The organism is Modestobacter lapidis (assembly GCF_054780755.1).
Genome location: NZ_BAAGVS010000024.1, coordinates 1 through 57,671, shown reverse-complemented (window position 1 = coordinate 57,671; position 57,671 = coordinate 1). Strand labels below are relative to the sequence as shown.

The 57,671-nt window shown below is 73.5% G+C and carries 49 protein-coding genes; 13 read left to right on the top strand and 36 right to left on the bottom strand.

The genetic code is table 11. The annotated features are described in order from the left end of the window. Nucleotides 1-71: 71 nt before the first annotated feature. The 8 genes from ACYVG5_RS18275 to ACYVG5_RS18240 all read right to left on the bottom strand — a co-directional run bounded on the left by ACYVG5_RS18275 (nt 72) and on the right by ACYVG5_RS18240 (nt 11,632). Nucleotides 72-803 (bottom strand): ABC transporter ATP-binding protein, encoded by a 732-nt coding sequence (locus ACYVG5_RS18275; protein ID WP_222049165.1) that lies wholly within the window; start codon nt 801-803, stop codon nt 72-74. Next, nucleotides 800-2,635 (bottom strand): branched-chain amino acid ABC transporter ATP-binding protein/permease, encoded by a 1,836-nt coding sequence (locus tag ACYVG5_RS18270; RefSeq protein WP_222049164.1) that lies wholly within the window; start codon nt 2,633-2,635, stop codon nt 800-802. The genes ACYVG5_RS18275 and ACYVG5_RS18270 overlap by 4 nt, the downstream gene beginning before the upstream one ends. Continuing rightward, nucleotides 2,635-3,510, bottom strand: coding sequence for a branched-chain amino acid ABC transporter permease (locus ACYVG5_RS18265; RefSeq protein WP_222049203.1), 876 nt, complete (start codon nt 3,508-3,510; stop codon nt 2,635-2,637). Before ACYVG5_RS18265 ends, ACYVG5_RS18270 begins: the two co-directional genes overlap by 1 nt. A 92-nt stretch (nt 3,511-3,602) precedes the next feature. Beyond that, entirely contained in the window at nt 3,603-4,868 is a 1,266-nt protein-coding gene (locus ACYVG5_RS18260) for an ABC transporter substrate-binding protein (RefSeq protein WP_246630455.1), read from the bottom strand. Between the two features lie 252 nt (nt 4,869-5,120). After that, nucleotides 5,121-7,670 (bottom strand): alpha-glucan family phosphorylase, encoded by a 2,550-nt coding sequence (gene glgP, locus ACYVG5_RS18255; protein WP_222049163.1) that lies wholly within the window; start codon nt 7,668-7,670, stop codon nt 5,121-5,123. 77 nt (nt 7,671-7,747) lie between these two features. Next, the gene (locus tag ACYVG5_RS18250; RefSeq protein ID WP_460683423.1) at nt 7,748-8,866 is read right to left on the bottom strand and encodes an ABC transporter ATP-binding protein; all 1,119 of its coding nucleotides are present in this window, start codon (nt 8,864-8,866) and stop codon (nt 7,748-7,750) included. After that, a complete protein-coding gene (locus tag ACYVG5_RS18245) occupies nt 8,859-10,361 on the bottom strand; it encodes an ABC transporter permease (protein WP_222049162.1) in 1,503 nt (500 codons plus the stop codon). Before ACYVG5_RS18245 ends, ACYVG5_RS18250 begins: the two co-directional genes overlap by 8 nt. A gap of 134 nt (nt 10,362-10,495) precedes the next feature. Next, complete coding sequence (locus ACYVG5_RS18240) at nt 10,496-11,632, bottom strand: extracellular solute-binding protein (protein ID WP_222049161.1); 1,137 nt, start codon at nt 11,630-11,632, stop codon at nt 10,496-10,498. 147 nt (nt 11,633-11,779) lie between these two features. Between ACYVG5_RS18240 and ACYVG5_RS18235 the strand changes: the two genes are divergently transcribed. The 5 genes from ACYVG5_RS18235 (at nt 11,780) to ACYVG5_RS18215 (ending at nt 21,961) form a co-directional block, all read left to right on the top strand. Next, a complete protein-coding gene (locus ACYVG5_RS18235) occupies nt 11,780-13,798 on the top strand; it encodes an alpha-1,4-glucan--maltose-1-phosphate maltosyltransferase (RefSeq protein WP_222049160.1) in 2,019 nt (672 codons plus the stop codon). A 98-nt stretch (nt 13,799-13,896) separates the two neighbouring features. Beyond that, nucleotides 13,897-15,762 (top strand): maltose alpha-D-glucosyltransferase, encoded by a 1,866-nt coding sequence (gene treS / locus ACYVG5_RS18230; protein ID WP_222049159.1) that lies wholly within the window; start codon nt 13,897-13,899, stop codon nt 15,760-15,762. A gap of 132 nt (nt 15,763-15,894) precedes the next feature. After that, on the top strand, nt 15,895-17,265 hold the full coding sequence (locus ACYVG5_RS18225; RefSeq protein WP_222049158.1) for a maltokinase N-terminal cap-like domain-containing protein: 1,371 nt from the start codon (nt 15,895-15,897) through the stop codon (nt 17,263-17,265). Nucleotides 17,266-17,291: 26 nt separating this feature from the next. After that, nucleotides 17,292-20,420, top strand: a complete 3,129-nt coding sequence (gene glgB, locus ACYVG5_RS18220) for a 1,4-alpha-glucan branching protein GlgB (protein ID WP_222049157.1) — start codon at nt 17,292-17,294, stop codon at nt 20,418-20,420. Nucleotides 20,421-20,560: 140 nt separating this feature from the next. Then, nucleotides 20,561-21,961 (top strand): neutral zinc metallopeptidase, encoded by a 1,401-nt coding sequence (locus tag ACYVG5_RS18215; protein WP_222049200.1) that lies wholly within the window; start codon nt 20,561-20,563, stop codon nt 21,959-21,961. Between the two features lie 67 nt (nt 21,962-22,028). Here ACYVG5_RS18215 and ACYVG5_RS18210 read toward each other — a convergent pair whose 3' ends face one another. The 3 genes from ACYVG5_RS18210 to ACYVG5_RS18200 all read right to left on the bottom strand — a co-directional run bounded on the left by ACYVG5_RS18210 (nt 22,029) and on the right by ACYVG5_RS18200 (nt 25,875). Then, a complete protein-coding gene (locus ACYVG5_RS18210; protein ID WP_222049199.1) occupies nt 22,029-22,997 on the bottom strand; it encodes a tetratricopeptide repeat protein in 969 nt (322 codons plus the stop codon). 132 nt (nt 22,998-23,129) lie between these two features. After that, nucleotides 23,130-24,605, bottom strand: a complete 1,476-nt coding sequence (locus tag ACYVG5_RS18205; RefSeq protein WP_222049156.1) for a phytoene desaturase family protein — start codon at nt 24,603-24,605, stop codon at nt 23,130-23,132. 67 nt (nt 24,606-24,672) lie between these two features. After that, on the bottom strand, nt 24,673-25,875 hold the full coding sequence (locus ACYVG5_RS18200) for an acetyl-CoA C-acetyltransferase (protein WP_222049198.1): 1,203 nt from the start codon (nt 25,873-25,875) through the stop codon (nt 24,673-24,675). 193 nt (nt 25,876-26,068) lie between these two features. Between ACYVG5_RS18200 and mce the strand changes: the two genes are divergently transcribed. The 5 genes from mce to ACYVG5_RS18175 all read left to right on the top strand — a co-directional run bounded on the left by mce (nt 26,069) and on the right by ACYVG5_RS18175 (nt 31,582). Next, on the top strand, nt 26,069-26,518 hold the full coding sequence (gene mce / locus ACYVG5_RS18195) for a methylmalonyl-CoA epimerase (RefSeq protein WP_460683422.1): 450 nt from the start codon (nt 26,069-26,071) through the stop codon (nt 26,516-26,518). A gap of 118 nt (nt 26,519-26,636) precedes the next feature. Beyond that, nucleotides 26,637-27,974 carry a hypothetical protein gene (locus tag ACYVG5_RS18190; RefSeq protein ID WP_460683421.1) on the top strand — a complete coding sequence of 446 codons (1,338 nt, stop codon included), beginning with the start codon at nt 26,637-26,639 and terminating at the stop codon, nt 27,972-27,974. 187 nt (nt 27,975-28,161) lie between these two features. Then, a complete protein-coding gene (locus ACYVG5_RS18185) occupies nt 28,162-30,003 on the top strand; it encodes a thioesterase domain-containing protein (RefSeq protein WP_222049153.1) in 1,842 nt (613 codons plus the stop codon). 54 nt (nt 30,004-30,057) lie between these two features. After that, a complete protein-coding gene (locus ACYVG5_RS18180) occupies nt 30,058-30,945 on the top strand; it encodes a DUF4397 domain-containing protein (protein ID WP_222049152.1) in 888 nt (295 codons plus the stop codon). Between the two features lie 7 nt (nt 30,946-30,952). Beyond that, nucleotides 30,953-31,582 (top strand): class F sortase, encoded by a 630-nt coding sequence (locus tag ACYVG5_RS18175; protein WP_222049151.1) that lies wholly within the window; start codon nt 30,953-30,955, stop codon nt 31,580-31,582. Between the two features lie 7 nt (nt 31,583-31,589). Here the strand turns inward: ACYVG5_RS18175 and ACYVG5_RS18170 are convergent, their stop codons facing one another. The 3 genes from ACYVG5_RS18170 to nucS form a co-directional block, all read right to left on the bottom strand. After that, nucleotides 31,590-31,799: a hypothetical protein gene (locus ACYVG5_RS18170; RefSeq protein ID WP_460683420.1), complete on the bottom strand. Its 210-nt coding sequence runs from the start codon at nt 31,797-31,799 to the stop codon at nt 31,590-31,592. 124 nt (nt 31,800-31,923) lie between these two features. Next, entirely contained in the window at nt 31,924-33,648 is a 1,725-nt protein-coding gene (locus ACYVG5_RS18165) for a 3-hydroxyacyl-CoA dehydrogenase (RefSeq protein WP_222049150.1), read from the bottom strand. Between the two features lie 66 nt (nt 33,649-33,714). Then, the gene (gene nucS / locus ACYVG5_RS18160; protein ID WP_222049149.1) at nt 33,715-34,386 is read right to left on the bottom strand and encodes an endonuclease NucS; all 672 of its coding nucleotides are present in this window, start codon (nt 34,384-34,386) and stop codon (nt 33,715-33,717) included. Nucleotides 34,387-34,446: 60 nt separating this feature from the next. Here nucS and ACYVG5_RS18155 point away from each other — a divergent pair, with 60 nt between their 5' ends. After that, nucleotides 34,447-35,349 (top strand): hypothetical protein, encoded by a 903-nt coding sequence (locus ACYVG5_RS18155; RefSeq protein ID WP_222049148.1) that lies wholly within the window; start codon nt 34,447-34,449, stop codon nt 35,347-35,349. A 16-nt stretch (nt 35,350-35,365) separates the two neighbouring features. On the opposite strand, the gene ACYVG5_RS18150 is transcribed toward ACYVG5_RS18155, so the two are convergent. Both ACYVG5_RS18150 and ACYVG5_RS18145 read right to left on the bottom strand, forming a co-directional pair. Then, nucleotides 35,366-36,721, bottom strand: coding sequence for a dicarboxylate/amino acid:cation symporter (locus tag ACYVG5_RS18150; protein WP_222049147.1), 1,356 nt, complete (start codon nt 36,719-36,721; stop codon nt 35,366-35,368). A 235-nt stretch (nt 36,722-36,956) separates the two neighbouring features. Then, on the bottom strand, nt 36,957-37,733 hold the full coding sequence (locus ACYVG5_RS18145) for an enoyl-CoA hydratase-related protein (protein WP_222049146.1): 777 nt from the start codon (nt 37,731-37,733) through the stop codon (nt 36,957-36,959). A 158-nt stretch (nt 37,734-37,891) separates the two neighbouring features. On the opposite strand from ACYVG5_RS18145, the gene ACYVG5_RS18140 reads away from it, so the two are divergent. Then, nucleotides 37,892-38,221 (top strand): hypothetical protein, encoded by a 330-nt coding sequence (locus ACYVG5_RS18140; protein ID WP_222049196.1) that lies wholly within the window; start codon nt 37,892-37,894, stop codon nt 38,219-38,221. A 10-nt stretch (nt 38,222-38,231) separates the two neighbouring features. Here the strand turns inward: ACYVG5_RS18140 and murA are convergent, their stop codons facing one another. Further along, on the bottom strand, nt 38,232-39,515 hold the full coding sequence (gene murA, locus ACYVG5_RS18135) for a UDP-N-acetylglucosamine 1-carboxyvinyltransferase (RefSeq protein ID WP_222049145.1): 1,284 nt from the start codon (nt 39,513-39,515) through the stop codon (nt 38,232-38,234). Nucleotides 39,516-39,602: 87 nt separating this feature from the next. Here murA and ACYVG5_RS18130 point away from each other — a divergent pair, with 87 nt between their 5' ends. Further along, the gene (locus ACYVG5_RS18130; RefSeq protein ID WP_222049144.1) at nt 39,603-40,211 is read left to right on the top strand and encodes a cob(I)yrinic acid a,c-diamide adenosyltransferase; all 609 of its coding nucleotides are present in this window, start codon (nt 39,603-39,605) and stop codon (nt 40,209-40,211) included. Nucleotides 40,212-40,344: 133 nt separating this feature from the next. On the opposite strand, the gene ACYVG5_RS18125 is transcribed toward ACYVG5_RS18130, so the two are convergent. The 19 genes from ACYVG5_RS18125 to rho all read right to left on the bottom strand — a co-directional run. Further along, nucleotides 40,345-40,749, bottom strand: coding sequence for a DUF2550 domain-containing protein (locus ACYVG5_RS18125; RefSeq protein ID WP_222049143.1), 405 nt, complete (start codon nt 40,747-40,749; stop codon nt 40,345-40,347). A gap of 36 nt (nt 40,750-40,785) precedes the next feature. Beyond that, the gene (locus tag ACYVG5_RS18120; RefSeq protein ID WP_222049142.1) at nt 40,786-41,175 is read right to left on the bottom strand and encodes a F0F1 ATP synthase subunit epsilon; all 390 of its coding nucleotides are present in this window, start codon (nt 41,173-41,175) and stop codon (nt 40,786-40,788) included. 198 nt (nt 41,176-41,373) lie between these two features. After that, nucleotides 41,374-41,595 (bottom strand): hypothetical protein, encoded by a 222-nt coding sequence (locus ACYVG5_RS18115; protein WP_222049141.1) that lies wholly within the window; start codon nt 41,593-41,595, stop codon nt 41,374-41,376. A 266-nt stretch (nt 41,596-41,861) separates the two neighbouring features. Further along, nucleotides 41,862-43,307, bottom strand: a complete 1,446-nt coding sequence (gene atpD / locus ACYVG5_RS18110; RefSeq protein WP_222049140.1) for a F0F1 ATP synthase subunit beta — start codon at nt 43,305-43,307, stop codon at nt 41,862-41,864. Nucleotides 43,308-43,401: 94 nt separating this feature from the next. Next, a complete protein-coding gene (locus ACYVG5_RS18105) occupies nt 43,402-44,370 on the bottom strand; it encodes a F0F1 ATP synthase subunit gamma (RefSeq protein WP_222049139.1) in 969 nt (322 codons plus the stop codon). 1 nt (nt 44,371) lies between these two features. Continuing rightward, complete coding sequence (atpA, locus tag ACYVG5_RS18100) at nt 44,372-46,009, bottom strand: F0F1 ATP synthase subunit alpha (protein ID WP_222049138.1); 1,638 nt, start codon at nt 46,007-46,009, stop codon at nt 44,372-44,374. A 77-nt stretch (nt 46,010-46,086) separates the two neighbouring features. Beyond that, nucleotides 46,087-46,917 (bottom strand): F0F1 ATP synthase subunit delta, encoded by an 831-nt coding sequence (locus ACYVG5_RS18095; protein ID WP_222049137.1) that lies wholly within the window; start codon nt 46,915-46,917, stop codon nt 46,087-46,089. Beyond that, nucleotides 46,917-47,504, bottom strand: a complete 588-nt coding sequence (locus tag ACYVG5_RS18090; protein WP_222049136.1) for a F0F1 ATP synthase subunit B — start codon at nt 47,502-47,504, stop codon at nt 46,917-46,919. Before ACYVG5_RS18090 ends, ACYVG5_RS18095 begins: the two co-directional genes overlap by 1 nt. Nucleotides 47,505-47,558: 54 nt before the next feature. Then, a complete protein-coding gene (atpE, locus tag ACYVG5_RS18085; protein WP_014377627.1) occupies nt 47,559-47,789 on the bottom strand; it encodes an ATP synthase F0 subunit C in 231 nt (76 codons plus the stop codon). A gap of 112 nt (nt 47,790-47,901) precedes the next feature. Then, nucleotides 47,902-48,729 carry a F0F1 ATP synthase subunit A gene (gene atpB / locus ACYVG5_RS18080; RefSeq protein ID WP_222049135.1) on the bottom strand — a complete coding sequence of 276 codons (828 nt, stop codon included), beginning with the start codon at nt 48,727-48,729 and terminating at the stop codon, nt 47,902-47,904. Next, entirely contained in the window at nt 48,726-48,983 is a 258-nt protein-coding gene (locus ACYVG5_RS18075) for an AtpZ/AtpI family protein (protein WP_246630499.1), read from the bottom strand. The genes atpB and ACYVG5_RS18075 overlap by 4 nt, the downstream gene beginning before the upstream one ends. A 92-nt stretch (nt 48,984-49,075) precedes the next feature. Then, nucleotides 49,076-49,561, bottom strand: a complete 486-nt coding sequence (locus ACYVG5_RS18070; protein ID WP_222049133.1) for a hypothetical protein — start codon at nt 49,559-49,561, stop codon at nt 49,076-49,078. Beyond that, nucleotides 49,558-50,832 (bottom strand): MraY family glycosyltransferase, encoded by a 1,275-nt coding sequence (locus ACYVG5_RS18065; protein ID WP_222049132.1) that lies wholly within the window; start codon nt 50,830-50,832, stop codon nt 49,558-49,560. Before ACYVG5_RS18065 ends, ACYVG5_RS18070 begins: the two co-directional genes overlap by 4 nt. A 4-nt stretch (nt 50,833-50,836) precedes the next feature. Beyond that, nucleotides 50,837-52,171 (bottom strand): serine hydroxymethyltransferase, encoded by a 1,335-nt coding sequence (locus tag ACYVG5_RS18060; protein ID WP_222049131.1) that lies wholly within the window; start codon nt 52,169-52,171, stop codon nt 50,837-50,839. Nucleotides 52,172-52,751: 580 nt separating this feature from the next. Beyond that, on the bottom strand, nt 52,752-53,393 hold the full coding sequence (locus ACYVG5_RS18055; RefSeq protein ID WP_222049195.1) for an L-threonylcarbamoyladenylate synthase: 642 nt from the start codon (nt 53,391-53,393) through the stop codon (nt 52,752-52,754). Between the two features lie 14 nt (nt 53,394-53,407). Beyond that, nucleotides 53,408-54,265 carry a peptide chain release factor N(5)-glutamine methyltransferase gene (prmC, locus tag ACYVG5_RS18050; protein ID WP_460683426.1) on the bottom strand — a complete coding sequence of 286 codons (858 nt, stop codon included), beginning with the start codon at nt 54,263-54,265 and terminating at the stop codon, nt 53,408-53,410. 17 nt (nt 54,266-54,282) lie between these two features. After that, the gene (prfA, locus tag ACYVG5_RS18045) at nt 54,283-55,365 is read right to left on the bottom strand and encodes a peptide chain release factor 1 (RefSeq protein ID WP_460683419.1); all 1,083 of its coding nucleotides are present in this window, start codon (nt 55,363-55,365) and stop codon (nt 54,283-54,285) included. A 111-nt stretch (nt 55,366-55,476) separates the two neighbouring features. Next, nucleotides 55,477-55,707 (bottom strand): 50S ribosomal protein L31, encoded by a 231-nt coding sequence (rpmE, locus tag ACYVG5_RS18040; protein ID WP_222049192.1) that lies wholly within the window; start codon nt 55,705-55,707, stop codon nt 55,477-55,479. 144 nt (nt 55,708-55,851) lie between these two features. Next, nucleotides 55,852-57,671, bottom strand: a 1,820-nt coding sequence (gene rho, locus ACYVG5_RS18035) for a transcription termination factor Rho (RefSeq protein WP_460683418.1), incomplete at its 5' end; no start/stop codon positions are given.

Sequence of the window (57,671 nt, the reverse complement as noted above, 5' to 3'; positions counted from 1 at the left end):
CGCCGTTTCCCGGCGCGACGGTCGCCCCCCGGGCACCACCGGTCACCAGTCGTCGCAGGAGTCGCGCGCCGTCACGGCCGGTCCGGCGTGCTCTCCACCCCGAGGTAGGCCTGCACGATGCGCTCGTCGGCGAGCAGCTCGGCGGCCGGGCCGGAGTGGACGACCTCCCCGCTCTGCAGCACGTAGCCGTGGTCGGCGGCGCGGAGGGCGCGGCGGGCGTTCTGCTCCACGAGCACCACGGTGGTGCCCGAGGCACGGATCTCGCCGATGACGCGGAACACCTCGTCGACGATCTTGGGCGCCAGCCCCATCGAGGGCTCGTCCATCAGCATCACGGTGGGTTCGGCCACCAGGGCACGGGCGATGGCCAGCATCTGCTGCTCCCCGCCCGAGAGCGCACCAGCCGGCAGGGCACGCCGTTCGGCCAGCACCGGGAAGCGGTCGTACATCGCGTCGATGGACCGCTGGGCGCCGCTCCCGCGGCCCCACGCCCCCATCCAGAGGTTCTCGTCGATGGTGAGGGTGGCCAGGATCTGACGCCCTTCGGGCACCTGGACCAGCCCGCGGGCCACCAGCTTGTGCGCCGGGGTGCGGGTCACGTCCTGACCCTCGAACCTGATCCGCCCACCCGACGGTCGCAGCATGCCGGAGACGGCGTTGATCACCGAGGACTTGCCGGCGCCGTTGGCACCGACCAGCGTCACCAGGGAGCCCTGCTCGGCCCGGAAGGAGACGCCGCGGACGGCCTCGACCCGCCCGTAGCTGACCGCCAGGTCGTCCACGGTGAGGATGGGGTCGCTCATGTCGCGTTCCTCGGGGTGGTGTCCGGCGGCGGGAGCGTGCCCGCCGCGCTCGGGTGCACGTTGGTGGCGGCACCGGCGCTCGTTCCGCCCGCGCTGCCCGCGGTCGGGTCGGCGGCGGTCCCCTCGGCGATGGAGCCCGGATCGGCTTCGTCGTCGGAGGTGCCGAGGTAGGCCTCGATGACGACCGGGTCCGCGGCGATCTCCTGGGGGGAACCGCTGGCGATGACCTGGCCGAAGTTCAGCACGACCACCCGGGTGCACGTCTGCAGGACCATGCCGACGTTGTGCTCGATGAACAGGATGGTCAGGCCGTCCTCGGCCAGGGACGTGATCAGCGTGGACAGCCCCGAGGCCTCGACGTGGTTCATGCCGGCAGCCGGCTCGTCGAGGATCAGCAGGGACGGGTCCGAGGCGAGTGCGCGGGCGATCTCCAACCGGCGCTGGTCACCGTAGGACAGCGCCGACGCCCGGGTACCGGCCAGCTCGGCCAGCCCCACCCGCTCCAGGCACCCGGCCGCCCGCTCGAGCGCCGCCTGCTCGTCACGGCGGGCCGAGGGCAGCCACAGCAGGCGCCGGAGGAAGGTGGGCCGGCTGACCAGGTGCGCGCCGACCAGGACGTTGTCCAGCGCCGACAGCCGGTTGAACAGCTTGGAGTGCTGGAAGGTGCGGCTCACCCCGGCAGCCGCCATCTTGTGCACCGGGGTGCGCCCGACCGTCGTCCCGAGAACCGTGGCGCTGCCCGAGCTGGGCGGCACCAGGCCGCTGATCATGTTGACCAGGGTGGTCTTCCCCGCACCGTTGGGGCCGATCAGCCCGACGACCTCGCCGCTGCGTAGCTCCAGGTCGACGTCGCGCACGGCATGGACCCCGCCGTACTCCTTGCCCAGGCCGGTCAGCGCGGCCACCGTCTCGCCGGGGTCGGGGTGGCGTCGATCGGTGGGGCGGGTGCCCGGGTCACCGACCGCGGGGCGACCCGGCGACGCCGGCATCCGGATGCGGCGGCGCGGGAGGAGGCTGGCCAGGCCGCCGGGCAGGAACAGGATCACCACGAGCAGCAGGAAGCTGGCCAGGAAGGGCCGGATCCAGCCCGCCTCGATCCCGACCGCGCGCTGGATCTCCGGGATCATGGTCTGGAAGCCACTGCCCAGCAGCGGGCCCAGGAACATGGTGGAGCCACCGACCACCGCGGTGACCAGGCCCTCGACGGCGGCGACGAAGTCGAAGTCGCCCGGCGCGATCAGCCGCACGTAGTAGGCGAACAGCACCCCGTACAGACCGGCCACCGCGCCGGCGGTGACGAAGGCGGTGAGCCGGTGGCGGCCCACGTCGATGCCCATGGCCCGGGCGGCCAGCTCGTCCTCCCGGATGGCCTCCAGCGCCCGGCCGTACCGCGAGCGCGCCATCCGCCAGAACCAGTACGCGACGACGGCGAGCGCCGTCCAGGCCATCCCGACGGTGAGGACCCGGGGCACGGCCAGCCCCTGCGCGCCACCGGTCCAGGACTGGTTGAGCAGCACGATGCGCACCGCCTCGGCGAACCCGAGCGTGGCGATGGCGAGGAAGACGCCCCGCAGGTGCATCGTCGGCAGGCCGAGCACGACCGCGGCCAGCGCGCCGACCGCCATTCCGATCGCGATGGCGATCAGCAGGGCCGGCACCTCGCCCACGTCGTCCCCGCTGGGGGCGAGGCTCGCGCCGGAGAAGGCCCCCAGCGCCGCGAAGCCGGCCTGGCCCAGGCTCAGCTGGCCGGCGATCAGCACGGCGTAGAACGAGTAGGCGAAGATCGCCCCCAGCGCGATGAAGGTCAGCGGTGTCGCGTACTGGAGCAGCATCAGACCTCCCGGACCTTCCGCGCGCCGAGCAGGCCCTGCGGACGCAGCAGCAGGATGACGAACAGCAGACCGAAGGCGATGACGTCACGCCACGAGGACCCGACGTACTGCACGGCGAAGACCTCGGCCAGCCCGAGGAGGAGGCCGCCGATCAGCGCACCGGGCAGCGAGCCCATGCCGCCGACGATGATGACCGCCAGGCCCTTCAGCTCGATCGCCGAGCCCATGCCCAGCTGAGCGGTGTTCACGTTGATGGCGAACAGCACGCCGGCGACCGCGCCCAGCGCCGAGGAGATGGCGAACGTGGCAGCGGTGATCCGGTCGACGTTCACCCCGAGCACGCGGGCCGCCGTCGGGTTCTCCGCGACCGCCCGCATGCCGCGACCGAGCCGGGTCCTGGTGACCATGTAGGTCAGCCCCACCATCAGGGCGAGGGAGATCGCCAGGATCACCACCTGCACGAGCGTCACCTGCGCGCCGGCGACGTCGTAGCGGGTGTCGGGGAACGACCCCGGCGGGAAACGCCGGGTGTCCGGGCCGTACCGCCACTGCAGCAGGGCGATCAGCATGCCGGCCAGCGCGATGGAGGAGATCAGCCCGGCGAAGTGGGCGTCGGGTCTGTTCTTGAGGGGCCGGAAGGCCAGCCGTTCGATGACCAGGCCCAGCACCCCACCGAAGACGAACACCAGCGGGAGCGCCGCCCACAGCGACAACCCGCCCCGCTCGACGAGCTCGATGCCCACGAAGGCCGAGGCGGCGAAGACCGCCGGGTGGGCCAGGTTCAGCCGGTCGAGGATGCCGAAGACCAGGGTGAACCCGATGGCGAACAGCGCATAGATCGAACCGATGAAGATCCCGTTGAGGAGCTGCTGCACCGCTGTTCCTGTCTCGTCGTGTCCCCGGACGTCGGCGCCGGGTCGCCCGCTCGCGCTCCTCCGGCCGGGTGTCCGGCCGGAGGAGCACGAGGTCACTCCAGAACGGTGAACGCGCCGTCCTGGACGACCTGCACGACGGCCGGGTGGACGGCGTCCCGGTTCTCGTCGATGGAGAACTCCCCGAGCACGGTCGGCACGTCCTCGATGTCGCCGAGCGCCTCCTTGAGGCTCTCGGGGTCAGCGGCGCAACCGCTGCGCACCGCCTCGTCGACGAGCATCAGCCCGGCGTACGCCTGCGCGGCGAACTGGTCGGGCTGGGCGCCGTACTCGGCCTCGAAGTCGGCCAGGAAGGCGGTGTTCTCCGGGTTGTCGGAGGAGGAGTTCCAGGCGGCTCCGACGACGACGCCCTCGGCGGCCTCGCCGGCGTCGGCCATCAGCCGCGGGTTGTTGAACCCGTTGCCGCCGATGATCGGCACGTCGATGCCGAGCTCGCGGGCCTGCGTGACCAGCGGGATGGCGGCCTCGATCAGGCCGGAGACGACCAGCGCGTCCGGATCGCTGGCCTGGGCCTGGGTCAGCAGCGCGCGGAAGTCGGTGTCGGACTTGGAGAAGGTCAGCGTCTCGCTCACCTCGACGCCCTCCGCCTCCAGCGCGGCCGCGAACGCCTCGTAGCCGGACTCGGTGAACGCGTCGTCGTTGCTGTACATGACCACGACGTTCTGCAGGCCGAACTCCTCGGTGGCCTTCGCGATGGTCTGCGGGATGACCGCCTGCTCGGTGAGCGAGTTGCGGAAGACGTAGTCGCCGATGTCGGTGATCCCGGCGGCGGTGTTGGAGATGCCGAGCACCGGCACGCCCGCTTCCTGGGCGATCGGGTCGGACTGCACCGCCGCGTTGGACAGGGTGGGGCCGATGATCAGGCTGACGCCGTCGGTGACGAACTGGTCGAAGAGGGTGATGCCCTGACGCGGGTCGGTCTGGTCGTCCTCGATCGTCAGGTCGTAGGTGACCCCGCCCTGCTCGGCCAGCTGGGCGGCGGCCAGTTCCAGCCCGCGCTGCTGGGACTCCCCGTAGCTGGCCGCGGCGCCGGTCAGGCTGAGCACGGCGCCGATGGGCACCTCGCCCTCGATGGTGCAGGACTCGCCGGTGCCCTCGCCGGCCAGGTCGCCGGAGGCGGCCTGACCGCCACCACCCCCGTCCCCGTCGCCGGAGGAGCAGGAAGCGAGGACGAAGGCCGCCGCGGTGGCCGCGGCGACGGTGCTGAGCTTGGCGCGCATGTCTCTCCTGTAGTCGTGCAGTGCGGCCGCGGCGGCGGGCGGCACGATGGCCCCGCCGGGCGACCACGGTCCGGCGTCCATGGCGAACGTCGGGGGCCTCGGCAGAGGCGACCCGGTGCAGCGACACAGTAGGGACCCGGGCCCGGCTCCCGGTCACGGGGCGGCCGACCGTGCCCAGAACGTGACCGTGCCCATCGCGACCCTGCGGCCGACAGGCCGCTGTGCCCTCCGGGTGCGGCGGCCGGAGGCCACCCGCCCGGAGGGCACGCAACAGCTCAGCTCCGTCGGGGACGGCCCCTGGCGGCGGTTGGAGTTCGCAGGACGACGGTCCAACTATGCGTTGACCACGATGCCCAGCTCGGCCGGGTCGGCCATGTGCTCCGAGCGCGGGAGCACCCGCACGGTGTAGCCGAACGGCCCGGTGCGCTTCAACGGCACGGTGGCGGTGAACCACTGCCGCGACCCCTCGGTGTGGCCGTGCTGCATCGGCACGGTGGTGATCTGGTGCAGCCCGTCGGCGTCGTCGACCCGGCCGAAGGCGGCCTCGACCAGGACGTCACCGGGGGTCAGCCCGGGCAGCTCTACCTCGGCGCGCAGGTCGATGCTCGAGCCGATCTCCGGGGTGTCGCCCACCCCGGTCGCCTCGACGTGGGCGACCCGCACGCCGTGCCAGTTCTCCAGCACGTGCGCGCGCCAGGCGGCCTCGGTGCGGGCCGCCTCGTAGCCGCCCGCGGCCAGCGACCGCGCCGAGCCGGCGGCCGGCACGTACAGGCCCTGCACGTAGTCCCGGACCATCCGGGTGGCCAGCACCTTCGGACCGGTGACCCGCAGCGTGTGCCGGACCATCTCCACCCAGCGGGCGGGGACGCCGTCCCCGTCCACCTCGTAGAAGCGCGGCAGCACCTGCCGGTCGAGCAGCTCGTAGATGGCCTGCGCCTCGACGTCGTCCCGCCGGTCGGAGTCCTCCACGCCGTCCGCGGTCGGGATCGCCCAGCCGTTCTGGCCGTCGAACCACTCGTCCCACCAGCCGTCCCGGATGGAGAGGTTCAGCCCACCGTTGAGCGCGGACTTCATGCCCGACGTACCGCACGCCTCGAGCGGGCGCAGCGGGTTGTTCAGCCAGACGTCGCAGCCCCAGTACAGGTACCGCGCCATGCCGATGTCGTAGCCGGGCAGGAAGACGATCCGGTGCCGGATCTCCGGATCGTCGGCGAAGCGCACCATCTGCTGGATCAGCTGCTTGCCGCCGTCGTCGGCCGGGTGGCTCTTGCCGGCGATGATCAGCTGGATCGGCCGGTCCTCGTCCAGCAGCAGCGCCCTGAGCCGGGCCGGGTCACGCAGCATCAGGGTCAGCCGCTTGTAGGACGGCACCCGGCGGGCGAACCCGATGGTGAGCACATCGGGGTCGAAGGCGGTGTCGGTCCAGCCGAGCTCCGCCTCGGCCGCTCCCCGGGACAGGGCGGTCTCCCGGATCCGGCGACGCACCTCCTCGACCAGCCGGCCGCGCAGCAGCCGCCTGGTGGTCCACAGCTCGCCGGCGTCGATCCGGTCGACGCCGTCGAAGAAGACGTCGCCGGTCAGGTCGACCGGATCGCCCTGGCTGGTGCGCTGGGTACCCATCTCGACCAGCTCGCGGGCGGTCCAGGTGGGGGCGTGCACGCCGTTGGTGATCGAGCCGATCGGCACGTCGTCCTCGTCGAACCCCGGCCACAGGTCACCGAACATCCCGCGGCTGACGTGGCCGTGGAGCTGGCTCACGCCGTTGGCGCGCTGACCCAGCCGCAGCCCCATGTGGGCCATGTTGAACTTGCTCGGGTCCTCCTCGGCGCCCAGCGGCAGCAGGTGCTCGACCGGGACGCCGAAACCGGTGAAGTAGCGCTCGATGAGCGCCCTGGGAAAGCGGTCGATGCCCGCCGGCACGGGCGTGTGCGTGGTGAACACGGTGCCGGCCCGCACGCCCTGCAGCGCCTCGGCGAAGGAGAGGCCGTGCGACTCGGTCAGCTCACGGATGCGCTCGACGCCCTGGAAGCCGGCGTGGCCCTCGTTGGCGTGGAAGACCTCCGGCTGCGGGGTGCCGGTCAGCGAGCAGTAGGCGCGCAGCGCCCGCACGCCGCCGATGCCCAGCAGCATCTCCTGGCGCAGCCGGTGGTCCTCGCCGCCGCCGTAGAGCCGGTCGGTGACCCCGCGCTCGGCCGGGGCGTTCTCCTCGATGTCGGTGTCGAGCAGCAGCAGGGCCACCCGGCCCACCTGGGCCCGCCACACGTGGGCGTGCAGCACCCGCCCCTCGGAGAGGGGCACGTTGATCACCACGGCGTTGTTGTCGGCGTCGCGGAGCAGCTTCAGCGGCAGGCCGTGCGGGTCGAGGGCCGGGTAGTGCTCCAGCTGCCAGCCGTCGGCGGACAGCCCCTGGGAGAAGTAGCCCGCCCGGTACAGCAGGCCCACGCCGATCAGCGGGACGCCGAGGTCGGAAGCCGCCTTGAGGTGGTCACCGGCGAGAATGCCCAGACCACCGGAGTACTGCGGCAGCACCTCGGTGATCCCGAACTCGGCGGAGAAGTAGGCGATCGTGGCCGGCGCCTCGGCGCCCAGGGACTGGTACCAGTGCGGCGCGTCCAGGTAGTCCTGCAGGTCGTCGGTGACGTCCTGCAGGCGGCGCAGGAAGCGGCGGTCCTTGGCCAGCGCGGCGAGGCGTTCGGCCGACACCTCGCCCAGGACCTTGACCGGGTCACCACCGCAGGTCTCCCACAGTTCGGGGTCCAGGGCCTCGAAGAGGTCCCGGGTCTCGGGGTGCCAGGACCAGCGCAGGTTCATCACCAGCTGGGACAACGGCAGGAGCGCCTCCGGCAGGGAGGCTCGGACGGTCAGACGGCGGAGGGCTCGCACGCGCTGGAGCGTATCGGCCGGACGGCGCGGGCACCGGGTCGCACGGGCCGCGCCCCGGCGCCGTGCCGGGCGCGGACTCAGCCGGGCGGGAAGGCCCGCACGGGCCCGGTCACCGTGACCAGGACCCGGTCTCCCGGCAGCCGGTCGGCCGACCGCTCCCGGATCGACACGCTCCGATCCGCCCCCTCCGCCTGCGCGCCCGGGTCGTCCAGCTCCACGGTGACGATGCTGTCGGCGCCGTGGAAGTCCGAGCCGAGTACTCGGCCGGTCGCGCCCGCGCGGTGCAGCGGCGGGGCGGAGCCGTCACCGGCCCGCACCAGGTGCACCTGCTCGGGCCGCAGCAGCACCGACACCGGCCCGCCGGCGGGCGGCCGCGGTCCCCCGACGGTCAGCACACCCAGCACCGTCCGGACGCCGTCGTCGACGACCACGCCGGGAAGGACGATCGACTCACCGACGAACCGGCCGACCCCGAGGTCCAGCGGCGCCCGGTAGAGCTCGGCCGGCGCGGCGGCCTGCACCACCCGGCCGTCGCGCAGCACCACCACCTGGTCGGCGATCGACAGGGCCTCCTGCTGGTCGTGCGTGACCAGCACCGCGGTCGTCCCGTCGGCACGGACGGCGGCCCGCACGTCGGCCCGGAGCTCCGCCCGCAGTGCCGCGTCCAGGGCGCTGAACGGCTCGTCCAGCAGCACCAGGGCCGGGCGGGGAGCGAGTGCCCGGGCGACCGCGACCCGCTGCTGCTGCCCGCCGGAGAGCTCGTGCGGCATCCGGTCGGCCAGGGCCCGGAGGCCGACCAGGCCGAGCACCTCCACCACCCGGTCGGGGAGCCCGGAGCGGCGCCCGACCCGGCCCAGGCCGAAAGCGACGTTCGCGGCCACCGACAGGTGCGGGAACAGCGCGCCCTCCTGCGGGACGATCCCCACCCTGCGGTGTTCGGGCGCGATGTGCCGACCCGGGCCGGACACCACCCGCCCGCCGACGGAGACGGAGCCGGCGGCGGGCCGTTCGAAACCGGCGACCAGCCGCAGCAGCGTGGTCTTCCCGCACCCCGAGGGCCCCAGCACGGCTGCGAACGTGCCGTCCGGGACCGTGAGCGTCACCGCCCGGAGCACGGCGGTCCGGTCGTAGGCGTGGGCCAGCCCGGTCACCACCAGCCCGGGCGGAGCGCCACCGGCCGCGGACGCGTCAGCCACCACGACCGCGGCTCCGCCCGGCGCTCCGGGAGACGTACCAGCCGGGAACCGCGGCCAGCAGCACGATGGCCGCGGCGTAGGGCGCGGCCGCGGCGAACTGCCCGACCCCGGTGGTGCTCCACAGCCGCATGGCGAGGGTCTCCGAGCCGGTGGGGTGCAGCACGAGGGTCGCGGTCAGCTCCTTCATGCCGGTGAGGAAGACCAGCAGGCCGCCGGCGGCGATGCCCGGCGCGGCCAGCGGCACGGTCACCCACCGCAGCACCTGGCGGGGACCGCGACCCAGCGACCGGGCGACCTCCTCCAGCGCGGGCGGGCACTGGACGGCCGAGGCCCGGACCGCACCCACCGCCAGGGGCAGGAACAGCAGCGCGTAGGCCAGCACGAGCAGCGGCGGGCCGAGGTAGAGGGCCGGCGCGTGCCGGACGGCGAGCGCGACCAGGGCCAGCGCGACGACGATCGCCGGGACCGCGTGCGACAACCAGCTCAGGCCCTCCACCCACCGCGCCGGCCGACCGGGGTGGCGGGCCGCCAGCAGGCCCACCGGAAGGGCGAGCGCGAGGGTGAGCACGGCTGCGCCGGCCGCGTACCCGACGGAGGTCAGCGCCGCCGCCCCCAGCCGCGGGAGGTCCCACTCCCCTGACCGGCCGACCGTCAGCCACCAGGCCAGGCTGGCCATCGGCACGCCCAGCGCGGCCAGCGCGACGCCACCCAGCGCGAGGGGTACCAGCACCCTCCCCGGCCCGGCCAACTGCTGCCGGGAGGGCCGCCGGGCCGCGCCGCCGCCGACCCGGGCATGCCGGGCGCGGCCGCGGCTGCGCACCTCCCCGAGCACCACGAGCGCGGTGACCGCCACCAGCAGCAGCGACAGCGTGGTGGGCACCAGCCGGCTGAAGCTGTTGTCCAGCGCCGTGGCGATCGACCGGGTCACGGTGTCCACGCGGAGGATCGAGACCGAGCCGAAGTCGGCGAGCACGTAGGTCGCGACGAGCAGCCCACCCGCCGCCATCGCCGGGCGCAGCTGCGGGAGGACGACCCGCCGGAACGCCGTCCAGGGGCGGCAACCCGACGAGCGCGCGACCTCCTCCCAGGCCGGGTCCAGCCCGCGCAGCGCCGCTGCGACGGCGAGGTACACGTAGGGCGAGCAGCAGAGCGTGAGCACCAGGGCCGCCCCGCCGAAGCCGCTCACCGCGGGGACGGCGGCCAGCCAGGTGTAGGCGGCGACGTAGCTCGGCACCGCCAGCGGCAGCGCCGCGAGCACCGCGAACACCCGCCGGCCGGGGAACGCGTACCGCTCGACCAGCCACGCCGACCCGACACCCAGCACCAGGCTGGCCGCGCTGACCACCGCGGCGAGGGCCAGCGTGGTGCCGAGCAGTCGGCGGGTGCGGGGGCGCAGCAGCACCTCGACCATCTCGCCGGCGTTCGACCCCGCGGCCAGCACGACCAGGTACCCCACCGGCACGAGCGCGACGGCGCAGGTGAGCAGCGCGGGCACCAGCAGGGACGGCGGCGGGTGCCGGCGCCCGGCGCGGCGGACGGGCCCACCCGGGACACCGTCGAGCGCCCCGGCCGGCTGACGGGGCCGCTCGACGGGCAGGTCCGGCGCCGGGGGCGCCGCCAGTCTCGAGGTCAGGTCAGGCCCACCCGGTTGAGGAGGTCGAGGGTGGCCGACAGCGAGGCCATGTCGTCCAGGTCGATGTCGGGGGCCTGCAGCTCCGCCAGCGGCGGCAGTTCCTCCTCGGCCGGCACCGCCTCGACCATCGGGTACTCGAAGGTCTCGCCGGCGAAGTACTGCTGGGCCTGCTCGGACAGCAGGAAGTCGACCAGCGCGGTGGCGTCGTCCGCCCGGTCGGTGGAGCTGACCACCCCGGACCCGCTGACGTTGACCAGCGAGCCGGCGGCGCCGTCCTGCAGGTAGGCCAGCTCGGCCGTGACGTTCTCCGCGCCCACCTCGGCGGCCTGCTCGAACCAGTAGTAGTGGTTGATCAGGCCCATGGGCAGCTGGCCGGAGTCCACCGCGTCGAGGATCGCGCCGTTGCTCTCGAAGGTCTGGACGTCGTTGTCGACCAGCCCTTGCACGAAGTCCTCGGCCGCCTGCTCGCCCTCCAGGACGCGCAGGGTGGTGATGAACGCCTGGAAGGAGGCGTTGCCCGGCGCGATGCCGAGCTGCCCGGCGTAGCGCGGGTCCACGAGGTCGGCGGTGGCGGCGGGCAGCTCCGCCTGCGCGATCAGGTCGGGGTTGTACACGACGACCCGCGCCCGCCCGGTCAGCGGCACCCAGCGGCCGTCCTCGTCGGCGAAGGCCGGCAGCGTCTGCCCGGTCAGCTCGTCGGGCAGGTCGGCCAGGCAGTCGGCGTCGCCCAGCGCGCCGAGCGCCCCGGCGTCCTGCAGCAGGACGACGTCGGCCGGGCTCTGGTCCCCCTCGGCCAGCAACTGGGCCGTGATCGCCGACGTCGAGCCGTAGCGCACCGACAGCTCGGTCCCGGACTCCTGGCTGTAGGTCTCCAGCAGCGGCCCCACGAGCTCCTCGTTGCGTCCGGAGTAGACGACCAGCGCCTCCTCGTCGACCGGCGTCTCGACCTCCGGGTCGACCTCGCCGTAGTCGACGGCGCCGGCCTGGCAGGTGGTCTCGGCGACCACCTCGCCGTCGCCGGTCCCGGACGTGGCGGCGCCGCACCCGGCGAGGACCAGGGTGAGGGCAGCCGCGCCCAGGGCGACCCGGGTGCTCCGCGGACGGTGGGACGTGGGGTGCAAGCAGCGCGTCACGGGGCTCCATCGCTCGGACGTCCACACCGACTCTCGCGTGGTGAGGGCAGGCTAACTTAACGAGGGCCCCCCCACCAGTGGCCCGAGCCCACCCTCTTCCTGCCGCCGAAGTGCCCGGAAGCCGGGAGATCGCTAGCGTGACCGACGATGACTGGCCGCGCTGACCTCCGCTTCGGCATCACCGATGTCGCCCCCGTCGTGTCGTGCGGGTCGTTCTCGACCCGCGCCGTGGTCGGTGAACACCTGCCGATCACCGCCACCGTGTTCCGTGAAGGCCACGACGCGGTCGGCGCCAACGTGGTGCTCACCCCACCCGCTGACGACGACCGCCACACCGCGCCCCCGCCGCTGGTGCGGATGACCGAGTTCGGGCCCGAACCCGACCGCTGGACGGCGACCGTCGTCGCGGACCGGGAGGGGCTCTGGACCTACCGGGTCGAGGCCTGGGACGACCCGCTGCGCACCTGGCGGCACGACGTCGAGGTGAAGGTCGAGGCCGGGCAGGGCGCCGAGGAGCTCGCCAACGATCTCGAGTCCGGCGCCCGGCTGTACGAGGAGGTGGCGGCCGCCGTCGGCGTCGAGCACCGGGCCGCGCTGACCGCCGCCGCCGCCGCGCTGCGTGACGGGTCGCTGTCGGTCACCGCCCGGCTCACCCCTGCGCTGACGGCGGGCCTGCAGCAGGTGCTGCAGGACAACCCCGTACGGCGGCTGGTCACCAGCTCCCCGACCTACGAGCTGTGGGTGGACCGGCCGCGGGCCCTCTACGGCTCCTGGTACGAGCTCTTCCCCCGTTCGGAGGGCCCGGTCGTGGCCGGCGAGCCCACCCACGGGACGTTCACCCAGGCCGCCGACCGGCTCCCGGCGGTCGCGGAGATGGGCTTCGACGTGGTCTACCTGCCGCCGATCCACCCGATCGGCCGGGAGAACCGCAAGGGCAAGAACAACACCCTGGTCGCCGAGGCCGACGACGTCGGCTCACCGTGGGCCATCGGCAGCGCGGAGGGCGGTCACGACGCCGTCCACCCCCAGCTCGGGACGATGGAGGACTTCCGGGCCTTCGTCACCCGCACCCGCGAGCTGGGGATGGAGGTCGCGCTGGACTTCGCGCTCCAGGCCGCACCCGACCACCCCTGGGTGAGCAGCCACCCCGAGTGGTTCACCACCAAGCCCGACGGGACGATCGCGTACGCGGAGAACCCGCCGAAGAAGTACCAGGACATCTACCCCATCAACTTCGACAACGACCCCGAGGGCCTCTACGCCGAGTGCCTGCGGGTGCTCCGGGTCTGGATCGACGCCGGGGTCCGCGTCTTCCGCGTCGACAACCCGCACACCAAGCCGCTGAACTTCTGGCACTGGCTGATCTGGGAGGTCAAGCAGACCGATCCGGACGTGCTCTTCCTGGCCGAGGCGTTCACCCGGCCGGCGATGATGCACCAGCTGGCCAGGGTCGGCTACACCCAGAGCTACACCTACTTCACCTGGCGCACCGGCAAGACCGAGCTGGAGGAGTACGGCCGGCAACTGGTCGACAGCGCGCACTACATGCGGCCGAACTTCTTCGTCAACACCCCGGACATCCTGCACGCGTCGCTGCAGTACGGCGGGCCGCCGATGTTCAAGATCCGCGCGGTGCTGGCCTCGATGATGAGCCCGAGCTGGGGCGTCTACTCCGGCTTCGAGCTGTTCGAGCACGTGGCGTTGCGCCCGGGCAGCGAGGAGTACCTGAACACCGAGAAGTTCCAGCTGCGGCCCCGCGACTGGGCCGGTGCGGAGGCCTCGGGCCGGACCCTCGCGCCCTACCTGCGCCGGCTCAACGAGATCCGGCGCAAGCACCCCGCCCTCCAGCAACTGCGCACGCTGCGCTTCCACCCGATCGACAACCCCGACCTGCTCTGCTTCACCAAGACCGACCCCGGTTCGCCGGATGCCGTGCTCGTCGTGGTGTCGCTGAACAGCACCTACACCCAGATCGGGACGACGGCGCTGGACCTGCCGGCGCTCGGCCTGGACTGGTCCGACCGGTTCGCCGTCACCGACGAGATCACCGGTGCGACGTACGACTGGGGCCAGTTCAACTACGTGGAGCTCGACCCCCACCGCGAGCCGGCGCACGTGTTCGCCGTGCACCGGCCCCTGCCAGCCGGTCCTCTCCCCCCGGCCTGAAGAAGGACCCGCCTGCCCCCCACCACTCGCGAGCTCGCGGCGGGCCCCTGCAGGCAGGCCACGACCCGCACACCTGAGACCGAGGACCCCCCTTCCCCATGAGCCTCCCTGTCCCCGCCCAGTCGACCGCCGGAGCCGGCGAGCAGTCACTGCTGCCCCCACCCGGGACGGACCCCGAGTGGTACAAGCGCGCCGTCTTCTACGAGGTCCTCGTCCGCGGCTTCGCCGACAGCAACGCCGACGGCATCGGTGACCTGCGCGGCATGATCAGCAAGCTGGACTACCTGCAGTGGCTCGGCGTCGACTGCCTGTGGCTGCCGCCGTTCTTCGCCTCGCCCTTGCGCGACGGCGGTTACGACGTCAGCGACTACACCGCGGTGCTGCCCGAGTTCGGTGACATCGAAGACTTCAAGGACCTCGTCGCCCAGGCCCACTCGCGCGGCATGCGGATCATCATCGACTTCGTCATGAACCACACCTCGGACCAGCACCCCTGGTTCCAGGCCAGCCGCAGCGACCCCGAGGGTCCCTACGGCGACTTCTACGTGTGGGCCGACGACGACACCGGCTACGCCGACGCGCGGATCATCTTCGTCGACACCGAGAGCTCCAACTGGACGTTCGACCCGGTGCGCAAGCAGTACTTCTGGCACCGCTTCTTCAGCCACCAGCCCGACCTGAACTTCGAGAACCCGGCGGTGTGCGAGGCGATCATCGACGCCCTGCGCTTCTGGCTGGACCTGGGCATCGACGGGTTCCGGCTCGACGCCGTCCCCTACCTGTTCGAGGAGGAGGGGACCAACTGCGAGAACCTCCCCAAGACGCACGCCTTCCTCAAGAAGGTGCGCAAGGTCGTCGACGCCGAGTACCCCGACCGGGTCATGCTCTGCGAGGCCAACCAGTGGCCGGCCGACGTCGTCGAGTACTTCGGCGAGGACGGCGACGAGTGCCAGATGGCCTTCCACTTCCCGGTGATGCCGCGCCTGTTCATGGGTGTGCGCCGCGAGCAGCGGTTCCCGATCTCGGAGATCATGGCCCAGACCCCGGCCATCCCCGACAACTGCCAGTGGGGCATCTTCCTGCGCAACCACGACGAGCTGACCCTCGAGATGGTCACCGACGAGGAACGCGACTACATGTGGGGCGAGTACGCGAAGGACCCCCGGATGAAGGCGAACATCGGGATCCGCCGCCGGCTCGCCCCGCTGCTGGACAACGACGTCGACACCCTCGAGCTGTTCGCCGCACTGCTGCTGTCGCTGCCGGGCTCGCCGGTCATGTACTACGGCGACGAGATCGGCATGGGCGACAACATCTGGCTCGGTGACCGCGACGGGGTCCGCACCCCGATGCAGTGGACCCCCGACCGCAACGGCGGCTTCTCCACGGCCGACCCGCAGCGCATGCACCTGCCGCTGGTGGCCGACCCGGTGTACGGCTACCAGGTCACCAACGTCGAGGGGCAGCTGCGCAACACCACCTCGCTGCTGCACTGGATCCGCACGATGATCTCGGTGCGCAAGGAGCACCCGACGTTCGGCGTCGGTTCCTACGCCGAGGTCGGGTCGCGCAACCCCACCGTGCTGTCGTTCGTGCGGGAGTTCGGCGACGACGTCGTGCTCTGCGTCAACAACCTGTCGCGTTTCCCGCAGCCGGTGGAGCTGGACCTGCGCCGCTTCGAGGGCTACACCCCGGTCGAGCTGACCGGACGGGTGCAGTTCCCGCAGATCGGGGTCCTTCCCTACATGCTCACCCTGGCCGGGCACGGCTTCTACTGGTTCGAGCTGTCCAAGCCGGCCGACCCGGCGCCCGAGGCGGACGACGGCTGGGAGGCCCACAGCAGCAGCAGCGTCGCCCAGTCCCTGCTCGACGCCGGCGTGGTGGGCTCGACCGACGCCCCCGCCGGCAGTGGCGGGCTCGGTGCCCAGGCCGCGACGACGAACCCGACCGACGGAGAAGCCTGATGAATCGCTCCACAGCACGCCGCAGCCGTCCGGCTGCGGCACCGGAGGTAGGTCGATGAGCGAGCTCGCGAGCTCGTCCATGAGCACAGCGGCGACGCGGATGCGGCCGACGAGCGCCGGCGAGGAGGTCTCATGAGCGCACTGACGGACATGCTCGCCGACTGGATGCCGCACCAGCGCTGGTTCGGGGGCAAGGGCCGCGAGTGGGCCGGTGTCACCGAGGAGGGCTTCTTCCTCGACCAGTCCGACCCCGCGCTCACCGTGCACCGGGTCCGGGTGAGCTACACCGACGGCGCCACGGACACCTACCTGGTGCCGCTGTCGTGGCGTGACTCCCCCGCCGAGGAGCTCTCCGGCGCCTTCGTCGGGGCGATCTCCGGCGCGCACGGTGCGAACTACGCCTACGACGCGATGCGCGACCGCGAGTCGACCATGCCGTGGCTGACCCACCTGGTGGCCGCCTCGACCGTCGGCCCGATGCACTTCCACCCGGCGGGGGGCGCCGACATCCCCGAGGGCGTGCCCGGCGACGTGATCTCCACCGAGCAGAGCAACACGTCCCTGGTGTACGGCGAGACCGCCATCCTCAAGCTGTTCCGGCGGCTGGAGCCCGGCCTCAACCCCGACGTCGAGGTGCACGCCGCGCTGCGCACCGCGGAGAACCCGCACATCGCGCCGCTGCTGGGGCACATCGAGATCGACGACGCCGACCCGGCCCGGGAGCGGGCCACGGTGGCGATGCTGCAGGGCTTCGTGCCCAACGCCAGCGACGGGTGGCGGCTGGCGACCTCGAGCGTGCGAGACCTGTACGCCGAGGGCGACCTGCACGCCGACGAGGTGGGCGGCGACTTCGCCGGGGAGAGCGAGCGGCTGGGTGAGGCGACCGCCTCGGTCCACGCCGACCTCGCCCGGGTACTGCCCACCGAGCCCGCCGACGAGGGCTGGTACGGGACGGTCACCGAGCAGATGGGTGCCCGGCTGGACGCCGCGCTGAAGGTCGTCCCCGACCTCGCCGAGCATGCCGACGGCCTGCGGGCGCTGTACTCCGCGGCCGCGGCGGCGCGGGAACCGGTCGTCCGCCAGCGGGTGCACGGTGACCTCCACCTCGGGCAGGTGCTGCGCACGACCACCGGCTGGATCGTGCTCGACTTCGAGGGCGAACCGGCTCGCCCGCTGGCCGCCCGCCGGGAACTGGACACCCCGCTCCGCGACGTGGCGGGCATGCTGCGCTCCTTCGACTACGCCGCCCGCCACATGCTGGTCGAGCAGCCCGGCGACCCGCAGCGTGTCTATCGGGCCCAGGAGTGGGCCGACCGCAACCGGCAGGCCTTCCGGGCGGGGTACACCGTCGGCGGGGGCGCCGAACTGGACGCCGACTCCCCGCTGCTGCGGGCGTTCGAGGCGGACAAGGCGGTCTACGAGTGCGTCTACGAGGCGCGCAACCGCCCGAACTGGCTCATGATCCCGCTCCAGTCGGTGTCCCGGCTGACCAGTACCGACTGACCGACCACGACGAGGGACGGAGCACCATGACGATCGACGACGACTCCACCCCGACACCCGGCGGCGAGCCCGCCAGCAAGGCCGAGCTCCAGCGCCGGGTCGAGGAGATCACCGAGTCGGTCCGTGCGGACGCGGCCACCGCCGAGGAGCCCCCCGCACCCGCACCGGCCAAGAAGTCCGCCGCCAAGCGGGCGGCGACGACCAGGCGCGCGGCCGCCACCCGCAGCACCACCGGTGCCGATGCCGTGGCGGGTGATCCGGCCGGCGAGGCTCCGGCCGCGCCGGCCCGGAAGGCCGCCAAGCGGGCGGCGAAGAAGGCGGCCCCGGCCGCGAACCCGGCGGACGAGGGCGCCGGCGCTCCGGCCGGAACCGCGAAGAAGACCGCGCGGAAGGCGACCCGGAAGGTGACCGCCACCCCGGTCGTCGCCCCGGCCCCGATCGCCGAACCGGGCAACCCGTCGGCGCCCGCGGCCCCCCAGCCGGAGCCGCCCAGCCCCGACCCGGCCGAGCCGAACGAGCCGCAGGTGCCCGACGACGGAGGGCAGGCCGGCACCGGCGGCAGTTCCCCGGCGGAGACGGCGTCCGAGCCCGGTGATGTCGGCCGCACCGACACCGGTCCGGCGGCGCCCAGCGACGCTGCCGCGCCGACGTCGGGCCGACCCGCGTCGTCCGGCACCGCGCCCTCCACCGTGACCTCCACTGCGACCTCCACCGTGCCGCCCGGCACGGCCGGGGCCGAGCCGGCCCTGGCCGAACCGGCCGCCGTCGGGCCGGGCACTCCGACCCGCGCGATCGAGGGCGGCTACGCCCCGCCAGCAGCACCGGGCACCCCAGCCGCCACCGACCCGACGCCCGCGCCATCCGCTGCCGCCGCCACGGCCACGTCCGCCGGGCGGGAGGCGTCGGAGGAGGAGCTGCGCGCGGTCGTCGAGGGCTGGTCGTACAACCCGCACGGCGTCCTGGGCACCCATCAGCTCCCCGAGGGCTGGGCCGTGCGCACGCTGCGCCCCGATGCCGTCGCGGTGACCGTCGTCGACCAGGACGGGTCCCGCTACGAGGCCGACCGGCTGCACGGCGGCGGCATCTACGAGGCCCGGCTGCCGCAGCAGCCCGGCGACTACCGGGTCGAGGTCACCTACCCGAACGCCGCGGGCGGTACCGACGCCTACCTGGTCGATGACCCGTACCGGTGGCTGCCCACGCTCGGCCAGCTCGACCAGCACCTCCTCCGCGAGGGCCGGCACGAGCAGCTGTGGACGGTGCTCGGCGCCCACGTCCGAGGCTACGACACCCCCGGTGGGCGGGTCGACGGCGTCTCGTTCGCGGTCTGGGCGCCCAACGCCCGGGGCGTGAAGGTCACCGGCGACTTCGACTACTGGGAGGCCCGCGCCTACCCGCTGCGGTCGCTGGGCTCCTCGGGCGTCTGGGAGATCTTCATCCCCGGCGTCCAGGTCGGCAGCCGCTACCGGTTCCACATCCTCGGCTCCGACGGTGAGTGGCGGGTCAAGTCCGACCCGATGGCCTTCGCCACCGAGGTCCCGCCGGCCAACGCCTCCGTGGTCACCGACTCCGCGCACGCGTGGGGCGACGACCAGTGGATGGCCGAGCGGGCCCGTGGCGAGTGGCACAAGCGGCCGATGAGCGTGTACGAGGTGCACCTCGGGTCCTGGCGACAGGGCCTGAGCTACCGGGAGCTGGCCGACGAGCTGGTCGGCTACGCCAGCGACGCCGGGTTCACTCACCTGGAGTTCATGCCGGTCGCGGAGCATCCCTTCGGCGGGTCGTGGGGCTACCAGGTCACCTCGTACTACGCGCCCACCTCGCGCTTCGGCTCCCCCGACGACCTGCGTTACCTGATCGACCGGGCCCACCAGGCCGGGCTCGGGATCATCGTCGACTGGGTGCCCGGGCACTTCCCCAAGGACGACTGGGCGCTGGGCCGCTTCGACGGCACCGCGCTGTACGAGCACGCCGACCCGCGCCGGGGCGAGCAGCCGGACTGGGGCACCTACGTCTTCGACTTCGGCCGCTCCGAGGTGCGCAACTTCCTGGTCGCCAACGCGCTGTTCTGGGCCAAGGAGTTCCACGTCGACGGCATCCGCGTCGACGCGGTCGCCTCGATGCTGTACCTGGACTACTCGCGCAACGACGGCGAGTGGACGCCGAACGTGTACGGCGGGCGGGAGAACCTGGAGGCGGTGGCCTTCCTGCAGGAGATGAACGCCACCGTCTACCGGGAGGTCCCCGGGGTGGTCACCATCGCCGAGGAGTCGACGTCCTGGCCGGGCGTCACCCGGGCCACCCACCTCGGCGGCCTCGGCTTCGGCTTCAAGTGGAACATGGGCTGGATGCACGACTCGCTGGACTACGTCGCCAAGCAGCCGGTGCACCGCAGCTACCACCACAACCAGCTGACGTTCTCCCTGGTCTACGCCTTCTCGGAGAACTTCGTGCTGCCGATCAGCCACGACGAGGTCGTCTACGGCAAGGGGTCGCTGCTGGGCAAGATGCCCGGTGACCACTGGCAGCAGCTGGCCAACCTGCGCGCGTTCCTCGGCTTCATGTGGGCGCACCCGGGCAAGCAGCTGCTGATGATGGGCTCGGAGTTCGGCCAGCTGTCGGAGTGGGCGGAGAGCCGCTCGCTGGACTGGTGGCACCTGGACGACCCGGCCCACCAGGGCGTGCTCACGCTGGTCAGCGACCTGAACACCGTCTACCGCGAGCACGAGGCGCTGTACTCGCTCGACAGCGACCCGGCCGGGTTCCAGTGGATCGACGCCAACGACGCCCCCGGCAACACCCTGTCCTTCCTGCGCTACGGCGCCGGCGGCCAGGTGCTGGCCTGCGTGGCGAACTTCTCCGGCGCCCCGCACCACGACTACCGGGTCGGCCTGCCCCGGGGCGGCCGGTGGCGCGAGGTCATCAACACCGACTTCGGCGGGTACGGCGGCTCCGACGTCGGCAACCTCGGCGGGATCGACGCGGTCGACGAGACGTGGCACGGTCAGCCGTTCTCCGCGACGGTGACCGCTCCCCCGCTGGCCACCGTGTGGTTCGTCTACGAGGGCCCCGCACCGTCCACCGGGCGGACGGCGGAGCTCGACGCCACCGGCTCCCCCGACGACGTCGACCCGGCGGAGACCACCGCGGGCTGAGGGCACCCGTACGACGACGGGCACCCGGCCGGATCCCGGCCGGGTGCCCGTCGTCGCGGTGCGGCCCGAGGCGTCCGGTCCCCGGGTCGGGCACGATGGGACGGCCTGCCGGTGACGCCGGCCCGACCGATCGGGAGCCCATGCCCTCCTCGTTCCGCCGCCTGCTGGCCGGGGCCGCCCTCGCCGGCGCCACCGTGCTCAGCACGCTCACCGGCTGCACCGTGGTGCTGGTGCCGGGGAGCGCGAGCCCGGCGTCGGCGCCGGTCGGTGCGGTCGCGATCGAGGAGTTCCCCATCATCGGGGCCGTCGACGACGAGGTCGACCGGCTCGCCCGCAATGCGCTGACCGACCTGAACACCTACTGGGCCGAGCAGTTCGAGCCCACCTTCGGCACCGGGTTCACCCCGCTGACCGGCGGCTACTACTCGGTGGACCCGGCCGACGTGAACCCGGCGGCCTATCCGGGCGGGCACATCGGTTGCGGCCAGCCACCGGAGTCCATCGTCGACAACGCCGCCTACTGCCTGCCGAGCAACCAGTACCCGGGCGGGGACGCCATCTCCTACGACCGCTCCTTCCTGCGCGAGCTCGCCGAGCAGTACGGCCGGTTCATCCCCGCGCTGGTCATGGCGCACGAGTTCGGCCACGCGGTCCAGGGCCGGGTGGGGTACCCGACCCCGCAGTCGATCGCGATCGAGACCCAGGCCGACTGCTTCGCCGGCGCCTGGACCGCCTGGGTCGCCGACGGCGAGGCGCCGCACAACACGATCCGGGCGGCCGAGCTGGACGAGGTGCTCCGCGGCTACCTGCTGCTGCGCGACCCGGTGGGCACCAGCACCCGGGAACAGGAGGCGCACGGTTCCTACTTCGACCGGGTGTCGGCCTTCCAGCAGGGCTTCGACGAAGGCCCGACCAGCTGCCGGGACGAGTTCGGGGAGAACCGGCCCTACACGCAGGACAGGTTCTCCGGCCGCGCCGAGGCGCTCGCCGGCGGCAACGCCTCCTACCAGGAGACGCTTGGGATCTTCGTTCCCGAGGCGCTCCCCGAATTCTGGGAGGCGGCGTTCGCCGAACTCGGCCGGGACTTCCAGCCCCCGGCGATCGAACCGTTCTCCCGGCAGGCACCCGGCTGCGATGGCCAGGACCCCGATCTGGACCTGCTCTTCTGTGCCGCCGACGACGTCGTCGCCTTCGACGAGACCGACCTGACGCGCCCGCTGTACGCGGAGTTCGGCGACTACGCCGTCCTGACCGCGGTGGCGATCCCCTACAGCCTGGCCGCGCGCGACCAGCTCGGCGAGTCGACCCAGGGCCGGGACGCCATCCGCTCCGCCGCCTGCCTGGCCGGTGCCTTCACCGCGTTCGTCCTCGGGGGCGAGAGCCAGGTCATCACGATCTCCCCCGGGGACGCCGACGAGAGCGTGCAGTTCCTGCTCGAGTACAGCACCGACCCCGCGGTGCTCGCCGACAGCGGACTGACCGGTTTCCAGCTGGTCGACGTCTTCCGCACCGGGGTGTTCGAGGGCCCGTCCGCCTGTTGAAGGACCTCCCTGCCCCCCACCACTCGCGAGCTCGCGGTGGGGGCCCGCAGGGAGGCCGCAGACCGTCCTAGAAGAGGGCGGTGGTGAGCGCGCGGCGGGCCGGGCCGACCCGGGGGTCGTCGTCGCCGACGACGCCGAACAGCTCCACCAGGTGCTTCCGGGCCATGTCGCGGTCCTCGCCGCTGGTGCGGCGGACCACGGCGAGCAGCCGCTCGAAGGCCTGGTCGACGTTGCCGGTGCCCAGCAGGAAGTCCGCCGCGCGGGTCTGTGCGGCCACGTCGTCGGGAGCGGCGTCGGCGGCGTTCAGCGCGTCGGGGCCCGCCTCCTCGGCGCGGCGGAACAGCTGCACCTGGCGCAGCGCCAGCCCGGCCACCGGGTGATCGGGCTCGGCGTCGAGGATGGCCTGGTAGGCCGCCTCGGCGGCGGCGAGGTCACCCTGGTCGAGGGCGGCCTCGGCGGCGTCCAGCCGGGGGTCCTCGGGTTCCTCGAGGGCGCCCTCGGCGGCGTCGGGAACCTCTCCCCCGGTGGTGGCCGCGACCAGCTCGCTGATGAACTGGCGGGCCTGCTCCTCGGGGATGGCGCCGGTGAACTCGGCGACCAGCTGCCCCTGCCAGACGGCCTTGACCGCCGGGATGCCCTGCACCCGCAGCCCCTGCGCGAGCGCCTGGTTGGCGTCCACGTCGACCTTGGCCAGCACCCAGGTGCCGCCGCCCTCGGTGGCCAGCCGCTCGAGCACCGGGGAGAGCTGCTTGCACGGACCGCACCACTCGGCCCACAGGTCCAGCACGACCGGGACCTGGAAGGAACGGTCGAGGACCTCGGACTGGAAGGTCGCCTCGTCGACGTCCACGACGACACCCCCGGGCACTCCGGCCGGTGCGCTCGCCGTCGGGGGTGGGGCGGACTGCGCCCGGGCGGCCGCCTCGGAGCGTGCCTTCACGGCCGCGAGGTCGACCGCGCCGGCCAGCGAGGACGCCATCCGGGCCTGCTGGGCCTGGGCGCGGGGATCGGGACGAGCGGGGCGGTTCGGCTGCATGACCTCGATCATCCCACCGCGCCGGACCGCGCCGCAGCCCGTCCCCCTCCGCCGGTCATCCGCCGCGCTCTCCTCGGCCCCGACCGGAGGCTCGCCGCCGAGCTTGCGAGGTGGTGAGAGGGACGGGGTCCTTCAACAGGCCGGCGGCGGCGGGCGCAGCGGCGGGGCGTGCCGGACGCCGAACACCTCGCGCAGGGCCACCTGGGCGGCGTTGTCGCCGCACTGACCGTGCACCGCCGGCCCCGGCGGGGTGGCCGCGCCGGCCAGGTAGGTGCCGGGAACCGGGGTCCGGTAGGTGTTCCAGCGGGGCACCGGCCGGGCGAGCATCTGCCGCAGCGATGCCTCGCCGTTGGAGATGTCCCCGCCGACGTCGTTGGGGTTCCAGTCCTCCATCTGCCCGGCGTGCATGGTGTGCCGGGCGATGACCGTGTCGCGGAACCCGGGGGCGAACCGCTCGACCTGCGCCTCGATCGCCTCGGTCATGTCGGCCGTCGACCCGTGCGGCACGTGCACGTAGGCCCAGAAGACGTGCCCGCCCGCCGGCGCGCGCGACGGGTCGACCACGGTGGGCTGCACGGCGAGCACGTACGGCTTCTCCGACAGCCGCCCGGTCGCCGGTGCGGCCTCCCCGGCGATCGTCTCCTCCATCGTGCCGGCGACGTGCACCGTGCCGGCCCGGCGGACGTCGGGGTTGGTCCACGGCACCGGCTCGGACAGCGCCCAGTCGATCTTGAACACACCGGGGCCGTGCTTGTAGCGCTGCACCCAGCGCCGGTAGCCCGGGTGCACCCGGTCGCCGGCCATCGCGACGAACGCCGACGGCGTGGTGTTGAGCAGCACGGCCGGGATGCCGTCGAACTCCCGCAGGTCGGTGACCTCGTGCCCGGTGACGACCTCACCGCCCTGCTGCTCCAGGGCGGTGACCATGGCGTCGGCGAGCTCCTGGGAGCCGCCCTCGATCAGCGGCCAGCCCTGGTGGTGCGACAGCATCCCCAGGAACATCCCGAGCGCCGCGGTGAGCGGACGGGTCAGGTTGAGCATCCCGTGCGCCGCCGCCCCGGCGATCAGCGCCCGGGCCGCGTCGTCGTCGAAGCAGCGCCGGGCCAGCCACCCGACACTGGGCAGCCCCTGCAGCCCGAACCCGGCGACACCGAGGAAGCCGCGGGTGGGCAGCCGGCGGAACGCCGAGGTGAGGAAGAAGTCGGTGATCTCGTCGGCCTGGCGCAGCAGCGGGCCGAAGAGCCGGCGGTAGGCGGCCGCGTCCCGGCCGAGCCCGGCGGCCGTCTGCTCCAGCGAGTGGTGGGACAGCGCTGCGCGCCCGCCGTCCAGCGGATGGGCAAAGTTGATCTCTGGCTGGAGCAGCCGGACCCCCCGCGAGGCGAGGTCGAACTCGCGGAAGAACGGGGCGCTGGCCGCCATCGGGTGCACCGTGGAGCAGATGTCGTGCCGGTAACCGGGCAGCGTCACCTCCTCGGTGCGCAGGCCGCCGCCGGCGCGTTCCCCGCGCTCGACCACCCGCACCGACAGCCCGGCGGCCGCCAGGCGCAGCGCGGCGGCCAGGCCGTTCGGGCCGGCTCCGACGACGACGGCGTCCGGGGTCCCGTTCACGCCGCCATCCTGCCGGGCGGGGGTCGGAGCTGCGCGACGAGCCGGTCGGCGGCCGGCGCCGGGCGGGTCACCGGGCAGGCACGTGCAGGACCAGCGCGTCGCCCTGGCCACCACCGCCGCACAGCGCCGCGGCACCGATCCCGCCACCGCGACGGCCCAGCTCCAGGACCAGGTCCAGCACGATCCGGGCGCCGCTCATGCCGATCGGGTGACCGAGGGCGATCGCACCGCCGTTGGGGTTCACCTTCTCCGGGTCGATGCCCAGCTCGCGGGTGGAGACGATGGCGACGGCGGCGAACGCCTCGTTGAGCTCGACGAGGTCGAGGTCCTCGGGCGCGATGCCCTCCCGCTCGCAGGCCTTCTTGATCGCCCGGGAGGGCTGGCTCTGCAGGGTCGCGTCCGGGCCGGCGACGACGCCGTGCGCACCGATCTCGGCGAGCACGGTGCAGCCGAGCTCCTGGGCCCTGGCCGCGGACATCACCACCACCGCGCAGGCACCGTCGGAGATCTGCGACGCCGAGGCAGCGGTGATGGTGCCGTCCGCGGCGAACGCCGGCCTGAGCCTGGCCAGGCTCTCGGCGGTGGTGTCGGGGCGGATGCCCTCGTCCTCGCGGAACTCGATCGGGTCGCCCTTGCGCTGCGGGATGAGGACCGGGGTGATCTCCTCGTCGAAGACCCCGTTCTTGGCCGCCCGCGCCGCCTTCTGGTGGCTGCCGGCGGCGAAGGCGTCCTGCTCCTCGCGGGTCAGCCCGTAGCGGGAGTTGGCCTGCTCGGTGAGCGCGCCCATCGCGACCTGGTCGAAGGTGTCGGTGAGGCCGTCGTGGGCCATCGAGTCGACCAGCGCCGTGTCGCCGTACCTGGTCCCGGTGCGGGAGCCGGCCAGCAGGTGCGGCGCCTGGGTCATCGACTCCATGCCGCCGGCGACGACGACGTCGAACTCCCCGGCCCGGATCAGCTGGTCGGCCAGCGCGATGGCGTCGATGCCGGACAGGCAGACCTTGTTGAGCGTGAAGGACGGCACCGACATCGGGATGCCGCCGGCCACCGCGGCCGGGCGGGCGGGGTTCTGACCCGCGCCGGCCTGGAGAACGTGGCCCATGATCACGTAGTCGACCTGGTCGCCGGCGATCCCGGCCCGCTCCAGCGCCGCCTTGATGGCCACGCCACCGAGGTCGGCGGCGGAGAAGTCCTTGAGCGAGCCGAGCAGCCGGCCCATCGGGGTGCGGGCTCCGCCGACGATGACGGACCGGGTCTGTGCGGGCTGGCTCATCAGGGGCTCCAGGGGCTCGGCCGCCGCCGGTGGCGGCCACGTCGACAGGGCACCGCGCCGGCGCCGGGGCGCCACGGGCTCGCTCCAGGATAGGTGCGCGCGGGCCGACCGGGACGCCGCCGGTGATGTGGCCCACCCGGTCCGGCCGCGGGAGAGCTGGCCGTCCCCGGACGGGCGCGGCACGATGCGCAGGGTGACCGACGCTGCGCACACCGGCCTGCCTTCCGAGCTGTTCACCACGATCGACCACGTGGGCATCGCGGTGCCCGACCTCCGCGAGGCCATCGCCTTCTACGAACTCGCCTTCGGCATCACCTCGGTGCACGAGGAGGTCAACGAGGAGCAGGGCGTCCACGAGGCGATGCTGGCGGTCGGGGACGGCGAGACCCGGATCCAGCTGCTGGCCCCGCTGACGCCGGAGTCGACGATCGCGAAGTTCATCGGCCGCTCCGGCCCTGGCCTGCAGCAACTGGCCTTCCGGGTCGCCGATGTCGAGGCGGTCAGCGCCACGCTGCGCGAGCGCGGACTCCGGCTGCTCTACGACGCCCCGCGCCGGGGCACCGCCGGCAGCCGGGTCAACTTCGTCCACCCGAAGGACGCCGGGGGCGTGCTCGTCGAACTGGTCCAGCCCGCCGCACCCTGACGGTCCGCCCGCCGTGCCCGGGGACGGCCGGATCGGCGCGTCGCGGGCCGCCGGCACCGTCCTGGGAGCGGCGCCGGACACGCTGACCCTGCGCTGGATCTCTGCGAGGATGCGGGTCATGAGCGACGCCCACCACGACATGCTCTCCCTGCGTGGAGGCGGCCCCTCCTTCGACGTCGTCCGGAAGGGCTACGACCGCGACCAGGTGGCCGAGGTGCTGGAACGGCTCGAGGCCGACATGCACGTCGCGCTGGCCGACCGGGACGCCGCCCTCGCCCGGTCCGCCGACCTGGCCGGCCAGCTCTCCGCGCTGCACGGCGAGGTGGAGTCGCTGCGCCGGCGCGCGGCGAGCGCCGGGGCGCCCACGTTCGAGAACATGGGCGAGCGCATCTCCAACATGCTCCGGCTGGCCGAGGAGGAGGCCGGGGAGATCCGCCGGTCCGCCGAGGAGTACTCGCTGCAGCTGCGCCAGGCCGCAGCCGCCGACGCCGAGGCCGTGCGGGAACGGGTCGCCGGCGAGGAACGGGCGTTCGGCGAGCGGCAGGCGGCCAGCCAGGCCGAGGCCGAGCGACTCGTCGCCGAGGCGCGCCAGCACGCCGAGGCGATCTCGACCAAGGCGCAGGCCCGCGCCGACGAGCTGGTGCAGAAGGCCCAGGAGCGTGTCACGCGGCTCGACGCCGACTCCCAGGCCCGCCGGGCCAAGGTCGAGGAGGATTTCGAGATCGCCCAGCGCGCCCGGCGCACCGAGACCGCCCGGCTGGAGGAGGAGCGCGAGGCGGCCACCCTCACGGCGGCGCAGCAACGGATCGCCGCGGCCGAGGAGCACGCGACCCGCACCGTGGCCGCCGCCGACCAGCACGCCGCCCGCACGGTCGGCGAGGCGGAGGCCGCGGCCGCCGCCCTCCGGGCGATCCGCGACGACGTCACCCGGCGCCTGGCCGAGGTGCGCACCATGCTCAGCGGGCTGCCCGACCTCAGCGACCGCGACGTGCCCGGATCCGACCAGCCGAAGGCACCCACCGGGACAACCCCCGACGCCGGGCCGGCCGCGCCGCCCACCGAGGCGATCGTCACCGAGGCCGTCGTCCCCCGCGCGCCGGCTCCGCGCGGCGAGCCCGCCGCGGACGCCTCCGCGCCGGCTCCGGCCCGTCCCGCCCCGGAACCGGAGGCGCCGGCGGACGAGGTCCCGGCCCGGCCCGCCGCCGCTGGCCCGGCACCGGCCACCCCGCCGGCCGAGCAGCCCGCCGCACCACAACCCCTCGCGCCGCAGCCCGCCCAGCAGGCGGGGCGCCCGAACCCGACGTTCCGGCCACAACCCACCCAGCGGCAGGCGCCCCCGGTCCCCACGCCCGGCCCGGCCACCGGCAGCCGGCCGGCCGGACAGCCGGTGACCACGACGGTCCCGGCCGCCGGTCCGCAGCAGCCGGCGGGACGGCCCAGCCCCAACCCGCGCTGACCGGGGGCACGACCGCCCTTCCGGGCACGCAGCGCCCCGGGTCGAGCACTCCCAGTGGCCGCCGGTGCGGGCCCGTGCCAGGGTCGGGGGCAGCCGACCCGGGGACCGGTTCCGCGAGCAGGGAACACGCGGACCGGCCGGTCGCCGTACGCAGGTCGGCGCTGGGGACGCCGGGGGGAGCTGCGCCGTGCCCGACCGCACGCCCGGGACGACGACCTCCCACGCCGCCCCACCCGCTCCTGGCACTGAGCCCTCGCCCCGGCGGGCACGGCACCGCGCCGGCTGGCAGCCGCCGTCCCGCCGCCTCGGTGCGCTCTGGCCGCTGGCCGCCCTGCTCGTCGTCGGGCTGGCCGGCGCGCGCACCGTCCGCGGCCTCCCCCTGCCCGACGACGGCGCCCTCACCGCGCCGGCCGCCGGCCTGCTCCGCGGGACCAGCGACCTCCCGCTGCTGTCCCCCGAGGGCCTCGCCGCGGTGCACGCCGCGGTCTACGCCACCGTCACCCGGGCCTTCGAGCGGCACGCGACCCTGGCCGGTGCCGGCCGGGAGCTGCTGCTGGTCCTGCTGCTGACCTCGGCCGCGCTGGTCTGGGGCACGGCCCGGCGGGGCGGCCTCGGGCAGCCGGCCAGTGCCGTCGCCGTCCTCGCCTTCGGCGCCGTTCCCACCCTCGTCCCGGCGCACGCGGTCAGCACCCCGGCGGCCCTGGGCATCACCTGGCTGCTGCTGGGCACGTGGCTGGCCGTCGGCGGACGCACGCCGCGGGCACCCTGGCCGGTGGCCGGCGGGGCGATCGCGCTCGGCACGCTGCTGACCCCCGACGTGCTGCTGCTCGGAACGGCCGGGCTGGCCGCGGCCGTCGCCACCGGTGAGCTGCTCGGCCGCGGACCCGCGACCCGCCGGCTCGCCGTCGGCACGGGGCTGGCCGCGGCCACCGTCGCCGTGCGACTGCTCGTCGCCAGGTGGGATTCCCAGCCGCAGGCCCCGGGCCGCTGGGCGGCCGGACTGCCGGACCTCCTTCTGGTCACCGCGGCGCTGCTGGCCGTCGCGCTGCTGACGGTCGTGGTGCTGCCACCGCTGCGCACCCCGGCGGTCGCGCTGGCCGCCACCACGCTGCTGGCGGTGGCTCCGCCGTGGGGCCGGCTGCCCGCGCTGCTGCTCTGCCTCCCGGTGGCGGCGCTGCTGCTGGCCGCTGCGCTGGAGCACGTCGTCGGGGCCGCGGTCGTCGGGCACCCGGGCCGACGGCGGACCGTGCGGCTGGTCGCGGTGTCCACGGTCGGGGCCACGGCGGCCGTCACGGTTCTCCTCCTCGCGGCGGCACCGCGCAGCGATCTGGGTGCCGCCGCGCACCGGCAGCTGGTGGCCTGGGTGCAGGACCAGCTGCCCCCGGATGGACGGGTGTCCGCCGATGCGACGCTGCGCGCCGAGCTGGTGCACGCCGGCGCGGCCCCCTCCCGGGTGGGCGTCGCGACGGACGTGCAGCTCGCGGCCACCGCCCCGGGGACGACGGAGCTGCGGGTGGAGTCCGGCGATTCCCCGGTCGACGGCGCCGCGGTGGCCCGCTTCGACCCCGCGGACGGCCTCCCCGCGCTGTCCGTGGTCCACCCGGACCCGGCTCCGCCGGACCCTGCGGCGGTCGAGCGGCGGCGCGCGCTGGCCCGCGCCCTGCTGGCCAACCCGCAGACCGCGGCCCCCGGTCCGGTGGCCGACGTGCTGTCCTCCGGCGCGGTCGACCCGCGGCTGCTGTCACTGCTGGCCGGGATCGGCGCGCGGTTCGGCGTGGCTCTGGACAGCCTGCCGGTCGTGCCCGGCGAGGAGGGCCGCACCCTCGTCCGCTCCGCCGTCATCACCGGGATCGGGGGCACCGTCCTGGCCGATGATCCCCGCCGCGCCGACCGCCTGCTGGCCTGGGTGGACGCCCAGCGAGAGCCCTACGCACCGGACACCGTCCGCCGCGTCGACCAGGGTGTGCTCGTCACCTACCGTTGGTCTCCCGATCCGGACGGTGCCGTCGCCCGCACTGGGGGAAGATGAGGCGCAGCTGCCTGCCGCGGCCGACCGCACGCCCGCGACCCTGGAGGAAGCCCGATGACCCCGTCGACCCGAGCGTTCCTGCTCTCCCTCCTCGTGGCGGGACTGGCGGCGTTCGGGCTCGCGCCGGCGGCCGCGGCCCCGGGGGACGCCGCAGCCGGCGATGCCACACCGGCCGAGGGGCTGGTGCGGATGGCGCACCTCTCCCCGGACACCCCGGCCGTCGACGCCTACATCGACTCCGTGTCCACGCCCGGCACCCAGGTGGTCCTCCCGGCGGTCACCTACGGTGACGTCTCCCCGTACCAGCCGGTTCCGGCGGGCACCTACACCGTCAGCGCCCGGAACGCCGGCGCCGACCCGGCCGGCCCACCGGCCCTGGCCACCACCGTCACGGTGGAGCCGGGCCGGGCAGTGACCATCGCCGGGGTGGGCTACTTCGCCGATCTGCGTTTCGCCGTGCTCAGCGACGACCTCACGCTGCCGCCGGCCGGCCAGGCCCGTGCCCGGGTGATCAACGCGGCGGCCTCGGCGTCCCCGCTCGATCTCTCCCTGGCCGGATCGGCCGCCCTGGCCACCGGGTTGGAGTTCGGTGCCAGCACCGACTACGTCGACGTCCCCGGCGGCGCCGGCACGCTCACCGTCGCCGGCTCCGGCGCGCCGGTCGACCTGCCCGTCGAGCTGCCCGCCGGGTCGGTCCACACGGTGCTGGTGCTCGACCGCAGCGGCGGCGGGATCACCGTCCAGAGCGTGCTGGACGCCGCCGGCCCGGGCGTCGTCCCCACCGGGGGCGTCGAGACCGGAGCCGGCGGCACCGCGGGCGGCACCGACCCGTGGGCCATGGTCGGGCCGGCGGTCGCCGCGCTCGCTGCCCTCGGACTGCTGCTCACCGCCCTGCTGCGCCGGCCCGACCGGGACCGGGCACCCCGGCACGCCGCCTCCTGACCCGCCGATGGGCAGACACACCCTCCGTCCCAGCCGGGCGCTGACCCGGATGCGCTGGGGGCTCGCCGCGGTCGCGATCTCCGCGGGGACGCTCGCGCTGACGTCCCCGGGCGCTCCCGGCCTGCCTGCTGTGGCGAGCACCCCGGGCTCACCTCCGGCGCCGGTGCTGCTGCGTGGCCCGACTGCCCCGGCGGGCGCGACACCGGTCCGGGTCAGCATCCCGGCGATCTCCGTGGAGAGCAGCCTGGCCGATCTGGGTGTCGACGACGCCGGCGCCCTGGTCCCGCCCGCCGACTTCGACCGGGCCGGCTGGTTCGCCGCCGGGCCGGTGCCCGGCGACGTGGGGCCGGCGGTGATCGCCGGACACGTCGACTCCCGCACCGGTCCGGCGGTGTTCTTCCGGCTGGAGGAGCTCACCGTCGGCGACACGGTGCAGGTGACCCGCAGCGACGGCCGGGACGTCGGGTTCCGGGTCACCCGGGTGGCGCAGTACCCGAAGGCCGACTTCGCCACCGCGGAGGTCTACGGGCCGACCACGGGCCCGGAGCTGCGGCTCATCACCTGCGGCGGGACCTTCGACCCCGGCCGCCGCAGCTACCGGGACAACGTGGTCGTCTACGCGGTCGCCGTCCCCTGAGCCGTGCTCAGCGGTGCCGCCGGTCGCGGGCCCGCCAGCAGGCGCTGTGCCAGTGCCGGCGCAGGTCGGCCGCCGAGTCGGTGTCCCAGGGATCGAGGTCGGAGTCGCGGGCGTAGGCCGGCCAGCTCACCAGGTGCGGCGTCCGCGGCCGGATCTCCTGATCACAACCCGGGCACCGGTAGGTCTTGTCGCTGCCGGCCCCGGTGACCGGGCGCACCGCCCAGTCCCCGTCACCGGCCTCCTCGACCGGTTGCCGCCGGTCCGGCAGCGCTCCGCCGCCGGGCCGGCCGGGCCTGGCCCGATCCGGCCCGCGGCGCGGCCTTCCTCGACGCGGCACCGGCTCAGCGGGCGGGATGGTCGCGGAACCCGCGACCCGTCCGGCGCCCGAGGTGGCCGGCGGTGACCAGCTGCTGCAACAGCGGCGCCGGGGCGAGGCCCGGCTCCCGGGATTCGGCGTACAGCCGCTGCTGGGCCGCCAACGCGACGTCCAGGCCGATCTCGTCCAGCAGCGCGACCGGCCCGGTCGGATAGCCGCAGCCCAGGGTCATCGCCGCATCGATGTCGTCGGCACCGGCGTAGCGCGCCTCGATCATGCGCACCGCGTCGTTGAGGTAGGGGAACAGCAGCGCGTCGACGACGAACCCGGCCCGGTCGGCGCAGGCGACGGCGTGGGCACCGAGCCGGGCGCACAGTGCCCGCACCGTGGCAGCAGCTTCCGGTGCGGTCACGACCGAGCTGACCACCTCGGCCAGGCGCAGGTCCGGGCCCGCCACGTGCAGCCCGACGACATCGGAGGGGCGCCCGCTGGCGACCGCGAGGTCGACGACCGGGCCACGGCCGGTGGCCACCAGCACCGTCCCGGGCCGGGTGAGCTCGCCGAGCGCCGCGAACACCGCCCCGATGCCCTCCGGACGCGCGTCCGCGCTCACCAGCACCAGGTCGGCCTGCGCCAGGTCCTCCAGCGGCCCCGTCCAGCGCAGCCGCAGCTCGGCGTCGCCCGGGCCCGACGGCGGCGCCGGTTCCCCGAGGAAGGCGATCACGGAGGTGACCGGCAGACCGGCCGCCTCGACGGCGGCGGTCAGGCGGTCGGTCCCACTCGCGCACCCCGCGGATCCGACGACGCCGACCGACCGCACCGGCCGGGCTCCCTCGGCGGTGCCGCCCGGCGCCGGGGTCTGCGCGTCCGGTACGACCTCGGCGGAGTGGGGGGCGGCGTAGGTGTAGAAGCCGCGACCGGTCTTGCGGCCCAGCATCCCGGCGGCGGCGAGCTGGGTGAGGAGCGGGCTGGGAGCGTGCAGCCGATCGCTCGACTGCCGGTACATCGTGTCCAGCACCTCGACGGCGGTGTCGATGCCGATCAGGTCCAGCAGGGCGAACGGCCCCATCGGCAGCCCGCAGCCCAGCCGCATCGCGGTGTCGATGTCCTCGCGGCCGGCCGACCCGCTGTCGTACATCGCCACGGCGTGGTTGAGGTAGCCGAAGAGCAGCGCGTTGGCGACGAACCCGGCCCGATCGCCGATGACGACGGGGACCTTGCCCAGCCGGGTGGCCAGCGCCTCGACGTCCTCGACCACGGAGGGCTCGGTGACGACGGTCCGCACGACCTCGACGAGCTTCATCACCGGCGCCGGATTGAAGAAGTGCATCCCGATGACCGCGCCGGGGCGGCCGGTGGTGACCGCCAGTTCGGTGACCGACAGGCTCGAGGTGTTGGTGGCCAGGATGGTGTCCGGCGGGCAGATCCGGTCCAGCGCGGACAGCACCCCGGTCTTGAGCTCCCTCCGCTCCGGCACCGCCTCCACGACCAGCTCGGCGGCGGCGAGGTCGTCCATGCCGGTGGTGAAGCGGATCCGGGAGAGGACGGCGTCCCGGTCGGCCGGGTCGAGCCTGCCCCGGGAGACCGCCCGCCCGGTCGAGCCATCGACGTGCTCCCGACCGCGTCGCACCGCGGCGTCGTCGACGTCCACGGCGGTGACCGACAACCCCGCGCGGGCGAACACCTCGGCGATGCCGGCGCCCATGGTGCCCAGCCCGACGACGCCGACCTCGTTCAGTTCCCTGGGCACCCCGGCAGTCTCCCACCGCCCGGGCGGTGTGGATCCGTCGGCGTGACCGCGGCGGATCCACTCCGGCTAGAACAGCCGCGCAGAGGGGTCGTCGGTGCCCTTGAGGACGGCGTAGTCGACCGTCACGCAGTCGATCCCCCGGTCGGTGGCCAGCACCCGGGCCTGCGGCTTGATCTCCTGCGCGGCGAAGACACCCTTCACCGGCGCCAGCAGCGGGTCGCGGTTGAGCAGCTCCAGGTAGCGGGTGAGCTGTTCGACGCCGTCGATCTCACCGCGCCGCTTGATCTCCACCGCGACCACCGCGCCGCCGGCGTCCCGGCAGAGCAGGTCGACCGGGCCGATCGCGGTCGGGTACTCGCGGCGGACCAGCGACCAGCCGGCGCCGAAGGTCTCCACGTGCAACGCGAGCAGCCGCTGCAACTCGGCCTCCACGCCGTCCTTCTGCAGACCGGGGTCGACGCCCAGCTCGTGTTTCGAGTCGTGCTCGACCGACTCGATGGTGATCACCAGCTGCTCACCGGCCTTGTTGGTGACCGTCCACGTCCCCGCGCCGTCCACCAGCTCGTCCTTCAGGGTGCACGGCGGCGTCATCCAGTTCAGCGGCTTGTAGGCGCGGTCGTCGGCGTGCACCGAGACCGAGCCGTCGGCCTTGACCAGCAGCAGCCGGAGGGCGGAGGGGAGATGAGCCGTGAGCCGACCGATGTAGTCGACGGAGCAGCGGGCGATGACCAGACGCACGGACGACGACGCTACCGGGTGCCCCGGGAACCTCCCCGGGCCCCACGTCGTCCTTCCGGGATGACCCGCGCGCGCACTGCCCGCTCCGCGGCCGCCCTCGGCCTGCTCCTGCTGCTCGGCGCCTGCGCCGCCCAGGACGCCGGGGGCTCGCCGCCGGACGCCGTCACCCCCGGCCTGCCCGGCGCACCGGACGAACTGGTCCTCCAGGTGTCCTACACCGGCGGCTTCGTCACCCCGGAGATGCTGGCCGCCCGGCTCCCACTCGTCAGCGTCTACGCCGACGGCCGGGTCATCACCGAGGGGCCCGTGCCGGCGATCTACCCGGGCCCGGCCTGGCCCAACGTGCAGGTGCAGGAGATCGACCGGCAGGCGGTGCACACCCTGGTCGAGCGGGCCCGGGCCGCCGGCGTGACCGAGACCGGCGACCTGGGCACGCCACCCCTCGCGGACGTGCCCAGCACCCGGTTCACCCTGGCCACCGCCACCGACACCGCGGTGCGGGAGGTCTACGGGCTGACCGAGGTCGGCGGCCTCGACCCCGGTGGCAGCGGGCTGTCCGACGAGCAGATCGCCGCCCGGGCGGAGCTGCGCGGTTTCCTCGACGCGCTGACCGACCTCCCCGGCACCCTGGGCCCGGACGCCGTCTCCCCCGTCCGCTCCTACCGGCCCGAGGCGGTGGCCGCCGTGGTCCGCCCCTGGACGGCGACCGGCGACGGGAACGAACCCGACCTGGTCCACCCGGAGATGCCGTGGCCGGGCCCGGACCTGCCCGGCGAACCGGTGGGCCCGCTGCCCGACCTCAGCTGCGTGACCGCGACCGGGGAACAGGCGCAGGCCGTGGCCTCCGCGGCCCAGGCGGCCACCAGCGCCACCCCCTGGGTGACCGACGACGGCGCGCGCTGGGCGGTGACCTTCCGGCCGCTGCTGCCGCACGAGTCGGGCTGCGACGACCTCATCGGCTGAACCCGCCCGGAACCGGTCAGACGGTGGCGGGCTGCCGCCGGAGGTCGCCGTCCACGCCCTCGGTGACCCCGGCGCGCTCGACCGGCGCCATCGGATCGATGGTCGACGTCGAGCGGTAGCGCTCGAGGTCCAGGATGCCCTCCCGCTTGGCCACGATCGTGGGCACCAGCGCCTGACCGGCCACGTTGGTCGCCGTCCGGCCCATGTCCAGGATCGGGTCGATGGCCAGCAGCAGGCCGACCCCGGCCAGCGGCAGGCCCAGGGTGGACAGCGTGAGGGTCAGCATGACCACCGCACCGGTGACCCCCGCGGTGGCGGCGGAGCCCACCACGGAGACGAGCGCGATGAGCAGGTAGTCGGTGAGCCCGAGGTCGATGCCGAAGAACTGCGCCACGAAGATCGCCGCGAGCGCCGGGTAGATCGCCGCGCAGCCGTCCATCTTCGTCGTCGCGCCCAGCGGCACGGCGAACGATGCGTAGGACCGGGGGACGCCCAGGTTCTGCTCGGTCACCCGCTCGGTCACCGGGAGCGTGCCGATCGAGGACCGGGACACGAAGGCGAGCTGGATCGCCGGCCAGGCGCCGGCGAAGAAGCGCAGCGGGGAGAGCCCGTGCAGGCGGAGCAGTACCGGGTAGACGACGAACAGCACCAGCGCGAGGCCTGCGTAGACGGCACCGGCGAAGACCCCCAGCGAGCCCAGGGACTCCCAGCCGTAGCTCGCGACCGCGTTGCCGATCAGCCCCAGGGTGCCGATCGGGGCCAGCAGGATGACCCACCACAGCACCTTCTGCACGATGGCCAGCACCGACCGGGTGAAGGACAGGAAGGGCTCGGCGGCCTCGCCGACCTTGAGCGCGGCGATCCCGATCGCGACGGCGATCACGATGAGCTGCAGCACGTTGAACGACGCCCCGTCCGCGGAGGTGTTTAGGCCGAGGAAGTTCGCCGGGACCAGGCCCAGCAGGAAGTCCCACCAGGAGCCGGTGGTCTCCGGCACGTCGGCCGCGGTGGCGTCCACGGAGCTGTTGCGGCCGGGCTCGGTGAGCAGGCCCAGCCCGATCCCGATGCCGACGGCGATCAGCGCGGTGATGGCGAACCACAGCAGCGTCTGCCCGGCCAGCCGCGCGGCGTTGGAGACCTGCTCGAGGTTGGCGATGCTGACGATGATCGCGGTGACGATCAGCGGGACGACGATCACCCGCAGCAGCGCGACGAAAGTGCTGCCGATGGTCTGCAGGGTGCTGGTCAGCCAGTTGGGGGTGCCGTCGGCGACGGGCCCCATCTCGCGGGCGACCAGCCCGAGGCCGATGCCCAGCAGGAGGGCGAGGAGGACCTGCACCGCGAAGGGGGTGCGGCGGAGACGAGCGAACACGAGGGGTGCCTTCCGGGCGGGGTGTGGAGGTCGGGACGGTGGGCGGCGACCGCGCTCAGCGGCCGGCCGTCACGCGCCCGAGGTCCACGACCAGGCACCGGGTGAGGCCCCACAGGTTCTGCACATGAAGGACAATGCGAGGCGCCACCTGGACCATCCCGGTGTGCGCTGTCTCACCCGCAGGCCCCCCGCAGGGACCCGGCGCGAGCTTGCGAGCGGTGGGGGCAGGGGGTCCTTAATCGGTCCAGACCGGGTGGCGCTTGCCCAGGAACGCGCTCATCCCCTCGCGGGCGCCGTCCAGCTGGCTGGCCGCGGCCATCACCTCGACGGCGACGCCGTAGGCATCGCGCTCGGGCCGGTCCAGCTGGGCGTACATGGTCTGCTTGCCCCACGCCTTGCTCGCCCGCGAGCCGCGGGTGGCCCGGGCCAGCAGATCGTCGACGGCGGCATCCAGCTGGTCGCCGGGCACCACCCGGTTGACCAGCCCCCAGTCCAGCGCCGTCCGGGCATCGATGACGTCACCGGTCAGCGCCAGCTCCATCGCGCGCTTGCGCCCGACGTTGCGGGCGATGGCCACCATCGGCGTGTGGCAGAACCAGCCACCCTTGCCGCCCGGGGCGGCGAAGCCGGCCGACTCCGCCGCCACGGCCAGGTCGCAGGAGGCCACCAGCTGGCAGCCGGCCGCGGTGGCCAGCGCGTGCACCCGTGCCACCACGACCTGGGGAACGGACTGCAGGGTCTCCATCAGCTCGGTGCACAGCAGCAGCAGGCTGCGCACCTCGGCCACCGGCCGGCCTGCGACGTCGGCGAAGTCGTGGCCGGCGCTGAAGACCGGCCCCTCGCCACCGAGCACGATCCCGGTCGCATCGCTCTCGCCCGCCGCGGTGACCGCGGCGAGCAGTTGGGTCAGGTGCTCGCGGGAGAGGGCGTTGCGCTTGGGCCCGCGGGCCATGGTGATCCGGACCGTGTCGCCGTCGCGTTCGACCCGGGGCGCGCCGGGGGTCTCGTCCATCCCCGGACTCCATCACGCCGCCGCGCTCCCCGGCAACGGGCGCGGACGCTCCCGGCGCTCGGCGCCGGGACACCTCCGCCGGCCGACCGGGCGGTGGCACACTCGACACGGCGCGGGATCCCGTGCCGGTGCGCCGCGAGCCGACCGGGGAGGTCCGGGTGCCGATCGACGCCGGAAGCCTGCACTACGCCGTCGGGCCGGTCATCGCCGCGGTCATGGTCGCGGTGATCGCGCTGTTCCTGCGCTGGGCGTTCGATTCGGGAAGATCGGGCGGCAGCAACCGCGACAAGTCCGCGACCGACGGCCTGCTGACGCCGGTCGCGACGGTCACCCGCCGGGAATCGGCGCTGGCCCTGCGCGCGGTGCTCTCCGATGCCGGGATCCGCTCCACCCTCCGCCAGCCGGCGCCCCACCGGACCGACGTGCTGGTGTTCTCCGAGGACGCCGAGCGTGCCCGCGAGCTGGCGCTGTCGTTCCGGGGCAGCTGAAGGAGGGACGTCAGTCGGCGCGGTCGCTGCGTTCGATCGACACGCCCACGCCGCGCAGCTGCTCGACGAAGTCGGGATAGCCGCGATCGATGTGCCGGACGTCCTGCACCTCGGTGACACCGTCGGACAGCAGTCCGGCCAGCACGAGGCCGGCACCGGCGCGGATGTCGGTGGCCAGCACCGGCGCGCTCGACAGCCGCTCCCGCCCGCGGACGACGGCGTGGTGCCCGTCGATGCGCACGTCGGCACCCAGCCGGACCAGCTCGTTGACGAACATGAACCGGCCCTCGAAGACGTTCTCGGTGATCAGGGCCGTGCCGGTGGACACCGCGGCCAGCGCGACCGCCATCGGCTGCAGGTCGGTCGGGAACCCGGGAAAGGGCAGCGTGACGACGTCGACACCGCGCGGCCGATCGGTCATCGCGACCCGCACCCCGTCGGGGACCACTTCCACCGTCGCGCCCGCGCTGACCAGCTTCTCCATCGGCACGGTGAGGTGGTCGGCGATCGCACGCTCGATGACGACGTCCCCGCGCGTCATCACCGCCCCGATCGCCCACGTCCCGGCCACGATCCGGTCGGGGACGGTGGTGTAGGCCACCGGCTGCAGCCCGGCCACGCCCTGGACGGTGATGGTGGAGGTGCCTGCGCCCTCGATCTCGGCGCCCATCGCGGTCAGCATCCGGCAGAGGTCGCTGATCTCGGGCTCGCGGGCCGCGTTGTCCACGATGGTGGTGCCCTCGGCCAGCACCGCGGCCATCACCAGGTTCTCGGTGGCACCGACCGAGGGGAAGTCCAGCCAGATCGAGGTGCCCACCAGCTTGGGGGCGGTCGCGATCAGGAAGCCGTGCTCGTTCACCACCGTGGCACCCAGCCGCTCGAGGCCGGCGATGTGCATGTCCAGGCCACGGGAACCGATCGCGTCACCGCCGGGGAGCGCCACCTTCGCCGTCCCGCAGCGGGCGACCAGCGGGCCCAGCACGCTGATCGAGGCCCGCATCCTGCGGACGAGGTCGTAGTCGGTCTCGCTGGAGGGCTGCTCGGGGACGTCGATGTGCACCCGGCCGCCGCCACCGCTGCCGGCCGGGTAGCGGTCGAAGGTCACGCCACAGCCCAGGCGGCGCAGCACCTCGCTCATGATCTCGACGTCGAGGATGTCGGGGACCTCCTCGAGGGTGGTCCGTCCGGACGCGAGCAGCGCGGCGGCCATCAGCTTGAGCGCGCTGTTCTTCGCCCCGGTGACCCTGACGCGCCCCTGCAGCGACGTCCCACCGGTCACCGAGAAGCAGTCCACCAGCCCACCCTACGGTGGCCGCGCCGCGGGGTCCCACCGCGAGCGTGCGGGGGGTGGGGAGCCGGGTCCCTCTTCTAGGCTCGGCCCATGACGGTCCGCTTGACGCGCATCTACACCAGGGCCGGGGACGCCGGCGAGACGCACCTCGGGGACATGAGCCGGGTGACCAAGACCGATCCGCGCCTGGTCGCCTACGCCGACGTCGACGAGACCAACAGCGTGCTGGGCCTCGCGGTGGCGCTCGGGAGCCCTGCCCCCGAGCTGGCCGACCTGCTGCGCAGCGTGCAGAACGACCTCTTCGACGTCGGGGCCGACCTGTCCACCCCGGTGACCGAGCAGCCGGCCCATCCGCCGCTGCGGATCACCCCCGAGTACACCCAGCGGCTGGAGGCGGCGTGCGACGCCGCCAACGAGCCGTTGCCGGCCCTGACGTCCTTCGTGCTGCCCGGCGGCACGCCCCTGGCGGCGCTGCTGCACCAGGCCCGGACGGTCGCCCGCCGGGCCGAGCGCAGCGTGTGGGCCCTGCTGACCGTCGACGCGCCCCGGACCAACCCCGAGACCGCCCGCTACCTCAACCGGCTCTCGGACCTGCTGTTCATCCTGGCCCGGACGGCCAACCCCGACGGCGACGTCCTGTGGGAGCCCGGCGCCCACAGCGGCGTGCACGCCCAGCGCGCCGCTCGTCCAAGCGACTGACGCGAACCCAGCGTCAGTCTGGAACGGCCCCTCAGGCCCCGTCCCGAGGCTCGCCCCGAGCTTGCGAGGGGTGAGGAGGACGGGGTCCTCCAACCGCCGCGAGCCTGCGAGCGGTGGGGGGCAAGGGGGTCCTTCAGCGGTCGACCGGCGGAGCCGACTCGATCCAGGACAGGAACCCGGTCACCGTCGAGGAATCCATGGCCAGGTCGTGCGGGCCGGCGCCGGTCCGGCAGGTCAGGACGACGCTCTCGGCCGGTAGGGACAGGTCACCGGGGGTCGGCCGCCGCCGGGCGTCGACCTGGAACTCCGACCGGCACAGCCGCTGGTTGGGGCGGACCGACAGGGACAGCCCGCGGTACCACAGCAGCATGTCGCCGGAGTACCACGCGACGCCCACGGACCACCGCGGTGCACCGGCCGGCCGCAGCCACATGGTGACCGCGCCCAGCCCGGAGAGCAGGAACCTCCGGCGCAGGAGGAAGGCCGCCACGAGGCCGACCACCAGCAACCCGACGAGCACCAGGATCGCGGTGGTCATCGGCGGGCCCTCGGCGGCAGCGCGGCCGAACGGGGCTCAGGCGTCCTGACCGGCGGCCCGGAGGCGGGACTGGGCCCGGCGGGCAGCGGCCTGGGCGTCCGGGTCGTCGCCGTCGCCTTCGGCACGGCGGAGCGCCTCGCGGGCCCGCTCGACGTCGATCTCGCTGGAGATCTCGGCCGTCTCGGCAAGGATCGAGACGCCCTTCTCGGTCACCGAGAGGAATCCGCCGTGCGCGGCGACGATGAGGTCCTCACCCGACTCCGGGCGGATGCGCACCACGCCACCGGGCGCGAGTTCGCCCAGCAGCGGGGCATGGCCGGGCAGAACCCCGAGCTCGCCCTCGGTCGTCCGGGCGATGACCATGGTGGCCTCGCCGGACCAGATCATCCGCTCCACGGCCACGAGCTCGACCTGCAGGGTCGCCACGACACTCCTCGGGGTCCACCGGGCCGGCGGTGCTGGACCGGCGGGTGCTGGGCCGCCGGTCCGGATGGACGCGGCGACGGGTCGGTGCCCACTCTAGCCGGGGCACGGGGTGTCCTCGCTGGCAACCCTGTGTGGGCGGGCCCCGGTGCAGGGTCCCGCCGCGAGCTTGCGAGCGGTGGGGGGCAGCGGGCTCCTTGCTCAGGCCGCGCGCCGGTACAGCACGGTCCAGCGGCCGACCCGGATCGCCGGGTACCGGACCACGGACGCCGGCGCCCAGTCGGGGGTGTCGAAGGGCTCCGCGGCGAGCTCGATCGGCGCGTAGGGCGGCCAGCTCCAGTCCATCGCATCCGTCACGCAGGCACTGGAGGTGCCGGCCGGGCTGGTGCTGTTCCCGACGTCCACGGGATGTCTGCTGCGCACGGTCGCTCTCCCACCGGGGCATCCGCCATCCGGATGCACTGGGAGCATGATCGACGCAGCTGCGCCGGTCCTTGAACGCTGAGGGATCTTCCACCCGATCCGGGTGTCGCGCCCCAGCTCGTCGTCACTCTCCGTAAGGATCGTGGGCACGAGGCGCAGACGCCGACGGCCGGGTCCCTCCGGAGAGGGACCCGGCCGTCAACCGGCCTCCCTGCAGGGTCCCGCCGCGAGCGGTGCGAGCGGTGGGGGGCAGGGAGGTCCTTCTACTACTGCTTCTTCAGCTTGTCGTAGTTGCGCTCGAGGTCCTCGAGGCCACCACACATGAAGAAGGCCTGCTCGGGAACGTGGTCGTACTCCCCCACGGTGAGCGCCTTGAACGCCTGCAGCGTCTCCGAGAGCGGGACGTAGGAACCCGGCTGCCCGGTGAACGCCTCGGCCACGAACATGTTCTGCGAGAGGAACCGCTCGATCCGCCGCGCACGGTTGACGGTCACCTTGTCCTCTTCACCGAGCTCGTCGATCCCGAGGATGGCGATGATGTCCTGCAGCTCCTGGTAGCGCTGCAGGATCCGCTGCACCTCGCGGGCGATGTCGTAGTGCTCCTGCCCGATGTACTGCGCATCGAGGATCCGGCTGGTGGAGTCCAGCGGGTCGACGGCCGGGTAGATGCCCTTCTCCGAGATGGGCCGGGAGAGCACGGTCGTGGCGTCCAGGTGGGCGAACGTGGTGTGCGGCGCCGGGTCGGTGATGTCGTCGGCCGGCACGTAGATCGCCTGCAGCGAGGTGATGGACCGGCCCCGGGTCGAGGTGATCCGCTCCTGCAGCGTGCCCATCTCGTCGGCGAGGGTCGGCTGGTAGCCCACCGCGGACGGCATGCGCCCCAGCAGCGTGGACACCTCGGAGCCGGCCTGGGTGAACCGGAAGATGTTGTCGATGAAGAGCAGCACGTCCTGGTCCTGCTCGTCGCGGAAGTACTCCGCCATCGTCAGCGCCGACAGCGCCACCCGCAGTCGGGTGCCCGGCGGCTCGTCCATCTGCCCGAAGACCAGCGCGGTCGAGTTGATGACGCCCGACTCGGTCATCTCGGTGATGAGGTCGTTGCCCTCACGGGTGCGCTCGCCGACGCCGGCGAACACCGACACGCCACCGAACTCCTGGGCAACGCGCCGGATCATCTCCTGGATGAGGACGGTCTTGCCGACGCCGGCCCCACCGAACAGGCCGATCTTCCCGCCACGGACGTAGGGGGTCAGCAGGTCGATGACCTTGATCCCGGTCTCCAGCAGCTCGGTGCGGCCCTCGAGCTGGTCGAACTTCGGCGCGGGCCGGTGGATCGTCCAGTGCAGGGCGTCCTCGCCGTAGCCGGGCGTGTCCAGGCACTCACCGAGAGTGTTGAAGACGTGGCCGGTGACGGCGTCGCCGACCGGCACGGAGATCGCCGAGCCGGTGTCCCGTACCTCGGCACCGCGGACCAGGCCGTCGGTCGGGGCCATCGAGATGGTGCGGACCACGTTGTCGCCCAGATGCTGGGCGACCTCGAGGGTCAGCGTCTTGCCCAGTTCGGCGAGGGTGACCTCGACCTTGAGCGCGTTGTACAGCTCGGGCATCGCGTCGCGGGGGAACTCGACGTCGACGACCGGGCCGGTGACCCGGACGACCCGGCCGGTGCCGGTGGTCTCCTGAGTGCTCGGACGGTCCTCGGTGACGGTCATCTGTGTTGCTCTCCTGCCCTCGGGCTCGGTGGTCTCGCGTGTTCGGTTTCCTCGGTCGGGACGGCGGGTGCCGCCCCGACCGGGGCCTGCTCGGTCAGATGTCGCTCCCCGACGAGACCAGCGCATCGGCACCGCCGACGATCTCGCTGATCTCCTGGGTGATCTCCGCCTGGCGGGCCGCATTCGCCTGCCGGGACAGGTTCTTCGCCAGCTCCTCGGCATTGTCCGACGCCGACTTCATCGCCCGGCGGCGCGACGCCGACTCCGAGGCGGCCGCCTCGAGCATCGCCGCGTAGATGCGGGTGGTGATGTACTTCGGCAGCAGCGCGTCGAGCAGCTCCTCCGCCGACGGCTCGAACTCGTAGGACGTCGGGACGTCGCTGGTGCGCTCGGCCTCCAGCTGCTCGTCCCGCTCGTCGCGGAACTCCTCGACCTCCTCGACCTCCAGGGGCGCCATCCGCTTGGCGACGGGCACCTGGGACAGCAGGGAGCGGAACTCGGTGTAGACGATGTGCAGCTCGTCGACGCCGAAGATGCCGTCCTCGCCGGCCCCGGACTCGTCGTCGTCGGCCCCGGCGGTGAACGCCTCGATGAGGGTGCGGCCGACCTCCTGGGCGTTCTCGTAGCCGGGCTGCTCGGAGAAGCCGGTCCACGTGTCGACCATGTCCCGGTCGCGGAACCGGTAGTAGGTCTCGCCCTTGCGCCCGACGACGTAGAGCAGCGGCTCCTTGCCCTCGTTGCGCAGCAGCCCCAGGAGCTCCTCGGTGCGGCGCAGCACGTTGACGTTGTAGGACCCGGCGAACCCGCGATCGGAGGTGATGACCAGGACGGCGACCCGGTCGGGCCTCTCCCGCTCGCTGAGCAGCGGGTGGTCGAGGCTGGCCGAGGAGGCCAGCGCCGACAGCACCCGGGTGATCTCCCGGGCGTAGGGCTGGGACGCCTCCACCCGGTTCTGCGCGCGCACGATGCGGGCACCGGCGATCAACTCCTGGGCCGAGAAGATCTTCTTCGTCGACTGGGTGGAGCGGATGCGGCGCCGCAGCGCGCGGAGGGAACCGGCCATGTCAGCGGCTCCGCTTGACCTGGACGGTCTCCTGGCCACGGTCGCCGGCGTCCATGGCCTCGACCTCGGCCTCGTTGACCTTCAGCGACTCGCCCTCACCGGTACGGAACTGGTCGAGGAAGGAGTCCACCGCACGCTCCAGGCTGCCGACCGTGTCATCGCCCAGCTTCTTGGAGTTGCGGATGTCGTCGAAGATCGTGTTGTCGCCACGGCCGACGAACTCGAGGAACTCGGCCTCGAAGCGACGGACGTCGGCCACCGGCACCTTGTCCAGCCGCCCGGTGGTGCCCAGCCACAGCGACACGACCTCGCGCTCGACCGGGAACGGCGAGTACTGCCCCTGCTTGAGCAGCTCGACCAGCCGCTGACCACGGTCCAGGGTGGCGCGGCTGGACGCGTCGAGGTCCGAGGAGAACGAGGCGAAGGCCTCGAGCTCGCGGAACTGGGCCAGGTCCAGGCGGAGCCGGCCGGCGACCGACTTCATCGCCTTGATCTGCGCGGAGCCACCCACCCGGGACACCGAGACGCCGACGTTGATCGCCGGGCGGACACCGGAGTTGAACAGACCCGTCTCGAGGAAGATCTGGCCGTCGGTGATCGAGATGACGTTGGTCGGGATGTACGCCGAGACGTCGTTGCCCTTGGTCTCGATGAGCGGCAGGCCGGTCATCGACCCCGCACCCAGCTCGTCGGAGAGCTTCGCGCAGCGCTCGAGCAGCCGGGAGTGCAAGTAGAAGACGTCGCCGGGGTAGGCCTCGCGGCCCGGCGGGCGGCGCAGCAGCAGGGACACCGCGCGGTAGGCCTCGGCCTGCTTGGACAGGTCGTCGAAGACGATCAGGACATGCTTGCCCTCGTACATCCAGTGCTGACCGATGGCCGAGCCGGTGTACGGGGCGATGTACTTGAAGCCGGCTGCCTCGGAGGCGGGAGCGGCGACGATGGTCGTGTACTCCATCGCACCGGCCTCCTCCAGCGCGGCCCGGGTGGCCGCGATGGTGGAGCCCTTCTGACCGACCGCCACGTAGATGCAGCGGACCTGCTGCTGCGGGTCGCCCGTCGCCCAGGCCTGCTTCTGGTTGATGATCGTGTCCAGCGCGATCGCGGACTTGCCGGTCTGCCGGTCACCGATGATCAGCTGACGCTGGCCACGGCCGATCGGGGTCATGGCGTCGATCGCCTTGATGCCGGTCTGCATCGGCTCGTGCACCGACTGCCGCTGCACCACGGAGGGCGCCTGGAGCTCCAGGGCGCGGCGGCCGGTGGTCGCGATCGGACCGGCACCGTCGATCGCGTTCCCCAGCGGGTCCACGACCCGGCCGAGGTACCCGTCGCCGACGGGCACGGAGAGCACCTCGCCAGTGCGCCGGACGGTCTGGCCCTCCTCGATCCCGGCGAAGTCGCCCAGGATGACGACACCGACCTCGCGCACGTCGAGGTTCAGCGCCAGGCCCCGCACACCGCCCTCGAACTCCAGGAGCTCGTTGGTCATGACCGAGGGCAGGCCCTCGACGCGGGCGATCCCGTCACCGGACTCGGTGACGATCCCGACCTCCTCCCGGGAGACGTCGGGGCGGTAGTCACTGACGTAGTTCTGGATGGCACTGCGGATCTCGTCCGCGGAGATCGTCAGCTCGGCCATGGCTCTGCGTCCTCTTCCTGCTGCTCTGTGGGTGGTGGGGCGGGCCGGGTGATCGCGTCTGACGCGGTCGGTCCGGCTCAGCCGGCCAGCCGCCGGCCGGCGGCCTCGAGTCGGTGGGCGATGCTGCCGTCGATGATCTCGTCACCGACACGGATGACCAGCCCACCCAGCACGGCCGGGTCGACCTGGACCTGCAGCCCGATGCTCCGGCCGTAGAGACGCTCGAGCACCCCGACGAGCCGTCCTTCCTGGTCGGCGGTGAGCGGGACCGCGCTCACCACGTGGGCGACCGACAGGCCACGGCGGCGCGCGGCCATCTCGGAGAGCCGCTCCACCGCGCCCTGCGGGTTGTGCACGTGCGGGCTGGTGAGGGAGTTCCGCACCAGCCGCTCGGTCACCGGGCTCACCTTGCCGGTGAGCAGCCGGTCCAGCAGTGCCGTCTTCCCCTCCCGGGGCGCCGACCGGTCCCCGAGGATCCGGAGCAGGTCCTCGTCCCCGGCGATGATGCGGCCGAAGCGGAACAGCTCGTCCTCGACGCCGTCGAGTTCCTGCCGCGCGTCTGCCGCGTCCAGCGCCGCCTCCACCGCGAGGGTCTCGGAGGCCTCGACGAGGTCGAGGGGACGTGACCACCGCTGCCGGGCCACGCTCTCCACGACGGTCAGCGCGGCCGGCGAGATCTGCGAGCCGAGCAGCCGACGGGCCAGTCCGGCACGGTCGTCGGGCCGCACGGAGGCGTCCGACATGGCCCGGCGCAGCGAGGGCTCGCCCTCGAGCAGATGGGCCACCGAGAAGAGCTCGTCGGCGAGGGCGATCAGGGCGTCCCCGCGCCGGTTGCTCGGGGCACCCTGGGTCTGCCCGGACAGCGCCGCGCGCGCCTCGTCCATGGCGGCCCGGCTGGAGGCGTGCATCAGCGGTCGCCCTGCGGGGCGTACGCCGAGCTGCCCCCGCGACCGTCAGCGCTCGCCGTGGTCGCGGACATGCCGTCGAGCTGGTCCAGGAACCGGTCGACGGTGCCGCTGCGGCGTGCGTCGTCGGTCAGGGACTCGCCGACGACCCGGCCGGCCAGCTCTACCGCGAGCGTGCCGATCTGCCCGCGCAGCTGCTGGACCACCTGCTGCCGGTTGGCCGCCAGCTGCTCCTCACCGCGGGCGACGATCCGCGCGGACTCCTCCTGGGCCTGGGCGCGCAGCTCCTCCAGGATCTGCTGCCCCTCGGCCCGGGCGGTGTCCCGGATTTGTGCGGCCTCGGTGCGCGCCTCGGCCAGCTGCGCGCGGTACTGCTCCAGCGAGGCCTTGGCCTCGGCCTGCATCGCCTCCGCCCGCTCGATGCCGCCCTCGATCGCCTCCCGGCGGGCCTTGAAGACCTGTTCGAACCGGGGGGCCACGAACTTGATCACCACGAAGGCCAGCACCGCGAACGCGATGGTGCCGATGATGATCTCGCCCACCGGCGGGATGAGCGGGTTCGCGCCCTCCGCAGCAGCCAGGATGCTCATGCTCTCAACGTCCCTGTCTCGATGTCAGTGACCGAACTCGACGACGAGAACGGATCAGGTGCCGTAGACCAGCGGGGCGACGAAGCCGATCAGCGCGAGCGCCTCGGCCAGGGCGAAGCCGAGGAAGGCGTAGGTGCGGGTGAGCCCAGCGGACTCGGGCTGACGCGCGGTGGCCTGGATGTAGGCGGCCCAGACGAGGCCCACACCGATGCCGGGGCCGATCGTGGCGATGCCGTAACCGACCGAACCGATGCTGCCCTCGAGCTCTGCGAGTACCTCGATCATTGCGGGGTGTTCCTCCTGTGTCGTCGTCCGGCATTCACCGGGCGGCTGGCGGGGTCATGCGGGTGGTGCAGTCCGTAGGGGTGACCGACCGGGTCGGCCACCCTGGCCGAGATCAGTGTGCAGGCTCGACCGAGCCGTTGAGGTAGGTGCCCATCAACATGGTGAAGACGTAGGCCTGCAGGAAGATGACCAGCAGCTCGAAGAAGGTCATCGCGATCGCCATCAGGGCCGAGATCGGCCCGAAGACGGCAGAGAAGTTGCCCACCGTGAGCAGGTAGGTCGCCCCCAGCGCGAAGGTCACCAGCAGCATGTGGCCGGCGAACATGTTGGCGAAGAGTCGGATGGCCAGGGTGAAGGGCCGGACGATGAAGTTCTGCAGGAGTTCCAGCGGCGTGATCAGGACGTACATCGGCTTGGGCACACCGGGCAGGAACATGATGTCCCGGAAGTAGGGCCACACCCCCTGGTTCCGGATGCCGACCGCGATGTAGACGAGCCAGCAGATCACCGCGAGCACCAGCGGGAAGGCGAACTTGGACATCGGCGAGATCTGGGCGAGCGGGATGATCGCCATCAGGTTGTTCGCCAGGATGAAGAAGAACAGCGAGGCCAGGAAGGGCGCGAACGGCAGCCCCTTCGGCCCGATGACGTCCCGGGCGATGCCGTCCCGCACGAAGGAGTAACCGCTCTCCCCGATGAACTGCATCTTGCCGGGCACGATCTGCGGGTTCTTCACCGTCGCCACCAGGAAGGCGACCATCGCGAGCGTGGCCACCCAAAGGATCAGCGTGATCCGGGTGATCTCGAACTCCACGCCGAGCAGCGAGAAGCTCGCGATCGCCTCGGGGAAGAACTCGCCGATGCCGGGGGGCGTGAAGCCGCCGCCGGGGTCGCTCTCCACAGCGAGTACGCCGTTGAGCGCGAGGGCGCTGGAGGTCACCGTTGTCCCTTCTGCGTCTGTCCCTGCACCCGCGGCTGGCTCCGTCGTCCGCCCGGGGTCGAACCAGCGCGCTGCCCGGGGACCGGGTCCATCGCGCCGTACTTCTTGACCACCACGTAGATGGCCACTGCCACACCGAGGATGACGCCCAGGGCGAAGAACACGCGGGTGTCCAGCCACTGGTCGATCAGCCACCCGGCCCCGCCCCACACGGCCATCCCGGACATCAGGGTTCCGGTGACCGCCCAACCCATGTCGGCCCCGCTGGGCTGACGAGCTGCACGCGCAGGTCGCGGTCGAGCGTCTCCGCGCACGGAGGGGTCCTCGGCCATCGCGCCGGACACTATCAGTCGCGTGTCCGGGGCCTGTCCGGGTCCGTCGCCCGGTCGTTCCCGGGCACCTCCGGAGGAGCCGGCGGCGGGACGTAGTACAGCTGCCGCGTCCACACCCAGCGCAGTTGCAGTCCGCTCCAGAGCAACGCGCCCGCGACCACGGTCCAGCCGAGTGTCACCCGGTCCAGCCACCCGTCCGGCGGGAGGCCGGTGAGCAGCGGAAAGAGCAGGAGAGCCTTGACGCCGAAGGCGAGGAGCGCGGCCGGCAGCGTCCAGGTGTCATCGACCTTGCCGGCCCAGGCGACGACCAGCCCGGAGACGCAGAAGAAGGCGGTCACGACCGCGGCTCCGACCACGACCGCCAACGCATCACCCCAGCCGAGCACCAGACCGACCAGGGGCGCAGCAACGGCGGTGGCCGCGAGGGCGACCAGTGCGCCGATCCGCAGGAAGGACAGGTCCCAGGGGGCGGCCGTGCGCTGCCCCGACGAGGCGCTCACCGCCGCACCCCCGCAGGCGAGGCGGCCGACGACGTCATCGGCGGGGAGGCCACCGGCGGGTCGAGCGGCCCGCCCGCAGGGAGGCCACCGGCCCGGGCCACCCGGCGGGTCGGGTGGGCCGACCGGCTGCGCTGCCGCTGAGCGGCCACCTCGGCCTGCCGGGCGGCGATCGCCGCGCGCCGGGCCCGCGGGCTCAACACGACCACGACGCCGACCACCAGCAACGCGCCGATGACGACGAGCACCTCCACCGTCCCCCCGGTGATCGACAGCGCGACGGCACCGAAGCTGAGCAGGGCCGCCCAGAAGTACATGATCAGTACGGCCCGGCGGTGCGAGTGCCCGATGGACAGCAGCCGGTGGTGCAGGTGCATCTTGTCCGGCGAGAACGGGGACCGACCGCGCCGGGTGCGCCGGACGACGGCCAGCACCAGGTCGGCCACCGGGATGAAGAGCACCGCGATCGGCACCAGCAGCGGCAGCGCCAGCGGGAGCAGGCTGGCCGCCGAGTCGAATGTCTGGGGGTCGGCCTGACCGGTGGCCGACACCGCGGCCGCCGACAGCATCAGCCCGACCAGCATCGAGCCGGAGTCGCCCATGAAGATCCGGGCGGGGCTGAAGTTGTGCGGCAGGAAGCCCAGGCAGGCACCGGCCAGGACGGCGGTGATCAGCGCCGGGGCGCTGGCCACGTCGTCGTAGCCGACCAGGCCCAGGTGGTAGCTGTAGGCGAAGAAGGCCAGCGCCGCGATCGCCGAGACGCCCGCGGCCAGCCCGTCCAGCCCGTCGATGAAGTTCAGCGCGTTCACCGTCAGCACGGTGAGCAGGATCGTGGCCGGCACCCCGACCGACGGCCCCAGGATCAGCGTGCCGATGTCGGCGACCGGCAGGAACAGGTAGAGCAGCTGGACACCCAGCAGCACCATCACCCCGGCCGCGGCGATCTGACCGGTGAGCTTGGTCAGCGCGTCGAGGCTGAACCGGTCGTCGAGCACGCCGAGCAGGCAGATCAGCCCGCCGGCGATCAGCACGCCGACGGTCTGGGAGTCGTCGAACGTCCGCTGCAACGCCGGCAGCCGGGTGGCCACCAGCACCGCGGCGGCCACCCCGAGGTACATCGCCACTCCCCCGCCCCGCGGGGTGGGGATGACGTGCACGTCGCGGTCCCGGACGGCCGCCATCATGCGCATCCGGATCGCCGCCACCCGGACCACGGGCGTGGCCAGGAACGTGACCACCGCGGCGGTCAGCAGGACGACGACGTACTCGCGCATCGGGTCAGGCGGTCCGGTGCGGCGCCGGGGAGGCAGTCGGCGGGGCGGGCTGGGGATAGGCAGGGTGGGCGCCGACCAGGTCGCGGACGCCGGCGACGATCTCCGCCGTGCGGGACCCGTCGGTGTCGCGGATGGCGCTGCCGATCAGTGAGGCGATCGACTTCATGTCGGACTCCACCATTCCCTGGGTGGTCACCGCCGGGCTCCCGACGCGGATGCCGGACGCGACCGAGGCCGGCTGCGGGTCGAAGGGAATGGCGTTCTTGTTCAGCACGATCCCGGCCGCGTCGCAGCGGGCCTCGGCGACCTTGCCGGTGACGGTGGCGCCGGAGGTGTCGGTCACCTGCTGCAGGTCGAGCAGCGCGAGGTGGGTGTCGGTGCCGCCGGCGACCGGGCGGAGCCCCTCGGCCGCGAGCCCCTCGGTGAGCGCCTGGGCGTTGGCGATGACCTGGCGGGCGTAGGCCTGGTACCCGGGGGTCAGGCACTCCTTGAGGTTGACCGCCTTGGCGGCGACGGCGTGCATCAGCGGGCCGCCCTGCATCATCGGGAAGGCGGACTTGTCGATGGCCTTCGCGTGCTCGGCCCGGCAGACGATCGCGCCGCCGCGCGGGCCGCGCAGCACCTTGTGCGTGGTGAAGGTCACGACGTCGGCGTACGGGACCGGGGACGGGATGGCCTTGCCGGCCACCAGGCCGATGAAGTGGGCGGCGTCGACCATCAGGATGGCGCCGACCTCGTCGGCGATCTCCCGGAAGGCGGCGAAGTCGATCAGCCGCGGAATGGCCGAGCCGCCGCAGACGATCAGCTTGGGCCGGTGCTCGCGGGCCAGGTCACGGACCTGGTCATAGTCGATGTGCTCGGTCTTCGGGTCGACGCCGTACTGCACCGCGTTGAACCACTTGCCCGAGAAGGACACCTTGGTGCCGTGGGTGAGGTGCCCGCCGTGCGGCAGCGCCATGCCCAGCAGGGTGTCGCCCGGGGAGAGGAAGGCGCCGTAGGCGGCCAGGTTGGCACTGGCCCCCGAGTGTGGCTGCAGGTTGGCGTGCTCGGCGCCGAAGAGTTCCTTGGCCCGGGCGATGCCGATCTCCTCGGCACGGTCCACGACCTCGCAACCGCCGTAGTACCGCCGGCCGGGGTACCCCTCGGCGTACTTGTTCGACAGGGTGCTGCCCAGCGCGGCCAGCACGGCCGGGCTGGTGAAGTTCTCGCTGGCGATCAGCTGCAGCCCGCCGCGGAGCCGGTCGAGCTCGTCGAGGACCACCCCGGAGATCTCCGGGTCGAAGGCCGCCAGGGCGTTGAAGTCCGGCCCCCAGTAGGGGGTCTCGGTGGGGGTGCTCATCGCGGCTGCACTCCAAGGGCTGGACGACGATGCGTCGGTACGGGCGCCCGCGTGCGCCGACGTCGGGCGCGCGGCTGTCGCCCCACGGTATCGCTATAACACTGCGACCCTCGCGGGCCGCACCGCGGCCACGTGCCGTCCCCCCGCGCCGTTGAGCCGTTTCGTGCGATGACAGCGGGACCCTCCGGGCCCGCGCTGTCCTCCCACAGTCGTCCTGCCGGACGACGCCGTGGTCCGGTCCCGATATCGGTGACCGGCATCGTCCCCCAGCGGCGTGAAGCCGCTGCGGGCGATGACAGCGGGAGCCTCCGGCCCCGCGCCGCCCTCCCACAGTCGTCCTGCCGGACGACACCGTGGCCCGGTCCCGACATCGGTCACCGGAGCCGTCCCCCGCGCCGTTGAGCCGTTTCGTGCGATGACAGCGGGACTCTCCGGGCCCGCGCTGTCCTCCCACAGTCGTCCTGCCGGACGACGCCGCGGTCCGGTCCCGACATCGGTGACCGGCATCGTCCCCCAGCGGTGCGAAGCCGCTGCGTGCAATGACAGCGGGACCCTCCAGGCCCGCAGGGGCGCCCTGTGCTCAGTCGGTGATCTCCGGCACGACCTCGCGGAGGCGGTCGACCTCGATCGCGCCGACCCGCAGCACCCGGGGGGTGGGGCCGGTGCAGTCGACGATGGTGCTGGCCGCCGAGCCCTCCCGAGAGCCGTCGTCCAGGACGACGGCGGCGTGCTCGCCCAGCTGGTAGTCCGCCTGCTGGCCGGTGGTCGCGGCCGGGCGGCCGGAGCGGTTGGCGCTGGAGACGGCGAGCGGACCGGTGTGGCGGAGCAGTTCCCGGGTCACGTCGTCGTCGGGGAGCCGGACCGCGACGGTGCCCTCGGCGTCCCCGAGGTCCCAGGCCAGCGACGGCGCGTGCTCGACGACGAGGGTCAGGCCGCCGGGCCAGAACGCCTCGGCCAGCTGGTGGGCCACCGGTGGGACCGTGGTGACCAGCCCGGCGAGGGTGGCGGCCTCCCCCACCAGCACCGGGACGGGCATGGAACGCCCCCGATTCTTGGCCGCGAGGAGCTTGGTCACCGCGGAGGGGGTGAAGGCGTCGGCGGCCACCCCGTAGACGGTGTCGGTGGGCAGGAGGACCAGGTCGCCCCGGGAGAGCGCGGCGGCGGCGGCGGCCAGGCCCGCGGTGCGCTGGTCGGGGTCGCTGCAGTCGTAGACGTCGGCCACGAGGCCGCAGTCTGTCACTGCGCCCCGGCACCCCCGGTCAGCCGGGCCGTCGTGTACCGCGGGCGCCCGGCCAGGTCGGCGTGGTCGGCGACGCCGGTCCAGCCGCCGACGCTCCGCACCAGGGTCGGCACGGCGCTCCCCTGCGCGTCGGCGTGCTCGATGCCCAGCCAGCCGCCGGGGCGGAGCAGCCGGGCGGCGGTGCGCAGCAGCCCGCGGACGACGTCGAGGCCGTCCGGCCCGCCCCACAGCGCCAGCGGGGGGTCGTGGTCGGCGACCTCGCGGGGCAGCCGGGCGCCGTCGGGCACGTAGGGCGGGTTGGAGACGACGACGTCCACCGCGCCGTCCAGCGCGGGCAGCAGCCCGTCGTCGGTCATGTCCCCGGCGAGCACCTCGACCGGGGTGTCACCGGCTGCGGCCCGCGTGGCGGCGTTGTGCCTCGTCCACTCGATCGCCCCGGCGTCGGCCTCCACGGCGACCACCCGGGCGCCGGGGTGCTCGTGCGCCACCGAGAGCGCGATCGCTCCCGAGCCGGTGCCCAGGTCCACGACCCACGGGTGGTCGGCCCCGGCGATCCGCTCGAGCACCCAGCCGGCGATCAGCTCCGTCTCCGGCCGGGGCACGAACACCCCGGGCCCGACGGCCAGCTCGAGGAACCGGAAGGGTGCGGTGCCGGTGAGGTGCTGCAGCGGCACCCGCGACGCACGCTCGGCGACCAGCCCGGTGAACCGGGCCGCGGCCTCGTGGGGCACCGCGCCGAGGGTGAGCAGCCGGGCGCGCGGCACGCCGAGGACGGCGGCCAGCAGCAGCTCGGCGTCCACCCGCGGGGATTCCACCCCGCCGGCGGCCAGGTCCCGGACGGCGTCGGCGAGCAGCGCCCGGGGAGGGACGGTCAGGAGCCGGCCGCCATCAGCTCCGCGGTGTGCGCCGCGGTGAGCGCGTCGATGACCGGGTCGAGCTCGCCGTCGAGGACCTGGTCGAGGTTGTGCGCCTTGAAGCCGACCCGGTGGTCGTTGATCCGGTTCTCGGGGAAGTTGTAGGTGCGCACCCGCTCGCTGCGGTCCACGGTGCGCACCTGGCTGCGGCGGACGTCGCTGGCGGTGGCCGCGGCCTCCTCGCGGGCGGCGACCAGCAGCCGGGACCGGAGCACGCGCAGCGCGGACTCCCGGTTCTGCAGCTGGCTCTTCTCGTTCTGCGAGCTGACCACGATGCCCGAGGGCAGGTGGGTGATCCGGACGGCGGAGTCGGTGGTGTTGACGCTCTGGCCGCCCGGCCCCGAGGAGCGGAAGACGTCGATCCGCAGGTCGTTCGGGTCGACGCTGACGTCGACCTCCTCGGCCTCGGGCAACACCAGCACACCGACGGCGGAGGTGTGGATCCGCCCCTGCGACTCGGTGACCGGCACCCGCTGGACCCGGTGCACGCCGCCCTCGAACTTCAGCCGGGACCAGATCCCCTCGTCGCCGCGGGACTTCACCGCGACCGCGACGTCCTTGTAGCCCCCCAGCTCGGCGTCCACGGCGTCGAGCACCTGGGTGGCCCAGCCGCGCCGCTCGGCGTAGCGCAGGTACATGCGCAACAGGTCACCGGCGAACAACGCGGACTCCGCACCCCCCTCCCCTGCCTTGATCTCGAGGATGACGTCCTTGTCGTCGTCGGGATCCTTGGGCAGCAGCAGCTCGTTGAGCCGGTCGCCCAGCGAGGCCACCTGCACCTCGAGCCCCGCCGCCTCGGCGGCGAAGGACGGGTCCTCGGCGGCCAGCTCCCGGGCGGCGGCGAGGTCGCCGCGGGCCTCCTCCAGCGCCCGCGAGTGCTCCACCAGCGGCGCGAGCGAGGCGTAACGGCGGCCCAGCCGGCGGGCGCGGGCGGCGTCGGCGTGCACCGAGGGATCGGCGAGCTCCGCCTCCAGGGAGGCGTGCTCGGCGAGCGCGTCAGCCAGCCGGTCGGTACCGGGACCGGCGCTGCTGCTGCTCACGAACGCTCCTGGGTACTCGGGCCCGAGACGGGCACGGGGCGGGGGTGGTCCGGACACGACGACGGCGCCTGCCCGCCCCGGGGAGGGGCGGCGCAGGCGCCGTCGAGGGTGCTACTTGGCGTCCGTGGAGGCGCCGGCGCGCTTGCCGAACCGCTTCTCGAAGCGGGCCACGCGGCCACCGGTGTCCAGGATCTTCTGCTTGCCGGTGTAGAAGGGATGGCAGGCGGAGCAGACCTCGACGGTGAGGGCCTCGCCGCGGTAGGTGCTGCGCGTGCTGAACGTGTTGCCGCAACCACACGTCACCTGGGTGGCGGTGTAGTCGGGGTGGATGTCGGCCTTCATGCCGCTCACCCTCTCTCTGCTCGGTTGGTCTGCTGGGGGGAACGCCGCCGGCGGTGTGGAGATTCCACCGCGGCGCAGGCTCCGGCCGACCAGTCTCCCAGACGGGGGACCGGGCGGCCGGGCCGGGTCGGTCGGTGCGGCCGGTCAGTCCTTCTCGCCGAGGCCCAACGTGGTCTTCTGCACCTGCATGAGGAACTCGATGTTGTTGCGGGTCTTGCGCATCCGGTCCAGCAGCAGCTCGATCGCCTGCTGCGGCTCGAGCGCCGACAGCACGCGGCGCAGCTTGATGATGATCGCCAGCTCGTCGGGGGCCAGCAGGATCTCCTCCTTGCGGGTGCCCGACGCGTTGACGTCGACCGCCGGGAAGACCCGCTTGTCCGCCAGCCGGCGGTCGAGCTTGATCTCGGCGTTCCCGGTGCCCTTGAACTCCTCGAAGATGACCGTGTCCATCGTGGACCCGGTCTCCACCAGCGCCGAGGCGATGATGGTCAGCGAGCCACCGTTCTCGATGTTGCGGGCGGCACCGAGGAAGCGCTTCGGCGGGTACAGCGCCGTCGAGTCCACACCACCGGACAGGATGCGCCCGCTGGCCGGGGCGGCCAGGTTGTAGGCGCGGCCGAGCCGGGTGATCGAGTCGAGCAGGACGACGACGTCGTGGCCCATCTCGACCAGCCGCTTGGCCCGCTCGATCGACAGCTCGGCGACCGTGGTGTGGTCCGACGGCGGCCGGTCGAAGGTCGAGGCGATGACCTCACCCTTCACCGAGCGCTGCATGTCGGTGACCTCTTCGGGTCGCTCGTCCACGAGCACGACCATCAGGTGGCACTCGGGGTTGTTCGTGGTGATCGCGTTGGCGATCGCCTGCAGCACCATCGTCTTGCCCGCCTTGGGCGGGCTGACGATCAGTGCCCGCTGCCCCTTGCCGATGGGCATGACCAGGTCCATCAGCCGGGTGGTCAGCTGGTTGGAGTCCGTCTCCAGCCGCAGGCGCTCCTGCGGGTAGAGCGGGGTCAGCTTGGTGAACTCCGGGCGGTTGCGCGCCTGGTCGGGCTCCAGCCCGTTCACCGAGTCCAACCGGACCAGCGCGTTGTACTTGTCCTTGCGCTCGCCCTCGCGGGGCTGGCGGACCGCGCCGGTGATGGCGTCACCGCGGCGCAGACCGTAGCGGCGCACCTGGGACAGCGAGACGTAGACGTCGTTCGGCCCGGTCAGGTACCCCGAGGTGCGGACGAAGGCGTAGCTGTCCAGGACGTCGAGGATCCCGGCGACCGGCAGCAGGACATCGTCCTCGCTGACCGTCGGCTCGCTCGGCTCGAACCGCTCCCGTCCACCGGGGGCGTTGCCGCCGCGACGGTTGCGGTCGCGGTAGCGGCGGCCCCGGCGACGGCCGCTGCCCTCGAAGTCGTCGTCGTCCTCGTCGGGGCGCCCGCCGTCGGTGCGGTCGTTGCGCCCGCCGTCGGTCCGGTCGTTGCGCCCGCCGTCGGTGCCGTTGCGGGCACCGTCGGTGCCGTTGCGGGCACCGTCGGTGCGGTTGCCGTCCCGGCCGCCGCGCTCGGGGCGGTCCTCGCGGTTGCCGCGCTCGCTGCGGTTCCGGCCGCGCTCGGGGCGCTCGCCGGCCTCGGCGTCGGCACCACGGTTGCGCCCACCCCGCGGTTCGTCGGAGCCCGCCTCGGCGTCCCCACCACGGTTGCGCCCACCCCGGGGCTCGTCGGAGACCGCCTCGGCGCCACCACGGTTGCGCCCACCCCGCGGCTGCTCTTCGGTGCTGGGATCGGCGGCGGCGGTGCCGCCGTCCCGGTCGGCGCGCTCACGGCGGTTGCCACGGCTGCGCGGCGGGCGCTCGCCGTCGGTGCGCGCGTCGGCCGACGCGGGGGCATCCACCGGGGCGGTCGCCGTCGCGGTCGGCTCGGCCGCCGTCGCGGTCGACTCGGCCGCCGTCGCGGTCGACTCGGCCGCCGGGGCCG

Coding starts and splice junctions, on each gene's coding strand:
- ACYVG5_RS18060 (WP_222049131.1), bottom strand. CDS start 52,171: ATGAGCACCCCCACCGAGACCCCCTACTGGGGGCCGGACTTCAACGCC.
- ACYVG5_RS18225 (WP_222049158.1), top strand. CDS start 15,895: ATGAGCGCACTGACGGACATGCTCGCCGACTGGATGCCGCACCAGCGC.
- glgB (WP_222049157.1), top strand. CDS start 17,292: ATGACGATCGACGACGACTCCACCCCGACACCCGGCGGCGAGCCCGCC.
- ACYVG5_RS18275 (WP_222049165.1), bottom strand. CDS start 803: ATGAGCGACCCCATCCTCACCGTGGACGACCTGGCGGTCAGCTACGGG.
- ACYVG5_RS18270 (WP_222049164.1), bottom strand. CDS start 2,635: ATGCTGCTCCAGTACGCGACACCGCTGACCTTCATCGCGCTGGGGGCG.
- ACYVG5_RS18105 (WP_222049139.1), bottom strand. CDS start 44,370: ATGGCCGGTTCCCTCCGCGCGCTGCGGCGCCGCATCCGCTCCACCCAG.
- ACYVG5_RS18210 (WP_222049199.1), bottom strand. CDS start 22,997: ATGCAGCCGAACCGCCCCGCTCGTCCCGATCCCCGCGCCCAGGCCCAG.
- rpmE (WP_222049192.1), bottom strand. CDS start 55,707: ATGAAGGCCGACATCCACCCCGACTACACCGCCACCCAGGTGACGTGT.
- ACYVG5_RS18125 (WP_222049143.1), bottom strand. CDS start 40,749: ATGACCACCGCGATCCTGGTGCTCGTCGGGTTGCTGGTGGTCGGCCTC.
- ACYVG5_RS18065 (WP_222049132.1), bottom strand. CDS start 50,832: ATGCGCGAGTACGTCGTCGTCCTGCTGACCGCCGCGGTGGTCACGTTC.
- ACYVG5_RS18175 (WP_222049151.1), top strand. CDS start 30,953: ATGGGCAGACACACCCTCCGTCCCAGCCGGGCGCTGACCCGGATGCGC.
- ACYVG5_RS18235 (WP_222049160.1), top strand. CDS start 11,780: ATGACTGGCCGCGCTGACCTCCGCTTCGGCATCACCGATGTCGCCCCC.
- ACYVG5_RS18155 (WP_222049148.1), top strand. CDS start 34,447: ATGACCCGCGCGCGCACTGCCCGCTCCGCGGCCGCCCTCGGCCTGCTC.
- ACYVG5_RS18090 (WP_222049136.1), bottom strand. CDS start 47,504: ATGAGCATCCTGGCTGCTGCGGAGGGCGCGAACCCGCTCATCCCGCCG.
- ACYVG5_RS18095 (WP_222049137.1), bottom strand. CDS start 46,917: ATGCACGCCTCCAGCCGGGCCGCCATGGACGAGGCGCGCGCGGCGCTG.
- ACYVG5_RS18075 (WP_246630499.1), bottom strand. CDS start 48,983: ATGGGTTGGGCGGTCACCGGAACCCTGATGTCCGGGATGGCCGTGTGG.
- treS (WP_222049159.1), top strand. CDS start 13,897: ATGAGCCTCCCTGTCCCCGCCCAGTCGACCGCCGGAGCCGGCGAGCAG.
- atpD (WP_222049140.1), bottom strand. CDS start 43,307: ATGACCGTCACCGAGGACCGTCCGAGCACTCAGGAGACCACCGGCACC.
- ACYVG5_RS18215 (WP_222049200.1), top strand. CDS start 20,561: ATGCCCTCCTCGTTCCGCCGCCTGCTGGCCGGGGCCGCCCTCGCCGGC.
- ACYVG5_RS18260 (WP_246630455.1), bottom strand. CDS start 4,868: ATGGACGCCGGACCGTGGTCGCCCGGCGGGGCCATCGTGCCGCCCGCC.
- ACYVG5_RS18130 (WP_222049144.1), top strand. CDS start 39,603: ATGACGGTCCGCTTGACGCGCATCTACACCAGGGCCGGGGACGCCGGC.
- atpE (WP_014377627.1), bottom strand. CDS start 47,789: ATGATCGAGGTACTCGCAGAGCTCGAGGGCAGCATCGGTTCGGTCGGT.
- ACYVG5_RS18145 (WP_222049146.1), bottom strand. CDS start 37,733: ATGGACGAGACCCCCGGCGCGCCCCGGGTCGAACGCGACGGCGACACG.
- ACYVG5_RS18180 (WP_222049152.1), top strand. CDS start 30,058: ATGACCCCGTCGACCCGAGCGTTCCTGCTCTCCCTCCTCGTGGCGGGA.
- ACYVG5_RS18200 (WP_222049198.1), bottom strand. CDS start 25,875: ATGAGCCAGCCCGCACAGACCCGGTCCGTCATCGTCGGCGGAGCCCGC.
- atpA (WP_222049138.1), bottom strand. CDS start 46,009: ATGGCCGAGCTGACGATCTCCGCGGACGAGATCCGCAGTGCCATCCAG.
- ACYVG5_RS18190 (WP_460683421.1), top strand. CDS start 26,637: ATGAGCGACGCCCACCACGACATGCTCTCCCTGCGTGGAGGCGGCCCC.